Annotated in this window: 49 protein-coding genes (2 of these 49 cut by a window edge); 24 read left to right on the top strand and 25 right to left on the bottom strand. The window is 70.5% G+C overall.

Translation table 11 applies throughout. The features are described from left to right. The 7 genes in view from FBZ83_RS13935 to FBZ83_RS13905 are tightly spaced (at most 56 nt apart) and all read left to right on the top strand, a layout consistent with a single transcriptional unit that may run on beyond the window. Positions 1-970 carry the 3' portion of an NAD(P)/FAD-dependent oxidoreductase gene (locus tag FBZ83_RS13935; protein WP_145683797.1) on the top strand. Its footprint begins 164 nt before the window's first position, so the window shows 970 of its 1134 coding nt (coding positions 165-1134); its start codon lies beyond the left edge, outside the window; the stop codon is at positions 968-970. Continuing rightward, positions 951-1247 carry a (2Fe-2S)-binding protein gene (locus FBZ83_RS13930; protein WP_145683795.1) on the top strand — a complete coding sequence of 99 codons (297 nt, stop codon included), beginning with the start codon at positions 951-953 and terminating at the stop codon, positions 1245-1247. The genes FBZ83_RS13935 and FBZ83_RS13930 overlap by 20 nt, the downstream gene beginning before the upstream one ends. After that, entirely contained in the window at positions 1244-2662 is a 1419-nt protein-coding gene (locus FBZ83_RS13925; protein WP_247888298.1) for an NAD(P)/FAD-dependent oxidoreductase, read from the top strand. Before FBZ83_RS13930 ends, FBZ83_RS13925 begins: the two co-directional genes overlap by 4 nt. A 17-nt stretch (positions 2663-2679) precedes the next feature. Continuing rightward, positions 2680-3807 (top strand): NAD(P)/FAD-dependent oxidoreductase, encoded by a 1128-nt coding sequence (locus tag FBZ83_RS13920; protein ID WP_145683793.1) that lies wholly within the window; start codon positions 2680-2682, stop codon positions 3805-3807. A gap of 38 nt (positions 3808-3845) precedes the next feature. Beyond that, the gene (locus tag FBZ83_RS13915) at positions 3846-4208 is read left to right on the top strand and encodes a RidA family protein (RefSeq protein ID WP_035680295.1); all 363 of its coding nucleotides are present in this window, start codon (positions 3846-3848) and stop codon (positions 4206-4208) included. Between the two features lie 35 nt (positions 4209-4243). Then, on the top strand, positions 4244-5023 hold the full coding sequence (locus FBZ83_RS13910; protein ID WP_145683791.1) for a transporter substrate-binding domain-containing protein: 780 nt from the start codon (positions 4244-4246) through the stop codon (positions 5021-5023). 56 nt (positions 5024-5079) lie between these two features. Next, positions 5080-5427, top strand: a complete 348-nt coding sequence (locus FBZ83_RS13905; protein ID WP_145683789.1) for a RidA family protein — start codon at positions 5080-5082, stop codon at positions 5425-5427. Positions 5428-5531: 104 nt separating this feature from the next. Here the strand turns inward: FBZ83_RS13905 and FBZ83_RS13900 are convergent, their stop codons facing one another. The 6 genes from FBZ83_RS13900 to FBZ83_RS13875 all read right to left on the bottom strand — a co-directional run bounded on the left by FBZ83_RS13900 (position 5532) and on the right by FBZ83_RS13875 (position 13780). Beyond that, positions 5532-6206, bottom strand: coding sequence for a TerC family protein (locus tag FBZ83_RS13900; RefSeq protein WP_145683787.1), 675 nt, complete (start codon positions 6204-6206; stop codon positions 5532-5534). A gap of 280 nt (positions 6207-6486) precedes the next feature. Beyond that, the gene (locus FBZ83_RS13895) at positions 6487-8865 is read right to left on the bottom strand and encodes a TIM-barrel domain-containing protein (protein ID WP_145683785.1); all 2379 of its coding nucleotides are present in this window, start codon (positions 8863-8865) and stop codon (positions 6487-6489) included. Between the two features lie 67 nt (positions 8866-8932). Beyond that, positions 8933-10234, bottom strand: a complete 1302-nt coding sequence (locus tag FBZ83_RS13890) for a TRAP transporter large permease (protein WP_145683783.1) — start codon at positions 10232-10234, stop codon at positions 8933-8935. A gap of 147 nt (positions 10235-10381) precedes the next feature. Beyond that, positions 10382-10891, bottom strand: a complete 510-nt coding sequence (locus FBZ83_RS13885) for a TRAP transporter small permease (protein ID WP_145683781.1) — start codon at positions 10889-10891, stop codon at positions 10382-10384. Between the two features lie 46 nt (positions 10892-10937). Continuing rightward, positions 10938-11921 (bottom strand): TRAP transporter substrate-binding protein, encoded by a 984-nt coding sequence (locus tag FBZ83_RS13880; RefSeq protein WP_145683779.1) that lies wholly within the window; start codon positions 11919-11921, stop codon positions 10938-10940. A gap of 14 nt (positions 11922-11935) precedes the next feature. Beyond that, positions 11936-13780 (bottom strand): glycoside hydrolase family 2 protein, encoded by a 1845-nt coding sequence (locus FBZ83_RS13875; protein WP_211101660.1) that lies wholly within the window; start codon positions 13778-13780, stop codon positions 11936-11938. A gap of 209 nt (positions 13781-13989) precedes the next feature. On the opposite strand from FBZ83_RS13875, the gene FBZ83_RS13870 reads away from it, so the two are divergent. Beyond that, entirely contained in the window at positions 13990-15063 is a 1074-nt protein-coding gene (locus FBZ83_RS13870; RefSeq protein ID WP_145683775.1) for a LacI family DNA-binding transcriptional regulator, read from the top strand. A gap of 185 nt (positions 15064-15248) precedes the next feature. On the opposite strand, the gene FBZ83_RS13865 is transcribed toward FBZ83_RS13870, so the two are convergent. From FBZ83_RS13865 to FBZ83_RS13855, 3 genes are all read right to left on the bottom strand, one after another. Next, on the bottom strand, positions 15249-15635 hold the full coding sequence (locus FBZ83_RS13865) for a type II toxin-antitoxin system VapC family toxin (RefSeq protein ID WP_211101659.1): 387 nt from the start codon (positions 15633-15635) through the stop codon (positions 15249-15251). After that, the gene (locus FBZ83_RS13860; RefSeq protein ID WP_145683771.1) at positions 15635-15916 is read right to left on the bottom strand and encodes a type II toxin-antitoxin system Phd/YefM family antitoxin; all 282 of its coding nucleotides are present in this window, start codon (positions 15914-15916) and stop codon (positions 15635-15637) included. The genes FBZ83_RS13865 and FBZ83_RS13860 overlap by 1 nt, the downstream gene beginning before the upstream one ends. A 61-nt stretch (positions 15917-15977) precedes the next feature. Beyond that, positions 15978-17297, bottom strand: coding sequence for an oligosaccharide flippase family protein (locus FBZ83_RS13855; protein WP_145683769.1), 1320 nt, complete (start codon positions 17295-17297; stop codon positions 15978-15980). A 98-nt stretch (positions 17298-17395) separates the two neighbouring features. Between FBZ83_RS13855 and FBZ83_RS13850 the strand changes: the two genes are divergently transcribed. Continuing rightward, the gene (locus tag FBZ83_RS13850) at positions 17396-17776 is read left to right on the top strand and encodes a hypothetical protein (protein ID WP_145683767.1); all 381 of its coding nucleotides are present in this window, start codon (positions 17396-17398) and stop codon (positions 17774-17776) included. A gap of 38 nt (positions 17777-17814) precedes the next feature. On the opposite strand, the gene FBZ83_RS13845 is transcribed toward FBZ83_RS13850, so the two are convergent. Further along, positions 17815-18645: an FkbM family methyltransferase gene (locus FBZ83_RS13845; protein ID WP_145683765.1), complete on the bottom strand. Its 831-nt coding sequence runs from the start codon at positions 18643-18645 to the stop codon at positions 17815-17817. A 356-nt stretch (positions 18646-19001) separates the two neighbouring features. Here FBZ83_RS13845 and FBZ83_RS13840 point away from each other — a divergent pair, with 356 nt between their 5' ends. From FBZ83_RS13840 to FBZ83_RS13810, 7 genes are all read left to right on the top strand, one after another. Continuing rightward, the gene (locus FBZ83_RS13840; protein ID WP_186466078.1) at positions 19002-21074 is read left to right on the top strand and encodes a GumC family protein; all 2073 of its coding nucleotides are present in this window, start codon (positions 19002-19004) and stop codon (positions 21072-21074) included. Then, positions 21065-21805 (top strand): polysaccharide biosynthesis/export family protein, encoded by a 741-nt coding sequence (locus tag FBZ83_RS13835; protein ID WP_247888297.1) that lies wholly within the window; start codon positions 21065-21067, stop codon positions 21803-21805. The genes FBZ83_RS13840 and FBZ83_RS13835 overlap by 10 nt, the downstream gene beginning before the upstream one ends. After that, positions 21802-22614, top strand: a complete 813-nt coding sequence (locus tag FBZ83_RS13830; RefSeq protein ID WP_145683761.1) for a WecB/TagA/CpsF family glycosyltransferase — start codon at positions 21802-21804, stop codon at positions 22612-22614. Before FBZ83_RS13835 ends, FBZ83_RS13830 begins: the two co-directional genes overlap by 4 nt. Next, the gene (locus FBZ83_RS13825; RefSeq protein ID WP_186466077.1) at positions 22611-23948 is read left to right on the top strand and encodes a hypothetical protein; all 1338 of its coding nucleotides are present in this window, start codon (positions 22611-22613) and stop codon (positions 23946-23948) included. Before FBZ83_RS13830 ends, FBZ83_RS13825 begins: the two co-directional genes overlap by 4 nt. A 95-nt stretch (positions 23949-24043) precedes the next feature. Further along, on the top strand, positions 24044-24877 hold the full coding sequence (locus tag FBZ83_RS13820) for a class I SAM-dependent methyltransferase (RefSeq protein WP_247888296.1): 834 nt from the start codon (positions 24044-24046) through the stop codon (positions 24875-24877). A gap of 10 nt (positions 24878-24887) precedes the next feature. Further along, complete coding sequence (locus tag FBZ83_RS13815; protein WP_145683759.1) at positions 24888-26471, top strand: exopolysaccharide biosynthesis polyprenyl glycosylphosphotransferase; 1584 nt, start codon at positions 24888-24890, stop codon at positions 26469-26471. A gap of 38 nt (positions 26472-26509) precedes the next feature. Beyond that, complete coding sequence (locus FBZ83_RS13810; RefSeq protein ID WP_145683756.1) at positions 26510-27463, top strand: glycosyl hydrolase family 18 protein; 954 nt, start codon at positions 26510-26512, stop codon at positions 27461-27463. A 13-nt stretch (positions 27464-27476) separates the two neighbouring features. Here FBZ83_RS13810 and FBZ83_RS13805 read toward each other — a convergent pair whose 3' ends face one another. Then, positions 27477-28217, bottom strand: a complete 741-nt coding sequence (locus FBZ83_RS13805; protein ID WP_145683754.1) for a GntR family transcriptional regulator — start codon at positions 28215-28217, stop codon at positions 27477-27479. 208 nt (positions 28218-28425) lie between these two features. Here FBZ83_RS13805 and FBZ83_RS31945 point away from each other — a divergent pair, with 208 nt between their 5' ends. After that, positions 28426-30795, top strand: a complete 2370-nt coding sequence (locus tag FBZ83_RS31945) for a hypothetical protein (RefSeq protein ID WP_145683752.1) — start codon at positions 28426-28428, stop codon at positions 30793-30795. A gap of 66 nt (positions 30796-30861) precedes the next feature. Here FBZ83_RS31945 and FBZ83_RS13795 read toward each other — a convergent pair whose 3' ends face one another. The 3 genes from FBZ83_RS13795 to FBZ83_RS13785 form a co-directional block, all read right to left on the bottom strand. Beyond that, a complete protein-coding gene (locus FBZ83_RS13795; RefSeq protein WP_145683750.1) occupies positions 30862-35166 on the bottom strand; it encodes a response regulator in 4305 nt (1434 codons plus the stop codon). A 476-nt stretch (positions 35167-35642) separates the two neighbouring features. Then, on the bottom strand, positions 35643-36320 hold the full coding sequence (locus tag FBZ83_RS13790) for a hypothetical protein (RefSeq protein ID WP_145683745.1): 678 nt from the start codon (positions 36318-36320) through the stop codon (positions 35643-35645). Between the two features lie 367 nt (positions 36321-36687). Beyond that, positions 36688-37548, bottom strand: coding sequence for a DMT family transporter (locus FBZ83_RS13785; RefSeq protein ID WP_145683743.1), 861 nt, complete (start codon positions 37546-37548; stop codon positions 36688-36690). Between the two features lie 137 nt (positions 37549-37685). Here FBZ83_RS13785 and FBZ83_RS13780 point away from each other — a divergent pair, with 137 nt between their 5' ends. Continuing rightward, positions 37686-39083, top strand: coding sequence for a PLP-dependent aminotransferase family protein (locus tag FBZ83_RS13780; RefSeq protein ID WP_145683741.1), 1398 nt, complete (start codon positions 37686-37688; stop codon positions 39081-39083). Between the two features lie 8 nt (positions 39084-39091). Here FBZ83_RS13780 and lspA read toward each other — a convergent pair whose 3' ends face one another. Continuing rightward, a complete protein-coding gene (lspA, locus tag FBZ83_RS13775) occupies positions 39092-39640 on the bottom strand; it encodes a signal peptidase II (protein ID WP_145683739.1) in 549 nt (182 codons plus the stop codon). Between the two features lie 28 nt (positions 39641-39668). Continuing rightward, a complete protein-coding gene (locus FBZ83_RS13770; RefSeq protein WP_145683737.1) occupies positions 39669-41876 on the bottom strand; it encodes a heavy metal translocating P-type ATPase in 2208 nt (735 codons plus the stop codon). 109 nt (positions 41877-41985) lie between these two features. On the opposite strand from FBZ83_RS13770, the gene FBZ83_RS13765 reads away from it, so the two are divergent. Both FBZ83_RS13765 and FBZ83_RS13760 read left to right on the top strand, forming a co-directional pair. Next, a complete protein-coding gene (locus FBZ83_RS13765) occupies positions 41986-42417 on the top strand; it encodes a MerR family transcriptional regulator (RefSeq protein WP_145683735.1) in 432 nt (143 codons plus the stop codon). Positions 42418-42469: 52 nt separating this feature from the next. Continuing rightward, positions 42470-43432 carry a bile acid:sodium symporter gene (locus tag FBZ83_RS13760; RefSeq protein ID WP_145683733.1) on the top strand — a complete coding sequence of 321 codons (963 nt, stop codon included), beginning with the start codon at positions 42470-42472 and terminating at the stop codon, positions 43430-43432. A 15-nt stretch (positions 43433-43447) separates the two neighbouring features. Here FBZ83_RS13760 and FBZ83_RS13755 read toward each other — a convergent pair whose 3' ends face one another. The 9 genes from FBZ83_RS13755 to FBZ83_RS13715 all read right to left on the bottom strand — a co-directional run bounded on the left by FBZ83_RS13755 (position 43448) and on the right by FBZ83_RS13715 (position 52644). Further along, on the bottom strand, positions 43448-44182 hold the full coding sequence (locus tag FBZ83_RS13755) for an SDR family NAD(P)-dependent oxidoreductase (protein ID WP_145683731.1): 735 nt from the start codon (positions 44180-44182) through the stop codon (positions 43448-43450). Next, positions 44175-45260, bottom strand: coding sequence for an ABC transporter substrate-binding protein (locus FBZ83_RS13750; RefSeq protein WP_145683729.1), 1086 nt, complete (start codon positions 45258-45260; stop codon positions 44175-44177). The genes FBZ83_RS13755 and FBZ83_RS13750 overlap by 8 nt, the downstream gene beginning before the upstream one ends. Before the next feature lie 56 nt (positions 45261-45316). Further along, entirely contained in the window at positions 45317-46177 is an 861-nt protein-coding gene (locus FBZ83_RS13745) for an ABC transporter permease (protein WP_109138944.1), read from the bottom strand. Beyond that, positions 46177-46983, bottom strand: a complete 807-nt coding sequence (locus tag FBZ83_RS13740; RefSeq protein ID WP_247883135.1) for an ABC transporter ATP-binding protein — start codon at positions 46981-46983, stop codon at positions 46177-46179. Before FBZ83_RS13740 ends, FBZ83_RS13745 begins: the two co-directional genes overlap by 1 nt. A 19-nt stretch (positions 46984-47002) precedes the next feature. Beyond that, a complete protein-coding gene (locus tag FBZ83_RS13735; protein WP_145683727.1) occupies positions 47003-48253 on the bottom strand; it encodes a sialidase family protein in 1251 nt (416 codons plus the stop codon). A 5-nt stretch (positions 48254-48258) separates the two neighbouring features. Further along, entirely contained in the window at positions 48259-49161 is a 903-nt protein-coding gene (locus FBZ83_RS13730; protein WP_145683725.1) for a dihydrodipicolinate synthase family protein, read from the bottom strand. 93 nt (positions 49162-49254) lie between these two features. Continuing rightward, positions 49255-50409 carry an iron-containing alcohol dehydrogenase gene (locus FBZ83_RS13725; RefSeq protein WP_145683723.1) on the bottom strand — a complete coding sequence of 385 codons (1155 nt, stop codon included), beginning with the start codon at positions 50407-50409 and terminating at the stop codon, positions 49255-49257. A gap of 16 nt (positions 50410-50425) precedes the next feature. Further along, a complete protein-coding gene (gene pdxA, locus FBZ83_RS13720) occupies positions 50426-51454 on the bottom strand; it encodes a 4-hydroxythreonine-4-phosphate dehydrogenase PdxA (RefSeq protein WP_145683720.1) in 1029 nt (342 codons plus the stop codon). Continuing rightward, a complete protein-coding gene (locus FBZ83_RS13715) occupies positions 51451-52644 on the bottom strand; it encodes a four-carbon acid sugar kinase family protein (RefSeq protein ID WP_145683717.1) in 1194 nt (397 codons plus the stop codon). The genes pdxA and FBZ83_RS13715 overlap by 4 nt, the downstream gene beginning before the upstream one ends. 157 nt (positions 52645-52801) lie before the next feature. Here FBZ83_RS13715 and FBZ83_RS13710 point away from each other — a divergent pair, with 157 nt between their 5' ends. From FBZ83_RS13710 to FBZ83_RS13695, 4 genes are all read left to right on the top strand, one after another. Then, a complete protein-coding gene (locus FBZ83_RS13710) occupies positions 52802-53584 on the top strand; it encodes a FadR/GntR family transcriptional regulator (protein ID WP_145683715.1) in 783 nt (260 codons plus the stop codon). 103 nt (positions 53585-53687) lie between these two features. Then, complete coding sequence (locus FBZ83_RS13705) at positions 53688-54590, top strand: LysR family transcriptional regulator (RefSeq protein WP_114857345.1); 903 nt, start codon at positions 53688-53690, stop codon at positions 54588-54590. 95 nt (positions 54591-54685) lie between these two features. Next, on the top strand, positions 54686-56059 hold the full coding sequence (locus FBZ83_RS13700) for an amidase family protein (RefSeq protein ID WP_145683712.1): 1374 nt from the start codon (positions 54686-54688) through the stop codon (positions 56057-56059). After that, positions 56056-56893, top strand: the 5' portion of a protein-coding gene (locus FBZ83_RS13695; protein ID WP_145683710.1) for a CaiB/BaiF CoA transferase family protein. 356 nt of this gene lie beyond the right edge of the window; only the first 838 of its 1194 coding nucleotides appear in the window; the start codon lies at positions 56056-56058; its stop codon lies beyond the right edge, outside the window. Before FBZ83_RS13700 ends, FBZ83_RS13695 begins: the two co-directional genes overlap by 4 nt.

The following is a 56893-nucleotide window of genomic DNA, read 5'->3' as shown; positions in this document are numbered from 1 at the left end:
GGTGCAGGGCAAGGGGCTGGGGCTGCCGGAATACGCCGGCTGGACCAAGATGTCCTCCGACACGTGGACCGGTTTCGCCGAGCGGCTTCAGGAGCAGACCGGGATCGACGTGTGCTACCGCCGGCCGGGCGGCTTCCTGCCCCTGCTGTCGGAGGAGGAGATGGAGCGGCGCGCCGGCCAGCTCCGCCGCCTGCACAACCAGCCGAACGTCGTCCGCTACGACTACGAGATGATGGACCGCGCCGCCGTGGCGAAGGAGATGCCCTTCATCGGCAAGGACGTGGTCGGGGCGAGCTACTGCCCGCTCGACGGCCATTGCAACTCGCTGAAGCTGCTGCGCGCCCTGCACACGGGGATGAGCCTCTCCGGGGTCTCCTACATGCCGCACCACCGGGTGGAGCGGATCGAGCCGCGCAACGGCGGATTCCGCATGGTCACCGCCTCGGGCGACGAGGTCCGGGCGGGCAAGGTGGTCATCGCCGCCGGGCACGACGCCCGCCGTCTGGCCCCGATGGTCGGGCTGGACGCCCCGGTGCGGCCGGAGCGCGGGCACATCATCGTGACGGAGAAGACCGCCCCCTTCCTGAAGTTTCCGGTCGGCTTCATCCGCCAGACCGACGAGGGCGGCGTGATGATCGGCGACAGCTTCGAGGACGTCGGACTCGACACCACGGTGCGCAATGGCGTCACCTCGACCATCGCCGACCGCGCGCTGCGCATCTTCCCGCTGCTCGGCAAGCTGAACGTGGTGCGGACCTGGGCGGCGCTGCGCGTGCTGACCCCGGACGGCTTCCCGATCTACGAGCAGTCCACCACCATGCCCGGCGCCTTCGTCGCCACCTGCCACAGCGGCGTGACGCTCGCCGCCAACCACGCGCTGGCGCTGGCGCCGCACATCGCCGCCGGCACCCTGCCCGACGAATTCTCGGCCTTCAGCGCCCGGAGGTTCCATGTTCCAGCGGTTGCCTGACGCGGGCGGAGAGCGCGTCTCCTTCACCATCGACGGCCGCCCGGCCGAGGCGCTGTCCGTCGACAGCGTCGCCGCCGCCCTGATCGCCAACGGGGTCGGCGCCTGCCGGACCACCCCGGTGTCCGGTGCGCCGCGCGGTCCCTACTGCATGATGGGCGTGTGCTTCGACTGTCTGGTGACCATCGACGGCACCGGCAACCAGCAGGGCTGCCAGATCCGCGTCCGCCCCGGCATGCGGGTGGAGACCCAGAACGGCAAGCGGGAGATCGACCGGTGACCGACCTGAAGCCTCGTTACGATCTGGCGGTGATCGGCGCCGGCCCGGCCGGCCTCGCCGCCGCCACGCTGGCCGCCAAGCGCGGCCTGTCCACCGTCCTGCTCGACGAGCAGGCGGCCCCCGGCGGCCAGATCTACCGCGCCATCACCCGCTCGCCGGTGAAGAATCCCAGCGTGCTCGGGACCGACTACTGGCACGGCGCCGATCTGGTCGGGCCGTTCCGCGACAGCGGCGCCGATTACCTGCCCGGTGCGGCGGTGTGGAGCGTCTCGCGCACGCTCGACATCGGCCTGTCGCGCGACGGTGCGGCGCGAATCCTGCCGGCGCGGCACGTCATCCTGGCGACCGGCGCGCTGGAGCGGCCCTTCGCGGTTCCCGGCTGGACGCTGCCCGGCGTGATGGGGGCGGGGGCGGCGCAGATCCTGCTGAAGACCTCCGGCCTCATCGCCTCGGGCAACGTGGTCATGGCCGGCAGCGGACCGCTGCTCTGGCTGCTCGCCTGGCAGTATCTGCGGGCCGGGGCGCGCATCGACGCGATCCTCGACACCACGCCGCGGGAGAACTGGCGGCGGGCCATGCCGCTCCTGCCGGCCTTCGCCCGCTCCGGCTATGTCGGCAAGGGGCTGAAGCTGCTGCTGGAGGTCCGCCGCAAGGTCAAGGTGATCGGCAACGTCTCCGCCTTGCGCGCCGAAGGCGACGGGCGCGTGCAGACGGTCGTTTATCGCCAGGGCGACGGTGCCGAGCAGCGCCTTCCGGCCGACACGCTCCTGCTGCATCACGGGGTGATCCCCAACATCAACCTCGCCAACGCCATCGGCTGCGCCCAGTCCTGGGACGAGGCGCAGCGCTGCTGGGTGCCGGACGTCGACGGCTGGGGCGCCACGTCGGTGGAGGGAGTCGCCATCGCCGGCGACGGGGCCGGCATCGGCGGCGCGCTGGCGGCGGAGCACCGCGGCCGGCTGACGGCGCTGGACGCCCTGCACCGGCTGGGCGCGATCGACCGCGCCACCCGCGACCGCGACGCCGCCCCGCACCGCGAGGCGCTGGACCGGGCGCTGCGCGGCCGCGACTTCCTCGACGCGCTCTACCGGCCGGGCCGGGAGTTCCGCGTCCCCGCCGACGAGACCATCGTCTGCCGCTGCGAGGAGGTGACGGCGGGGCAGGTGCGCGACGCCGTGAAGCTGGGCGTCAGCGGGCCGAACCAGACCAAGTCCTTCCTGCGCTGCGGCATGGGGCCGTGCCAGGGGCGGCTGTGCGGCCCGACCGTGGTCGAGGTCATCGCCGACGCCCGCGGCGTCTCCCCGGCGGAGGTCGGCTATTACCGGCTGCGCCCGCCGGTGAAGCCGATCACGCTGGCCGAACTCGCCTCGCTGCCCAAGGCCGAGGACGAGGTGGCCGCCGTGATGCACCACTGACCGGGCAGGGGGACGCCATGGCGGAGCCGGACGTCATCATCGTCGGGGGCGGCCTGCACGGCTGCTCCACCGCGCTGCACCTCGCCCTGCGCGGGGTGCGGGCGCTGGTGCTGGAGAAGGACCACATCGGCCGCCACGCCTCCGGCGTGAACGCCGGCGGGGTGCGCCAGCTCGGCCGCCGCGCCGCGGAGGTGCCGCTGTCCGTCGCCTCGATGGCGCTGTGGCACGGCATCCGCGACCTCGTGGACGACGACTGCGGCTTCGAAAGCCACGGCCAGCTCAAGGTCGCGGAGACCGAGGCGGAGCTTGAGTCCTGCCGGGAGCGGGCGGCCCAGCTCACGGCACTCGGCTTCACGCACGAGGAGGTGGTGGATCAGGCGGAGCTGCGCCGCCTCGTCCCGTCCATCGCGGAGCATTGCCTCGGCGCCCTGGTGTCGCGACGCGACGGGGCGGCCATCCCCTACCGCACGACCTTCGCCTTCAAGCGCAAGGCGGAGAGCCTGGGTGCGCGCTTCCACGAGGGGGCGGCGGTGGCGCGGGTCGCCCGCTCGGGCCGCAATTGGCGGGTGGAGACGGCGGACGGCGTGGCGCACGAGGCGCCGGTGCTGGTCAACTGCGCCGGGGCCTGGGCCGACCGCTTGGCCGCCCAGCTCGGCGAGCCGGTGCCGCTGGAGGTCATCGCGCCCATGCTGATGATCACCGCCCGCGTGCCCCCCTTCCTGAAGCCGGTGGTCGGGGCGACGGGCCGCACCCTGTCCTTCAAGCAGTTTCCCAACGGGACCGTGCTGATCGGCGGCGGGCTGTTGGGCCGGGCCTACCGCGACGAGAACCGGACGGACCTGGACTTCGCCAAGGTCACCACCAACGCCCGCACGGTCTGGGACCTGTTCCCGATCATGCGCAGCGCCACCATCGTCCGCGCCTGGGCGGGGATCGAGGCGCGGATGCCCGACGACATCCCGGTGATCGGCCCCAGCGGCACGGAGGAGGGGGTGTTCCACGCCTTCGGCTTCTCCGCCCACGGCTTCCAGCTCGGCCCCATCGTCGGGCGGATCACCGCCGACCTGATCACCCGCGGGGCGAGCGACCTGCCCGTCGACGCCTTCCGCATCCAGCGATTCCGCCACACGGCGGCCGCCGCGTGACCGCTCCGGCGGAGCGGCCTTTTCAGGAGACCCACGTTTTGACGATTCAGCGTTTCGATTGCGGCCCGCGGATGAGCGAGATGGTCGTTCACAACGGTACCGTCTATCTGTGCGGCCAGATTGCCGATTTCGAGGCCATGGGCGGCGTCACCCACGACGTGACGGCGCAGACCCGCGACGTGCTGCGCCAGATCGACGTTCTGCTGGAGCGCGCCGGCACCGACAAGAGCCGGCTGCTCACCGCCACCGTCTATCTCGCCGACATGGCCGGCTTCGCGGCGATGAACGCGGCGTGGGACGCCTGGGTGGACCGCGCCAACGCCCCGGCCCGCGCGACCGTCGAGGCCAAGCTCGCCGACCCCGACCTGCTGGTCGAGATCCAGGTGATCGCCGCTCTCTGACCGGCCCTTACCGACCCACCAAACCGGAGTTTTTCATGAAACGTCTGGCCCTTGGGCTGGCGATGAGCCTGTGCGCCCTCGTGGCGGCCGTCCCTACGGCCTCGCGCGCCGACGGTCCGCCCCTGCGCATCGCGACGGAGGGCGCCTACCCGCCCTTCAACATGACCGCCCCCGACGGCACGCTCGGCGGGCTGGAGGTGGAGCTGGCCAACGCGCTGTGCGAGCGCATGAAGCGGCGCTGCACCCTGGTCGCCCAGGATTGGGACGGCATCATCCCCGGGCTGCTGTCGCGCCGCTACGACGCGATCATGGCGACCATGAACATCACGCCGGAGCGCGCGAAGGCCATCGCCTTCTCCGTCCCCTACATGGTCGTGCCGGCCTATTTCGTGGCGGCCACCGGCGGCGGCATCGATGGAACCGAGGCCACCCTGTCCGGCAAGTCGGTCGGCGCCCAGACCTCGACCACCCATTACCGCTACGTCGAGAAGCACTTCGGCAAGACCGTCTCGCTGAAGAACTACGACACCGCGTCGAATCTGCTGGCCGACCTGAAGAGCGGGCGCATCGACGCCGCCATCACCACCGGCGCCACCGCGTCCGACTGGGTGAAGGGCGACGCCTCGAAGGCGCTCCAACTCGTCGGCAAGCCGCTGGTCGACGCCGAGGTGTTCGGCCCCGGCGTGGGCGTCGGCCTGCGCAAGGAGGACGCGGACCTCAAGGCCGCCTTCGACGCCGCGATCGCGTCGGTCGTCCAGGACGGCACGCTGGCCCGCATCGCCGCCAAGTACGTCGACTTCACCGTCACCCCCTGAAAACCAAGCCCTGACCAACAACCGTACCGATACCAACCAAAACCGGGAGAGTTCTCGTGATCAAGCGCGTTGAGAAGACCAAGATCATGCACCGCGTCGTCGTCAGCAACGGCATCGCCTTCCTCGGCGGCATCATCGCCGACGACGTCAGCGTCGGCATGCGGGAGCAGACCGCCCAGATCTGCCGGAAGCTCGACGCCGTGCTCGCCATGGCCGGCACGGACAAGACCAAGCTGCTGTCCGCCCAGCTCTTCATCACCGACATGAAGGCCAAGGACGGCATGAACGCCGCGTGGCTGGAGTGGCTGAACGGCGACGATCTGCCGGCCCGCGCCACCATCGGGGTGGCCGACCTGGGCGACCCGTCGATCCTGATCGAGGTCGTGGTGACGGCCGCCGTCTAACCACACCCTGAAACGAACGGGGGCGCCCGGCACCGTCATGGTGCGGCGGGCGCCCCCGGTCAACGAGCCCGACCCTGATCGGCGGCCGGCCTCACGCCATGTCCTCACGCCATGTGGCGGAGGACTTCGTTGCTGCCGCGCCAGATCATGTCGAGCGCAACGTAGGAGATGATGGCGAGGCCGACCCAGCCGATCCAGCGATGCTTGTGCAGCACATGCGCGATCATGTTGGCGGCAGCCCCCATCAGGACGACCGACAGGACCAGACCGATCACCAGGATGGTCGGGTGCTCCTTGGCCGCACCGGCCACCGCCAGAACGTTGTCGAGCGACATCGACACGTCGGCCACCACGATCTGCCAGATGGCAGCACCAAAGGTGGTCGCTCCGGCCGCCGCGACGGCGGCGTTGCCCGCCACACCGGCGGTGACGGTGCCCGAGGAGGGGTCGGGCGCGTCCATCGCCTCGTCGGGGGCGATCTCGTCGGCGCCGTGGCTGCGCAGTTCGCGGAACATCTTCCAGCACACCCACAGCAGCAGGACGCCGCCCGCCAGGGTCAGGCCGATGATGGCGAGGAGCTGGGTGGTGATGAGGGCGAAGAACACGCGCAGCCCCATGGCGGCGGCGATTCCCCAGAAGATGACCTTACGGCGCTGGGCCAGCGGCACCGCCGCCGCGGCCATGCCGACCACGATGGCGTTGTCGCCGGCCAGAACAAGGTCGATGGCAACGACTTGGAGCAGCGCGGCGAGCGCTTCGGCTGTGAACAGATCGGTCATGCGGTGCCTTCCTCTAGCATAGTGCAAGAGAGCAGCACCCACGGGCGGGACCAGGCACACGGCAGAAACGCTGCCGGCAGGGGCGGGCGGGCGGGGGCCACTCTGAATGTCTCCAGTCCGACATCACAGTTCAGGGAACTGTCAGAGGGGCCCGGCCTGGTAAGCCGGTCTTTATACCAACACGCCGGATTCCACCACTTCGGTTTCGCCGGGGCGGCCATGCGATCCTGTGCGGGGTGGGGCGGCACGCCCTTGGACGTGGGCGTGCCGCTCGGCCCGGTCAGAGAGGCAGGCTGCCGACCGGCGTGCCGTCCGCCGCCTCGATGGACAGGGAGGTCCAGCGCGGCGCCCGCCCGCCGCTGCGGCTCACCGACAGCGCGGCCGCGTCCGTGCCGGTGAGGGTCAGCAGGCAGACGGACTCGTCGCGGCATACGCTTTCCCCGTCGTCGTCGAACAGGGTCAGCGGGGCGTAGCCCTCCGGTCCGGGGAAGCAGCGGACGGTCAGCGGACCCTCGGCCCAGGACGGGGCGGGGCCGAGCGGCAGCAGCGTGCCGGCCCGGACGAAGGCCGGGGACACGCCCAGCGGCGCCGCCACGGTGACTCGCCCGCCGCCGTCGTAACGCTTGCCGTCGCGCAGATCGTACCAGCCGCCGGGCACCGCCGGCAGCCAGACCTCCAGCTCCGTCCGGCCGGGGTCGAGGACCGGGGCGACCAACAGCCGGTCGCCGACCATGGTGCTGTCCTCCTCCCCGTAGGCCCCGGGCTGGTCGGGGAAGTCGTAGAACAGTGGCCGCATCACCGGCTCGTAGTCGCGGTGCGCCCGCCACAGCAGCGTGTAGAGCAGCGGCACCAGCCGCTCCCGCCAGTCCAGCGCGGCCTTCACCTGGGGCAGCAGCTCCGGGTAGGTCCAGGGCTCGGTGACGCTGCCGTCGTCGTTCCAGGAATGGATGGTGAAGCGCGGCCACCAGACCGCCTGCTCGATCCAGCGCATGAGCAGCTCCGGCTCCGGCCGGGGACCGGCAAAGCCGCCGACGTCGTGGCCGTAGTCGAACAGGCCCGACAGGCTGAAGCCGTGCCCCATCCGCAGGTTCCAGCGCAGCGTCTTCCAGCTCGTCCGGTTGTCGCCCGACCAAGTCTGCACATAGCGTTGGAGGCCCGGCCCGCCGGAGCGCGAGATCAGGTAGGGGCGCTTGTCCGGCGCGTGGGCCACCTGGGCCAGATGCGAGGCGCGGATCATCAGGTGCGTCTGCACCGGGCGCAGCGTCGCCATCGTGCCGCCATGGCCGTTGACGTCGCAGACCGCCGCGTCGTCCCAGATCTCGAACTCGTTGTTGTCGTTCCAGGTCGAGCCGATGCCGCGCTCCAGCAACTCCTTCGTGACGTTCGCCATCCACCAGCGCGTGGTCGCCGGGTTGGTGAAGTCGAGGTAGGCGCCGTCGCCGCCCCAGAACTGGGTGGTCTGCGGGCGGTCCGGGGCGTCGCTGTCGCGCACGAAGCCGCCGAAGCCCTGGACCTCGGCGAATTTCGGGTGGTCGTCAAGCAGCGCCGGCTTGATGTTGGCGACGAGATGGACGCCGGCCTCGGCGAACTTGGCGGTGACCGCCTCCGGCTCGGGGAACTTGTCGCGGTTCCAGTGGAAGACGTAGCGCTTGTCGCCGATCATCGTGTAGCCGGACGACATCTGGAACGACCCGCAGGGCAGATCGTGCTCCTTCAGCGCGTCGAGGAATCCGAGCAGCCGCACCCCGGCGTCCGGCGCGTCGGTGTACTGCATGGTCGAGCCGGAGTAGCTGATCGCCCAGCGCGGCCGGAAGGAGGTGCGGCCGGTCAGGGCGGTGAAGTTCGCCACGACCTGCGCAACGCTCGGCCCGAACAGGACGTAGCCGTCGAGATCGCCGTCCGAGGCCTCGAACCGGATGAAGTCGCCGTGGTAGGCGTCGATGGTCTGGCCGAGGTCGAAGTGGCCGCGCGACAGGTTGTCGTAGAAGACGCCGACCGCCGCCCCGCCGCGCTCCGGCCGCACGCTGAGGCAGAAAGGAATGTGCTTGTAGAGCGGGTCGCTGGTCTCCGCGTCGTAGCCGAGCGCGTCGGTCGTCCCCATGGCGAGGCGCCGGCCGCGCTTGTCGGTGCCGCCGCTCTTGTCGCCGAAGCCGTGGTAGCGCTCCCCGGCGTGGCTGACCAGATGGTGGGCGAAGCGGGGGGAGCGGTCGTCGAACAGGTAGGGCTGGGTCGGCCGGTCGGCCAGGACGAGGCGCCAGCCGTCGCCCTCCGCCGCCGGCTCGTACCAGCGCAGCGCCAGGGGGGCGCGCTGGACGACGACGCGCCAGCCGGGGGTGGTGATCGTGACGCTGTCGGCGCTTTCCTCAATCGCCGCCGGGGTGCCGGGGAAGCCGGTCAGGTCGCGGCGGTCCCGCCCGTCGATGGGGTCGGCCAGCGCGGGGTCGGTCTGGCCCGACAGCTCGGGCGCCAGCGACCAGGTGCGCGGGGCGCGCAGCCCGTTCGGCCGCTCGATGAGGACGCGCGCCAGCGCGGGCCCCAGCGGGAACAGGGTCAGGCGGTAGCCGCGGTCGAGGTCGAAGGCGATCCCCTGGGGGCCGGCTTGCGCCCCGTCGCGGGACGGGGCGGGCGCAACGAGGGAGGCGCCGGTCAGCGTGCGCATGGCGCGTGAACTCCTGACGTCATGAGACCTGAAATTGGAAGGCCGGTTCCTGAGGGCAGGGCGCGGCTTACTTGATGAGGCCGAACAGGCTGGGCAGCCAGAGCGACAGGCCGGGCACGTAGGTGACCACCAGCAGCGCCGCGGTGCTCCAGGCGAAGAGCGGGATCAGCGGCCGGATCACCTGCTCGATCGACACGCGCGCCACGGCGCAGCCGATGAACAGGGCGCTGCCGGTCGGCGGCGAGACGATGCCGAGCGACAGGTTGAACACCAGGATCACCCCGAAATGCACCGGGTCCACCCCCAGCTCCACCAGCACCGGCAGGAAGATCGGCGTGAAGATCAGGATGCCCGGCGTGATGTCCAGGAAGGTGCCCATCAGCAGCAGAACGATGTTGACCAGCAGCAGGGCGATGATCCAGTTGCCGGACACCGACTGCACCCAGTCGCCGATGATCTGCGGGATCTCGGCCAGCGACATCACATAGGCCATCGCCATGGAGGTGCCGACCATCAGCGCCACCACCGCCGTCGCCACGATGGTGTCGATCAGGATCTGCATGATGTCGTCCAGCGACAGCTCCCGGTAGGCGAGCGCCAGGGCGAGCGCGTAGACGACGGCGATGGCCGATCCCTCGGTCGCGGTGAAGATGCCGCCGACGATGCCGCCGATCACCACCACGATCAGCCCGAGGCTGGGCAGGGCGGACAGCATGGCGCGCGAGGACTGGGACAGGGTCGGGGAGGGCAGGCGGGCGTAGCCGCGCTTCTTCGCCATGATCCAGGCTGGGATCATCACCGACAGGCCGAGCAGGATGCCCGGCAGGTAGCCGGCCACGAACAGCGCCGCGATGGAGGTGCCGCCCGACACCAGCGAATAGACGATGAAGGCGCCCGACGGCGGGATCAGCAGCCCGGTGATGCAGGAGGAGATGTTGACCGCCGCGGTGTAGCTGCGGTCGTAGCCGGCTTTGTCCATCGACGGCTGCATGGTGCCGCCGATGGCCGAGGCGGCGGCCACCGCCGACCCCGACACGCAGCCGAACATCATGTTGGCGAGGATGGTGATCTGCGCCAGCGGTCCGGGCATCCAGCCGACGAAGACCTTGGCGCAGTCGATCAGGCGGCGGGCGATGCCGCCGCGGTTCATGATCGAGCCGGCCATGAAGAAGAAGGGGATCGCCAGCAGCGCGAAGCTGTCCAGGCCGGTGGCGATGCGCTGCGCCGTCACCGAGATCGCCGGCAGCGGCGGCATGATGGTCAGCAGCGCCGTGATCGAGGCGAGTCCGGTGGCGTAGGAGATGGGCACGCCGAAGGCCAGAAAGGCGACGAAGGCGGCGCTGAGGACGAGGGCGGGGGAGAAGTCCATGGCTGCGTTTCCGCGACGGAAGGGGTGGGCGTCATACCGACGGCACCTGAAGGCGCCGCCGGCATGACCCTCTCGATCAATGCCAAGGCATTGATCTGCCGGGTTTCACGGCTGGAAAATGATGGAAGTGATCATTTTCCAGCCGTATCAGTCGAGCGAGACGGCGTGGCTGGTCACGCCCGGCCCTTCGCGCAGGCTCTCCAGCAGGGCGATGACCATGTAGATCAGGGTCAGCACGCCGGAGAGCGGGATCACCGCGTAGACCATCCACATCGGCAGCTGGAGCGCCGGCGTGACCTGACCGAGCGTGCGCGCCTTGTCCACCAGCAGCCAGCCGCCGCCGCACAGGATCGTCACCGTGAACAGGGCGACCAGCGCCGCGATGGCGATCTCGACGCCGCACCGCGGCCTGGCCGGCAGAAGGTCCACCAGCCCGGTGATGGCGATGTGCCCGCGCTTGCCCAGCACATAGGCCGAGCCGAGCAGGCTGACCCAGATGAAGGCGAAGCGGGCGATCTCGTCCGTCGCCGACGTCGAGACGTTGAGCGCGTAGCGGGCGACGACCTGCCACACCACGCAGCCCAGCATGGCGACCGTCAGCGGGATCGTGATGGCGAGCACGAGGCGGTCGAGCGTGCGGTGGATGGTGTCCAGCATGGGGGCGCTCCTCGGTTTCGACGCGGCGGGCGGGCGGGGTGGGGGCTTACTTGACCGCCTGGATGCGGTCGGCGAGCGTGGCCAGCGCCGGGGTCGACTTCAGGTCGTCGTACATGGGCTGCACGACCTGGCGGTAGGCGGCCTTGTCGGCGTCGACGAACTTGACGCCCATCTTCGCCGCCTCGCCCTCGGCCTTCTCCAGCTCGGCCGTCCAACGGGCGTTGTGGGCCTTGGCGCTGTCGCGGGCGGCTTGGCGCAGAAGCTCCTGCTGCTCCGGCTTCAGGCGGTCCAGCGTCGCGGTGGCGACCAGCACCACGTCGGGGACGCGGGTGTGCTCGTCGCGGGTGTAGACCTTCATCACCTCGCCGTGGCGGGCCAGGGACAGGGCGGTCACGTTGTTCTCCGCCCCGTCGACGACGCCCGACTGCAGGGCCGTGTAGACCTCGCCCCAGGCCAGCGGGGTGGCGGTGGCGCCCAGCAGGTTGATCATGCGGGTGGCGATCGGGCCGGGCTGGACGCGGACCTTCAGGCCCTTCAGATCCTCCGGCTTGGCCAGCGGCTTGTTGGCGTAGAAGCTGCGCGTGCCGTTGTCGTAGTAGGCGAGGCCGACGAAGGCCTTGGCGCGGCTGGAGGCCAGGATCTCATCGCCAACCGCGCCCTCGACCACCTTGAAGAAATGGTCGTTGTCGCGGAACAGGAAGGGCATGTCGTAGACGCCGAAGCTCGGCTCGAAGGCGGCGAGCGGCGAGGCGTTGGCGTGCACGAGGTCGAGCGCGCCGTTCTGCATCTGCTCGATCAGTTCGCGCTGCTGGCCGAGCTGGCCGGCGGGGAACACCTTGATGTCCAGCTCGCCCTTGCTGCGCTCGCGCACCAGCTTGGCGAACTCGTCCAGCGAAACGTCCACCGGGTGGCCCTTGGCCAGCCCATGGCCGAGGCGCAGCGTGGTCTTGGCGGCGGCCGGCCCGGCGAGGGAGAGGCCCACGACGGCGGCGGCGAGAAGAGCGGCGTGACGACGGTTCAACGCGAACATGACGGTTCCTCCGGTTATCGTGATTTGGCTGAATCGGTGCGCGGCGATGCGGGCGCTTCGGCGTCGGCCATCGCCCGGTAATGATCCGCAAGGACGGCGAAGGCGCGCTTGCGGGTGGTCTTGTCCTCGGCGATCAGCCCCTTGCGGTTCCAGCCGCGCTGGAAGGCGGTCTGCCGCCGCTCGGTGCGGAAGTCGTAGAGGACCCAGGGCGTCATCCCGCGCACGTAGGATGCGGTGGCGAGGATGGCGAGCTGTTCGCGGTAGACCGCCTCCTGGCAGTCCTCGGTGAAGAGCTGGCGCGGGCCGCCGCGCAAGCCCGCCACCGCGTCGGCGCCGAATTCGGAGATGATGACCGGCTTTCCGGGGGCGGAGTTGGCGAGCAGACGGCGCAGCCCGTCGAAGGAGGGCTCGTACCAGCCGAAATACTCGTTGAGGCCGATCACGTCGAGATGGTCGGCCAGCCGGTCGGCGATGGCGAAGCGCTCGCGGTCGATCAGGCAGGCCGCGGTCACCAGCCGCGTCGGGTCCAGTTGGCGGGCCAGCGCGGCCAGCCGCGCCATGAAGGACAGGCGGGCGTCGGTGTCGGCGTTCTCGTTGCCGACGCCCCACAGGATCGTGCTGACCCGGTTGCGGTCGCGGGCGATCAGCTCGGCGAGCTGGTTCGCGGCGTCCTCGTAGGTGTCGGGGTTGGCGAAGTCGATGGCCCAGTAGACGGGAATCTCCGACCACAGCATCAGCCCGACCTCGTCGGCGATGGCCGCCGCCCGCGGGTCGTGCGGGTAGTGGGCGAGGCGCAGGAAATTGCAGCCCAGCGCCTTGGCGTCGGCAAACCGGCGGCGGATGTCCGCCTCGTCGCTGGTCTTGCCGAGCGTGAGATCGTCCTCATGGACCGAAACGCCGCGCAGCGTGACGTTGCGCCCGTTGAGGAGGATGCGCTCCCCCGCCACGGCGATCTCGCGGAAGCCGACGCGGTCGGCCACGGAATCGGCGCCGAAGCGCAGGGTGACGCCGTAGAGGCGCGGCGAGTCCGGCGACCACAGCTCCGGAGCGAGGTCGAACTCCACCCGCCCGCGCCCGGCGGTGACGGGAAGAGGGGAGGGCGGCAGCAGCCCGTCGATGGCGACGGTGGCGGTGCCGTCCACCGGGTCAGACAGCGTGACGTCCACGGCGACGCGGCCAAAGCCGCTGCCCGGCACCAGAGTCACGCCGAAGTCCCGGATGAACAGCGCCGGCAGGCGCAGCAGAGCGACGGAGCGGTAGAGGCCGCCGTAGTTGAACCAGTCGGTGTGGCGCATCGGCACCCGGTCGGCCCGGCGCGCGTTGTCGACCTGGATCTGGAGACGGTTCGGGCCGGGGCGCAGATGCCCGGTCAGCTCGACGCAGAAGGGCGTCGAGGCGCCGCGGTGCGCGCCGAGGAATTGGCCGTTGAGGAAGACGCGCGCCTCGTAGGCGGCGGCGCCGATGTGCAGGACGGTGCGTTCCCCGGCCTCGCCCGGTTGATGGTTCAGCGTGCGCGTGTACCAGGCACCGCCCTCGTAATGCCGCCACTCCGGGCGCAGCATGTTCCAGCAGGCGGGAACCGGAGCGGTCTGCCACGCGCCGTCGTCGTAATCGCGCGGAACGGTCCAGTCCGCGGCCGGCACCGGCTCGTCGGCGTACCATGTCTGGCGCAGCCCCTCGTCATGGGGGTCGATGGCGAAGCACCAGTCACCGTCCAGCGACTCGACGGCGCGTCCGGCAACGGTCACCAGAGCCGCGGCGGCCACCCGCGCGCGGGCGAAGGCGTCGGCGTAAGCTTCGTCATGCAGATGGTCGTAGGGGTCAACGACCGTGGCGCGGTCGGCGCCTTCGGCTGTCATGAGCGTCCTCTCCCTCATCTCTTCTTTTCCGCGCCCGCCTCGTGGGAGGGGCGTGGTGGGCAATTCGTCCGTCGGCCGGTGTCGATAGCGATGTCACTGCCGAGGGAAATCGATTACCCTTGCCGAAACAATAGGCGGGCGTGCATCTCTACGCAACCGGTTTTCACGCCGCCGCCCACCGCCAACCCTCTTGCGCAGACCGAGGTGCCATGCCCCCGCCAGCCGACCGCAAGCGCGCCTCGCGCACGTCGCTCACCCCGTCGCTCGCCCAGGTGGCGGCCCGCGCCGGGGTGTCGGTCGCCACCGCCTCGCGCGTCATCAACGGCGTCGCGAACAAGGCGACGGAGGAGACGGCGGAGCGGGTGAGGGCGGCGATTCGCGAGCTGGGCTACCGGCCCGGCAGCGTCGGGCGGGCGCTGCGCCGCCGGGAGAGCCGCATCGTCGGCGTGCTGGCCGCGAATCTCGCCAACCCCTCCATGGCGGCCATCGCCTCGTCCATCGAATGGTCGCTGCGCGGGGAGGGGCTGGTGATGTCGCTGTGCGACACGCATGAGCGCGCCGACGTTCAGGACGAGTACATCCGCGAGATGCGCGCCCAACTCGTCCGCGCAATGATCCTGGTGGGCGCGGTGGACAGCCCGGCGCTGGACGAGGCGCGGGCCGCCGGCGACACGCTGGTCTTCGTGAACCGCCCGGACCCCGGCGACCCGTTCTCACCCTATGTCGGACTCGACAACGCCGGTGCCGGGGCGGAGATCGCCGACCGGCTGCTGGAGCGTGGGGTGCGCCGCATCGGCGTCCTCCACGCTTCGCTGGACCGCACCGCCGGCCATTGGCGCCTGCTCGGCCTGTTCGACCGGCTGGCCGCGGCGGGGGTCGACACGGCGGCGATCCCCTGCGCGACCGGCCCGGGGTTGGACCACATCGTCGCCGGCTACCACGCCATGGGGACGATGCTGGAGCGGCCGGACCGCCCGCCGGTGATCGTCTGCCTGAGCGACCTTCTGGCTTACGGCGCCTACCGCCGCGCACGGGAGGCCGGGCTGGAGGTGCCGGGCGACGTGGCCTTCTTCGGTTTCGACGACAACCCGATCAACCCGTGGATCGCCGACTGGCTGAACTCGGTCCGCGTGCCGTCCGACGATTTCGGCCCGGCCATCGTGGGTATGCTTCACCGGCTCTGGAACGGGGAGGAGCGGCCGGACCCGCTGCTGCTGACCCACCAGCTCACCATCCGCAACCGGCGCCTGCCCGGCGAAACCGAGTCCGTCCTGCGGCGCTGAGCGGGAACAGGGGCCGTGACCCCCACGAACCGGAGAGCGTTCGTACGAAATCGATTGGTGGATGTGGCGAGAGAGTGCTCTTAGAGGCGCACATAAATCCCATAAGGCGCGTTATGGAAAATAACACGGAAAGGCGTTTCCCCGACGCTTCGGCTTTCGTCGCGGTCAATCAGCCTGTTGAGTCGTTACGGACGCGCCCACATCTGCGCGACGCCCTTGTAGTCGGCGATCACGCCATCGGCATGGACCAGCGTCAGGGTCTGGGCTTGGGCCTGCGCCACCAGCATGCGGTCGAACGGGTCCGGATGCGCCCATTCCAAACCACCCGCGCGCTCGGCGTGCACCGGGTCGATGGCCAGCGGCAGGAAACCGTTCAAGATAATGGCCGCGCTCGGCGAACCGGTGAAGGCCAGCTTTCCCTTGCTGCTTTTGATCGCAATCTCCCACACCGAGGCTGCGCTCACATGGACGCGGTTGTGCGGATTGGCGATCATGGCCCGCACCGCCGGGCTGATCGGGTCGGCGCCGGCGTCCCACCAGAGGAAGACGTGGGTGTCGAGCAGCAGGTCCATCAGCGGTCCGCCGCGTCGACCGGCCGGTCATCCTGCCCATCGTCCGGTTCACCACCGGCGAACAGCGCCTCGATCTGCGCGTCGGGCTCGTCGAAGTCCGGCGAGATCCGGATGATGCCCATCGCACGGGCGGGCTTGCGGGGCTCCGTCACCTTGGCCAGCGGAACCAGCTTGGCCATGGGGACGCCGTTCTTGGCGATCACGAATTCCTCGCCGGCCGCCGCCCGCTCGACCAGACCCGACAGGTGCGTTTTCGCGTCATAAAGGCTGATATGGCCCATGGGCTCCTCTCCTTGACCAGCTTGACCAATATGGGTCGGGCCGTCGCTTTGGTCAAGTTGGTCAGGCGCGTTCGACCGCTGCGGCCTCCCTGGGTCTCCGGAACAGCAGGAGGCGCACCAGCGTCGTCCCAATCGCTCCTTGAGCAATGGTCAGGGCGGTCACCACCGCCGCTCCGATCATGCCGAAGACCGGAATCAGGACGGCGCCGAGCAGAATGCACACCGCCAGCTGCAGCAGGTTCAGCCGGCGCAGCGCCCGCCCATGTCCCGTCATGGCCAGCAGGATGTCCTGGCAGGCCAGCAGACAATGAATCATCTGGCCCACGGCGAGGATGCGCAGCGCCGTCGCCGCGCTGCCGAAGCCCTGCCCGATCAGATCGAGCAACAGCTCCGGCGCGGCCATCATGACCGACACCATCGGCAGGCCCAGCGCCGCGACGGTCAGCATGACGCCGCGGTTCATGGCCAGCAGCCGTTGCGTCTCGCCGCGGCGATGCAGTTCAGCGTAGTTGGGCGCGGCAAAGGTGCCAATGCAGATGACGACGACCCAGACCAGCATGGAGATGCGGTTCGCCACGCTGAACGCACCGACCGAAGCCGCGTCCACGAAGACGCCCAGCGCGAGCACCGGCAGCGATGCCAGCGACACCTGCACCAGCTCGACGACGAACAGGGGACGCGCGGTGTGCCAGAGCGACGGCAGAACCTCCGCCCGGTCATTGGCAGATGCCGCGGCATCGGTGGGCACGGGCTGGTCGGTGAAACGGTGGCGGTCGCGCACGAGCAGGGCCGTCCCGACCAGGGCGCTGAGGGTCAAGCACCCGGCCAGAGCCAGGATCAGGGAATCGAGGCTGGAAATTCCCGCCAGGAGGGCGGCGAGCATCAGCACAGGCCACAGCGCGTTCTGCACGAACTGCGCGGCGATTCCCCGCTTCAACCCCGCGAGCGCCGACCCGAGGGTGATGGTCAGGGTCTGCGGCAGCAGGACCAGGGCCGACAGGCGCAGCGGCGTTTCGAGGTCCGGCGCCCCGAACAGCAGGTGGGACGCCGGTCCGGCCAGGGCATAGGCCACCACCGCGGCCAGGGTGGCGGCGAGCCCCGTGCCGATCAGGCCGGTCCGCAGGTCGCGGCCCGCCGCAAGGCCTTGGCCGATGGCCAGCTCGGCGGCGATGTGCCGCGTGATCGCCCGTTCGAGCCCCAGCCGCGCCATGGTCGAAGCCAGGCCGATCCAGGTCAGGCACAGGAAGAACAGGCCGGCATCATGGGCGCCCAGCGCGCGCGCCGCTATGATATAGAGGCCGAGCTTGCCGACGACCTCCACCCCGCGCAGCCCGAGGCCGATGCCGTAACGCCCGAGGGCACGCCATGTCTGGAGACGCATCACGCTCTGTGGGATAAAGGGTTGTTGCGGAAGCGGAAGAAATCCCGGGACGCGCGCCGACCGGCCGTGTCGGGCCGCGCGAGGAGAACAGTCGGTTGATGACCATGGCCATGACAGGGCGAGGGCACCGGAAGATCCAGGCGGCGCTGGCGTTGTGCCTTGCCGCGGCGCTGCTCGGGCAGGGCCGCCCGGCCGCCGCGCAGGATACGGAGGAATGGCGCGCCATCGACATCCGCCAGGAAATCCGCACCCATTTCGACCGTCTGCCCTATGGCTGGTGGATTCGCGAACCCGAGCTGCACCTGAACACCTACGAGGTCGAGGTCCACCTTCCCGATTGGTGGCGCGGCAACCCGACGTCGGCGGTCAACAACCTGTGTCCCGAGCGGCAGAGCCGCATCTGGAAGGTGGCGACGATCCTGACCTTGCGCCCCTTCTACCAGAAGCGGCCCTGGCCGGAGGTCGACTGCCGCCGCTGATGCCGCCGCCGATACCGCCGATACCGCCGCTGCCGCGGTCAGCTCCCGCTTGACTGCCCGAGCGCCGCGCGCAGCCGGTCGGCCACGCCGTCGCGCGCGACGAAGATGAAGTTGTTGATGTAGATCCGCCCCTTGATGCGGTGCGTGCCCGCCGCGTTGAGGGCCGAACGGGACTGGTGACGATCCGGGTCGAAGCCGTCCAGCGTGCACAGGCGTCCCGCCAGGACGAAATAGCCGCGATAGCCCAGCGGCGCCAGCCGCGCCTGCAGCGCCGCCAGTGCTCCCGGATTGTGTCGCTCCTCCGCTTCGATCAGCAGGTTCGGGCGGTCGCGCCCGATCAGGCGGAGGCCGCCGCCGACCACCGCGGACTCGTGCCCCTCCACATCGATCTTCAGGAAGCCGACCGGGCGATCGTCGTAGCCGTCCAGCGTCCGGCGCGGGACGGTGACCGCCTCCACCTCCTCGCCATGGGCGCCCACCGCCCCCGCCTCGACCGAGGCCAGGGCGGACGAGCGTGGCACATGAAGCACGATCGACCCGTCGCCATCGCTCAGCGCGCAGCCCTCCACCCGCAGCCGGCCGGACGCGATCAGCGGCGCGAACTTGCTCTCCAGCAGCCCGGCGAGCTTCGGATTCGGCTCGAAGGCGGTCACGCTGGCCGCGACCCGGCAGAGCCAGAAGGTGTAAATGCCGCTGTTGGCGCCGATGTCGTAGGCGGCTTCTCCCGGAACGCACAGGGCGGGAAGCAGGCGCAGCTCCGGTTCGGCGTAATAGGGCGCGAGCCGGTCCCGAAGCCAGGTCAGGCGACGGAACACCCGCGGGTGGCGAAGCTCGATCGCGGCTTTCAGGGAGGACAGTGTGTGGTTCATGGCGCGTGGCTCGGAGGGGCTGGGGCCGGCATCCTGGGACCCAACCAAAAGTGAGGGGTTTCGGCAAAAAGCAAATAGCTAAAAATTGAGACAAAATGCTTCAAAAGCCCAAGCACCCCATGACAGCTCTACACCGGGCGTGGTAAACCATATCGGTTAAGTGTTCGATCCACACGCTACGGTACCCATAAAAGATGCTGTCCCAACATCTGGAAAATCGCAGGCAAAGTCAATCGGCTGACCAGCTGGATGGCTCGCCGGCTCAGCAATCGCATGGCGTGCTGTTTTCAAGCGGTGTGTCGGCATTTACGCCGCGCGATCTTCTGATACTCGCTTTTTATCACAAGCGGATCATTTTGATCGTTGCCCTCCTTTCGATCATCGCCGGCCTCACCGCCGCCACCTACGCGCGCACCCGCTACTCCGCGGAAAGTCTGGTCATGATGATGATCGACCGCTCGCACGCCGGGATCAGCGACGTGGCCGGGACCCTGCCCTCCATCCTGTCGATCGACGGGCTGAAGTCGGTGGACAGCGAGATCCGCATTCTGGAAAGCCGTCGGGTGATCGAGGACACGCTGAGCGCGCTGGGCCCGGCCACCCTGTTTCCGGAGATCGCGCACCCGCGCCTCTTCGGCCTGCTGCCCGCCGACAGCCCGCAGGACCAGCTCGAGAAGGCCATCGACAAGTTCAAGCGCCGCCTTCAAGTGGAGCAGCAATCCTCCTCCAACATCGTGCGCCTCAGCTTCAGCCACGAGGACCCGGACCTCGCCGCGGACACCGTCAACGCCCTGGCCGACGCCTACCTGAAGCGTCGCCGGGCGATCTTCGACGTCCCGCGCTCGCCCTTCCTCGCCTCCGAACTGGCCCGCCACTCCGACCAGCTGAAGAGCCTTGAGGGACAGATCCAGGCGCTGAAGTCCGAATACGACATCGTCGATCTCGGGCAGGAAAGCCTGCTGGCCGCCAACCAGGTGGACAGCATCGTGCAGCGCCGCCGGCAGACCCAGGAGCGCCAAGCCGCCCTCCAGGCGGAGGTCACGGCGGCCAAGAAGCGGCTCGCCGCCCTGCCGGAGCGGGTGTTCGACTTCCGGGAGCAGAGCAACCAGACCCAGAACGACGACGATCGCAACGTTCTGCTCCGCCTGGAGCTGGAGCGCGACCGGATGGCCTCGCAGTTCCTGCCGGACTACCCGCCCCTTCAGGAGCTGGAGCGGAAGATCCGGACGGTCCGGCAGTCGATGAAGGGCGGCGACAAGCCGGTCTACAACACCACGCGCGAGGTCCGCAATCCATCCATCCCCTTCCTGAACAACCATCTGCTGACGCTGGAGATCGAGCAGGACGCGGTGGCCCGGCAGCTCGACGAGCTGAACCGCCAGCACACGGTGGCGGTGGAGAAGGTGGGGCGCCTGCGCAAGGCGGAAAGCGAGCTGCGCGACCTGGAGCGCACGCGCGGCGTGATGGAGGACATCTATCGCGACTACGCCCAGCGCACCGAGGCCGCCCGCGCCGAGGAGGAGGCCGCCAAGGTGCGCTTCTCCAACGTCCGCGTCGTGCAGCCGGCGGTGGCCCCGGCGACCGGGACGAGCATGGCGCCGAGCTTCATCATCGCCGGTCTGGTCGGCGGCATCCTGCTGGGCGGGGCGGCCGGCGTGCTGGCGACGTGGCTGCGCCAGGTCTACATCCTGCCGCACGAGATCGAGCGCGATCTGGCCGTTCCGGCCATCGCCAGCTTCACCGACACCGACGGCGAACTGGTGTCCCCCGGCGCCCAGCAGGAGCTGATCCATCTGGCCGCCCAGCTGCGCGACCACGGCCTGGACGACCAGCCGATGGCGCTGATCCAGTTCGTGACCGCCAACGACGGCGACGGCGACGCCATCGTGGCGCGCGGGCTCGCCCTGGAATTCGCCAAGGGGCGGGGCCTGCGGACCCTGGTCATCGACCTCTGCGGGGACGGCACCGGCCAATTGGCCGCGATCAACGCGGGGGCCGACGATAAGACGGACGGGGAAGCGGACGGCGGAGCCGGCGAGCGGCTGCCGACCATCGAGCCGCAGGGCACCGGCGACCTCGAAACCCTGCCCTCCGCTGTGCCTCTGCTCTGGGTGTCGCGGCAGGCGACGGGATCGGCGCTGGGCAGCCTGCGCACCCCCATCGCCCAGTCGCGCCAGATGCTGGAACGGCTGAATCAACGCTTTGACATCATTTTGATTCTGTCGCCGCCGATCGGGAACAGCCATCTTGCCCGCCGGCTGTCGCCGATGGTGGACGCGAACATCCTGGTCGCCCGCGCTGAGCACACCCGTGCGCCGGTCGCCGCCCGGATGCGCGACTCCATCCTCGCGTCCGGCGGCGACATCGTCGGCTTGGTGTTGACCGGCCGTCACTTCCACATTCCCCAGGTGATCTACCGATGGCTGTGATGCGGATGGCCGCGATGCGGGGCTTCCTGTTGGCGGCGTTGCTGGCGCTCGGCGCGTGCACCGGCCAGTCGTTGACTCCGAAGGAGGCGATGCCGGAGGGCTTTGCCCGCTGGGAGGACTCCACCCCGCCCTACCGGCTGGGTCCGGGTGACCGCTTCCAGGTCAAGTTCATGCTCGCCCCCGACATGGACGAGGAGGTGATGATCGGTCCCGACGGTTCCGCCGGGCTGCGCATGGCCGGGCAGGTCGATGCCGCGGGGCTGACGCCGGGCGAGCTGGCCAGCGTGGTCGAAACGCGCGCGCGGCGCTGGATGCGCGCGCCGCAGGTCAGCATCGGGCTGAAGGAGACTCCGTCGAACCGCGCCTACATCGGTGGCGCCGTCGCCCGCCCCGGCACCTACCTGCTGAACGGCCGCATCGGCGTGATGGAGGTGATCATGCTGGCCGGCGGCTTCGACCGCGAGGCGCGGTACGAGGAGGTGGTGCTGATCCGCCGCAACCCCGAGAACAAGCCGATGCTGCGCACCATCGACACCCGCCGGTTCATCGAGACCGGGGCAGCGGTCGGTGACGTGCCGCTGGTCGCCGGCGACATCCTGTTCGTGCCGCGCAGCTCCATCGCCGAGACCGGCCTGTGGGTCGAGCAGTTCATCAACCGCGTCGTGCCGTTCGAGCGCACGTTCAACTACACCATCAGCCGTCAGACCGGAGGCATCACGACCTTCCCATGATGACGCCCCAGACCGAACCGGCGCAGGAGCACCCGGCGGACTCCGTCTTCGGCGTCGCCATCAGCCGCCTCGACGTGGCCGGCGCCGCCCAGGCGATCGCCGCGCGGGCCCCGGAGGCGCCCTTCGCCTACGTCGTGACGCCGAACGCGCAGCATGTGGTGCGGCTTCACCAGGGCGAGGACACCCGCTTCCGCGCCGCCTACGACGGCGCGTGGCTGCGGCTGTGCGACAGCCAGATCATGCGGCACCTGTCCCGGCGCCTGTTCCGCAAGCCGTTGCCCAGCGCCAGCGGCAGCGACCTGACCGCCCACCTGTTCGCGCAGGTCATCACGCCGGGCGATTCCATCACGGTGATCGGCGGCAACGACGAGCTGGAGCGCCGCCTGCGCGACCGCTTCGGCCTGACCCGGCTGGCCCGGCACGCACCGCCGATGGGCTTCTCCGCCGACCCGCGGGAGGTCGAGCGCTGCGTCCGCTTCGTGCTGGACCACCCGGCCCGCTTCGTCTTCCTGGCGGTCGGCGCGCCGCAGTCGGAATGCCTGGCGCTGGCCATCCGGAACACCGGTCGGGCCACCGGCGTCGGGCTGTGCGTCGGCAGCTCGCTGCTGTTCGTGACGGGACTGGTCGAGCGCGCGCCGCCGCTGTTCCGCCGCTTTGCCCTGGAATGGCTGTACCGGCTGGCCCAGAATCCGCGCGGCCACGCCCGGCGGGTCTTCGTGGATTCCCTGCCGCTGCTCGGCATCGCGCTGTCGGCCTGGTGGGCGGAGCAGCGGGGCCGGGCGCGCCCGAAGCCGGCGGCGCGCCCATGATCGTCGATCTGGGAGCCCGGCAGCGCGGCCGCATCCTGTCGCCCGTCCGGGTGGCGGTGCCCCGCCGTTCCCTGCCCCACTCCCTGACGGTGATGCTGCTGCTGGCGGTGCTGCCCCTCTTCGGGCAGAGCTTCCATTATCTGGTCGACCTTCCGCCGCTGTACGCCCTGTCGAAAAGCTGGCCGGTCCTGACCATCCCGCTCGCCGTCTACGCCTTGGCGCAGATCGAGCTGCCCTTCAAGTCGCTGTGCATCGCCCTGCTCGCCTACCTCGTGGCGATCACCCCGGCGGTGTCCATGGTCCAGCTCGGCAACGGGCTGACCGACGCGATGGCGACCACGGTCAAGGTCTGGCCCTTCGCCTATTATTTCTCCCTCGCCGCCCTTCTGACGCTGCTCCGCCCGACGCTGCCCCAGGTGCGCACCGCGCTGATCGCGCTCGGCGCCGGCACCTTCGTCATCATGCTCGCTCTGTGGCTGGTCCTCCCGCCGGAGGCCTACGCCACCGACCCGTTGAAGAGCAAGCTGCTGATGTACGACGTTGAGCGCGGCCCGCGCATCTTCATGCCGATGTTCTTCGGCGTGCTGTTCCTCTTCTACCTGTCCCGGCGGTTCTGCGCGTACCGGGAATGGTGGACCATCCCGCTGCTGCTGGTCGGGCTGCTGCTGATGGTCCTGATCTACAAGCAGCGCACGGCTCTGGGCAGCGTGGTCCTGGTGGTCGGCTTCGCCATGATCACCTCGGCGCGCGGCTGGTGGCGGATCCTGGCGGTCGGCATGGCCCTGCTGTCCACGATCGTCCTGGCCGCCATCTACAGCGCCGACCTCGCCAGCCGGGCCGAGCAGATGCTCGGCGCCTCGCTTTCGATCCGCCAGAACTCCATCGTCCTGGCGCTCGACTACCTGGAGGTGACGCCGTTGCGCTGGTTGCTGGGGGTGGGCGCCATCACCCGCTTCAGCAACGTGACCCTGGCCGACATCCTGGGCAACAACCAGTTCTATCTCGCCGACATCGGCTGGATCGGCATCGTCTTCGAATACGGCGTCATCGGCGCGGTGCTGATCGCGGCCTTCTACGTCGCGGCGCTGCGCTGCGCCCGCCGCTCCGTCGTCCCTGGCGACCCCATGACCCAGGCGTTGGGCGATTACGTCCTGTTCGCCCTGGCGACCTCCACCATCTACTCCGTCGTCTTCACGCCCGGAGAGGTCGCGAGCGTGATGGCGCTCGCCCTCTACTGGCGCACCGCCCGTCAACAGGCTGGCGCAACGGAAGCATCAGTCAACCGCTCACCGGAATTCTTCAAAATGCAACGAAATCGCAAAGGCCGATTGTGACTCTTTGTCGAAAATTATCGTGCCAGCGACGCCAATGCTGTCTTAATCCATTTTAAATAGTGTGGTAGTAATAGGTCATCATGACATCTCAACCCATGATAGCGCCATCATCGCCGCTGCACCGCTATGTCCAGGGCGGCCATCGCCGCGTGGACGGCTGGCTGTCGCGCCTGGACGCCAGCCTGATCGCCACCGTCGGCGTCTGGCAGAGCGCCGAGGGCGTGACGGGAAGCGTCGGCGAGATCGGCGTTCATCACGGACGGCTGTTCATCCTTCTGGCGCTGGTGCGCCGGCCGGGTGAGCGGGCCTTCGCCATCGATCTGTTCGACGACCAGCAGTTCAACGTCGACCAGTCGGGGCAAGGCGACGAAACGGCCTTTCGCAGCAACCTCGTCCGCTTCGGAATCGAACCGGCGTCGGTCGAGGTCGTCAAGGGCAACTCGCTGGCCCTGTCCTGGAGCGGCCTCGCCGACCGGCTCGGCCCCGCGGTCCGCCTGTTCAGCATCGACGGCGGCCACACGGCCGACATCACGCGCCATGATCTGGGCGTCGCCGACGACAGCCTGGGCGAGGGCGGGGTGATCGTCCTCGACGACTACTTCAACCCGGAATTCCCCGCCGTGTCCGAGGGCATGTGCCGCTTCATGGCCGACCGGCCGGGAGCCCTCGCCCCCTTCGCCATCGGCGACAACAAGCTGCTTCTGGCCCGGCCGGACTGGGCGGAGCGCTACCGCGCCATGCTGGTCGGGGCGACGCCGTCGCGCCACTTCGTGCGTGACACCGAACTGTTCGGCCAGCCCGTGACCGTGTTCCGCACGCCGCGGACGCCGATGCAGTTCATCCGGCAGACTGGCCTGACCCGCCGGCTTCGCTCCCATCCGCTGGGACAGGCGCTGAAGCCGATCATCCGCCGCTTCGTGCAGGGGTAAAGAGACTGCCATGCGCGACGACGTGCAGGTCCGTTTTCCGGCAGACGAGCGAAGCGCCGTTCCGGACCTTGCCGCGCCGCCAGCGGACGCGCCACCGGACTTTGCGCCGGACTCAGCACCGGATTTCGCGCCGCCTTCCGGCGACTTCGCCGGCTCGCGGGACGGCTGGCTGCACTGGACGCATGGGCTTGTCAACCGGCTGGTGAAGGGGGCGGACGGCGTCCTGCTGGCGGCCGCCGGTCTCGCCGCCTGGGCCGCCTGGGCCCGCCGGACGGACGGGGCGTCGTTCGACGACGGCCGCCTGCTCCTCCAGGCGCTCATCTTCACGGCCATCACGCTCGGCGTCTATCTGCGCGCCATGACCACCATCGGCGCCTACCGTGTCGAGAACTACCGGCACTGGGGAAAGTCGCTGCTGGACGTGGTCGGGGGCCTGCTGCCCGCCGGAACCGTCCTGTCCCTCCTCGTCTGGGCCTTCCAGCCGGAGGTCGGCCCCTCGGACATGCTCGCCTTGTGGGGCGGGATGGCGCTCGCCTGTCTCGGGGCGGGCCGCATCCTGGCGGCGCGGGGCGTGCGCCTTCTGGAGGAGCGCGGGGTGCTGCGCCGCCGGGTGGTCATACTGGGCGCGACCGACGTGGCGGAACGGATGATCGCGCATCTGGCCCTGCCGGAGCACCGGGCGAACTACAGCATCCTCGGCCTGTTCGACGACCGCGACAGCGACCGCCGGCCGGCGTCGCTGGCCGGCCTTCCGGTCTCCGGCGACCTGACGGACTTCAAGCGCTTCCTGCCGGACAACCGCGTCGACATGGTCGTCATCGCCCTGCCCTGGCGGGCGGCGATGCGCATCCACAGCCTGCGCATGCAACTCCAGATGATCTCCCTCGACATCCTGATTCCGCTGGACGAGGAGAGCATCCGGCTGCGGCTCGCCAACCTGAGGCACATCGGCGACATCCCGGCCCTGCTGGTGATGCGACAGCCGCTGCGCGGCATGCAGATCGTCGTGAAGCGCATCGAGGACGTCGTGGTCGCGGGCCTCGGCCTGCTCGTCGCCTCGCCCTTCATGCTGGCCGCGGCCATCGCGGTCCGCCTGGACTCGCCGGGGCCGATCATCTTCCGGCAGACCCGCGTCGGCTTCAACAACCGCCCCTTCACGATGCTGAAGTTCCGCACGATGAAGGTGGACGACAGCGACGACGGCGCCATCGGCACCAGGCGGGACAACCCGCGCATCACCCGCGTCGGCCGCTTCCTGCGCCGGACGAGCATCGACGAGCTGCCCCAGCTCATCAACGTGCTGGCCGGCGACATGTCGGTGGTCGGCCCGCGCGCCCATGTCCCGAACATGCGGGTCGGCAACCAGCGCTACGCCGAGGTGGCGCGCGAATACGCGGCGCGCAGCCGCGTCAAGCCGGGGATCACCGGCTGGGCCCAGATCAATGGCATGCGCGGCGGCATCCACACCGTCGAAAAGGCGCGCGTCGGGGTCGACATGGACATCCACTATATCGAGAACTGGTCGCTATGGCTCGATGCGAAGATCATCATCAGCACCGTGACCACCGGCCTGTTCGGGCGCGACGTGTTCTAGGCGCCCTGGCCCTTGCCGCCGGACTTCTGGCCGGCGGCATGGCGGACGCGAAAGCGGGCACGGGCGCGCAGGGTCTGCCGGCACGCCCGCTCCTCGTCTATCACGACAGCTGGTACGAGCGCCCGGCCACCGGCCCGGCCGCCACGACGCTGGCGACGCTCCCCGGCTACATGAATCTGGTCGCCCTGTCCTTCGTCCGGCCCGACGCCGCCTATCCCGGCCGGCTCGACCTCAAGGGGACCGGCCTGCAATATGGCTTTCCCGGCACGGTGCTGAGGGACGCCATCGCGCTGTTGAAGCAGCGCCAGCCGGGCACCCGCGTTCTGCTCGCCGTCGGCGGGGCCAACTACGCCAATTGGGACGCTCTGAACCTCGACGCGCTGGTGCGGCTGGTCCAGGACCTGGGCGCCGACGGAATCGATCTGGATTTCGAGCCGGTGTCCCCCGGCTGCTCCGTCCGGGCGCGGGTGCGCTGCCTGTCCGATGCCGCCTGGCTGGATCTGGTCGCGCGCTTTCGCGACGCCTTCCCCCGCCCCCTGCTGCTGACCGTGCCGGGCTGGAGCATCGGGGCCTATGGCGAGGGCGCGTTCCGCGACGCCCAGCCGCGCGGCCCCCACACCGGGTCGATCCTCAATCTGCTGCGCTCCCCGCAGGCCGAGGCGATCGACCTCGTCTCCATCATGGCCTATGAGGCCGGCCCGACCTTCGATCCCTGGCAGGCGTACCAAGCTTACCGGCAAGTCTGGAAAGGGCCGCTCGCCCTCGGCGTCCAGGTGCCGCCGAGCCAGCTCGGCGGGCCGACCTACACGGTGCCGCTGGCCGAGCGGCTCGCCCAGGCCGTCGCGCAGGACCCGCAGGGCGGCATGATGCTCTACCCGCTGCTCGGGCGACCGCCCGGCACCGTCGGGCCGGACAACCCGGACGGCCGCCTGCTGGCCCAGGCGCTGTGCCGCGGGTTGGGCCTCGACGGCTGCGCCGAGACGCTGCGCTGAGCAGCCCGCGGCTTTACCCCTCCCAGCGGTGGGACAGCACGAAGCTGTAACGCTCCGGACGGACGTGGAAGACGGCGTGGTCGGCGCAGGCGCCGTCCGCGAAGACGGAACGCCGGATCATCACCAGCAGCGGCATCCCCGCCGCTCCGCCGAGCGGTTCGGCGATCGCCGCGCCGGCGGCCTCGGCCTTGACCTCGATGTCGGCGCCGACCACCGGCTGGCCGGTGACCTCCCTCAGGATGGCGTAGATCGGCTTCTGCCCGACCGCCGCCCAATCGACACCCGCCAACTCCGGAGACAGCAGGCTGCGGCCCAGCGCCACCGGCTCGCCCTCCACCAGATGCAGGCGCCGCACCTCCAGGCAGCGCGGGCCGAACTGGTCCGTCAGGGCCGGCGGCGTGGCGGTCATGCCCGCCGAAAGATGACGCATGCTGGCGTTCAGCCCCTGGAGCCGCAGGGATTCATGGAAGCTGCGCAGCCGGTCCAGCGGGTGACGGACGCGCTTGCCCGCCGTGAAGGTGCCCTTGCCCTTGCGCCGCTCGATCAGCCCTTCCGCCTCCAGCCGGTCGAGCGCGAGGCGGACCGTCACCCGGCTGACCGCGAAGCGGATGCCGATCTCGCTCTCGCTCGGCAGGCGGCCCGAGGGTTCGAACCGGCCCGCCGCGATCTCCTCGCGCAGGCGGTCGGCGATCTGCCGGTAGAGGGCCGTCGCGTTCTCCCGCACCAAACCGTCCCGCACCGAACCGTCCCTCATCGGGGCCACCGCTCCCTCCCGCCCGTGGCGACTGCATCCCCGCCTTGATGCCACCGGCACCCGCTGCGCTCAAGCGTCCGCATCATCATCCCACCGCACCGGTGCCCGGTGGGCCTCTCCACATGTCTTATATTGTATCATCGAACTTGTTATGCAATGTATTAGCCGTTGCGGCGCGCCGCCCCTCCCCTGCACGAGGTCCCGTCCCATGAGCGATCCCGTCCCCACCGGCCACATCGCCCCCGCCGGCCTTTACGAGCGGAACAAGGCCCGCCCCTTCCTTGGCGCCACAACCTGCTCCCACCAGCGGCTGGTGGCCGGCGAATGGACCGAGGTGACGCTGGTCTACGAGGTCGGCGGGTCGGGCCTCGCCGACGGGGCCGGGATCAAGCTGGCGATGAAGTTCTATTCGGACTGGGCGCTGTTCCAGACCAGCGACCCCACGGCGGCCAACTTCGTCTCCGCCGAGTACGAGGCCGGCCCGCTGGTCCCGGGGCAGAGCCCGGCGACCGTGCAGGCGCTGAAGGTGCGCTTCGACCAGAAGGGGCACGAGCGGCCCTACCAGAAGGCCATCATCATCGATGTGATCGACGGCTACCTGAATCCCGGCGACCGCATCGCGATCCGGCTGGGCGACCGGCGCCAGGGCGGACCGGGCACGCGGGTGCAGACCTTCGTCGAGCAGGGCTTCCGCTTCCGCGTCTTCATCGACCCGCTGGGCAGCCAGAAATACGCGGAGGTGCCGGGCGACTGCGCCATCGACATCGTGCCGGGCGTCCCCGCCGCCCTGCGGCTGGTCGCGCCGCGGCTGATCGCCCCCGGCCCGGCGTCGCTGCTGCTGCGCGCCGACGACGCCTGGGGCAACTGCTGCCTCGACGCCACGCTGGACGTCACCCTCACCATCACCGGGCCGAATGGCACCGGGCCGGAGGGCGAAAGCGCTCGGACGGTTGCACTGGCCCCCGACCCGCAGGCGAACGGCTGGCTGGTCCGGCGCGAGGCGCTCGACCTCGGCGCCGGGGAATGGCGGATCGCCGCGACGGCGCCGGGCCTCGCCCCCGCCGAAGCCTTCGTCACCGCCGAGGACGGGGCGCCGCGCGCCGTCTACGCCGACCTGCACGTCCACTCCAACGACACGGTGGGGACCAACGACACCGCCTACAACCTGTCCTACGGCCGTGACGTCGCCGGGCTGGACGTGCTGGGCTACACCGCCAACGACTTCAACGTGACGGAGCGCGCCTGGACCGAGGCGGTCGGCCTGATCGACCGCTACAACGAGCCGGACCGCTTCGTCTGCTACCCCGGCACGGAATGGTGCGGCAACTCCGCGGCGGGCGGCGACCACAACGTGATCTTCCTGCGCGACGGGCAGCCGCGCTTTCCGGCGGACGGGCGGGGGCAGCCGGTGCGCTCCTTCGAATGGAACGAGTCGACCCGTGGCGCGCTGCGCCCCGGCGCCTGGCCGCTCGACGACCTCTACGCCGCCTACCGGGACGATCCGGAGGGCCATCTGCTGATCCCCCATGTCGGCGGGCGGCGCTGCAACCTCGATTGGCACCACCCGGAGCTGGAGCGGCTGATCGAGATCGGGTCCGCCTGGGGCCAGTTCCACTGGGTCTATGCCGAGGCGCTGGCCCGCGGCTACCGGCTCGGCGCCTCGGCGAGCAGCGACGAGCATCAGGGGCGCTGCGGCGGCGGGGCGCCGGCGACCGCGGTGTTTGGGGCGCGCGGCGGGCTGACCGGCGTCTTCGCCGACCGGCTTGACCGCGCCTCGGTGGGCCGGGCGTTGCGCGCACGGCGGACCTTCGCGACCACCGGGGAGCGCAGCTTCGCCAGCCTGCGGCTGGGCGAGCGCTGGATGGGCGAGGTGGTTTCGGGCGCCGACGGCGAGGCGCTGGACTACCGCCTGCTCGGCGACCGGGGATGGGAGAGCCTGCGCCTGTTCGATGGCGACCGGCTGGTCTGGGAGCGCGACCTGCACCGCGAATTGGGCCTGTCGGAGACGAAGATCCGCCTGCGGTTGGGCGGCGCCCGCATCAAGGACCGCTACCGCGGCGCCTATTGGGACGGCGGGATCACCGTCACCGGCGCCGCCGTGCAGCGGGTCGAGCCCTTCGGCTTCGACCATCCGGAGCAGGGCTGCTGGCGCCGCGACGCCACCACCGTCGCCATCCGCACCGTCACCCACGGTGACAGCGACGGGGTGGAGCTGGCGCTGTCGCGTCTGGCCGGCGCGCGCATCCAGGTGCGTTTGGCCATCGGCACCTATGTGAAGGTCGGCAACCCGCTCAGCCCCCCGCCCAACCCGCACGCTCCGGAAGCGGTGCTGGACATCGACGGCGACGCACTGCTGGCCGACGCGGACGCCGGGCGGGTCACCCGCGTGCTGCCCGGCACGGAGCTGGAGGTGACGGTTGAGCGCGTCACCGAGGCGCCGCTGCCCCGCGACCTCGCCGGGCGCATCCCGCTCGCCGACCTCGGCCTCGCCCCGGGCCGGGAGCATCCGCTGTTCCTCACCGCGCGCCAGCGCGACCAATCGCGGGTCTGGACCTCGGCCCTGTTCCTGACGCCGTGAGCCCCCTGCCCGGCGCCCCGGCTGGCGCGCCGGGGCTCGGGACGGCCGTGGTGCCCGGAACGGCGATCAACCGAGCCGCTTCACCGCCCTCTCCAGCGCCTCGGCCAACCCCGCGTCGTCGTAGGGCTTCGGCAGGTGGACGCCGCCCTCGGGCGCCCGGTCGGCGCCCGACGCGTAGACGACCGGCAGGGACGGGTGGCGTTCGCGCAGCGCGGCGGCCAACCGCTCTCCCGACATGCCCGGCAGGCTGATGTCCGTCAGCAGCGCGTCGACGGGCTCCGTCTCGGCGATCGACAGCGCCTCCTCGGCGTTGCCGGCTTCGACGACCGAGTGGCCGAGCCCGGTCAGCATCTCCACCGTGACGAGGCGGATCAAGGCGTCGTCCTCCACCAGGAGGACGCGCAAGCCCTGGTGGCTTTCCGCCCTTGCCGGCCCGCCTTCAGCGGTCGGCTTCGAGGCCACTCCTCGTTCGTCGGACATCCCCTTCGCCCTCTGCTGCTGGTTGCGCAGAACATGCCGGACTTTGCGGGCCAGCGCCTCGCGGGTGTAGGGCTTGCTCAGAAGCTCGACGCCGAGATCGAGCCGCCCGCCATGCACGATCGCGTTCTCGGTGTAGCCCGAGGTGAACAGGACGGCAATCCCCGGCAGGCGCTCCTTGGCGCGACGCGCCAGCTCCGGGCTGCGCAGCGATCCGGGCATGACGACGTCGGTGAACAGCAGGTCGATGGGCACCCCGCTTTCCACGATGGCCAGCGCGCTCTGCGCGTCCCGCGCCTTGAGCACGCGGTAGCCGAGATCGGACATCATCTCGACCACGGTCGCCCGCACGTCGTCGTCGTCCTCGACCACCAGAACGGTTTCCGAGCCGCCCGTCTCCGGCCCGGTGTCGATCACCGTCACGACGTCCTCCGGCTGATGCGCGCGCGGCAGATACACGCGGACCGTGGTGCCCTGGCCGGGCTCGCTGTAGATCTTGACGTGCCCGCCCGACTGCTTGACGAATCCGTAGACCATGCTGAGGCCGAGGCCGGTGCCCTGCCCTTCCGGCTTGGTCGTGAAGAACGGCTCGAAGACGTGATCGAGCACGTCCGGCGGGATGCCGCAGCCGGTGTCCGTCACCGCCAGCATGACGTAATGGCCGGGTTCCACCTCGGCGTGCCGGGCGGCGTAGGGGTCGTCGAGAAAGGCGTTGCCGGCCTCGATGGTCAGCCGGCCGTGGCCGTTCATGGCGTCGCGGGCGTTGATCGCCAGATTGAGCAGCGCGTTCTCGACCTGGCTCTCGTCGGCGAAGGTGGTCCACAGGCCGCCCGCGATCATGGTTTCGATCTCGACGCCCTCGCCGAGCACACGACGCATCATCTCGTCGAGGCCGCGGACGAGCCGGCCCAGATTGACCACGCGGGGGGCCAGGGGCTGGCGACGCCCGAAGGCGAGGAGCTGGGCGACCAGCTTCGACCCGCGGCTGACGCCGCTCAGCGCGTTCCGCAGCCGCTGTTCGGCACGGTCGTTCCCCGCGACGTCCTTCGTCAGGAGCTGGAGGTTGCCGGAGATCACCTGAAGCAGGTTGTTGAAGTCGTGCGCCACCCCGCCGGTCAGCTTGCCGACCGCGTCCATCTTCTGGGCCTGGCGGAGCTGCGCCTCGGCCTGCTCCCGCTCGGCGACCGCCAAGGCGATGCGCTGCTCCAGCACGTCGTTGAGCCGCCTCTGGGCGTCCTCGACCTCCTTGCGCTCGGTGATGTCGATCACCGAGCCGATGTAGCCGAGGAACGCGCCGTCCGGAGCGAAGCGCGGTGCTGCGGCGTCGATCGCCCAGCGGTAGACCCCGTCGGATCGTCGCAGCCGGTACTCCAGCCGGAACGCCTCGTGCCTCGCGTTGGCGGCCAGGAACACGTCCGCGGCGGCCTGACGGTCGTCGGGATGAGTTGCGTCCAGCCAGCCGAAGCCCAACCCCGTCTCGGGGGTCTGTCCGGTGAACTCGTACCAGGACTTGTTGAGGTAAGTGCAGGAGGCGTCGGTTTCGGTGACCCAGACCATCACCGGCGCATGGTCGGCGAGATTGCGGAACCGCGCCTCGCTCTCGCGCAACGCGTTGTCCGCCTCGCGGCGCAGCCGCACCATGGCGAGGGCGGTATCGACGCGGGCGATCAGCTCGCGCGCCGAGAAGGGCTTGACCAGATAGTCGTCGGCTCCGGCCGACAGACCCTCGACGCTCGCCTCTTCGCCGGCGCGGGCCGACAGCAGGATGACCGGCAGGTCGCGCAGACCGGCGTCCTCGCGGATCGCCCGCAGCAGGCCGAAGCCGTCCAGAACGGGCATCATGATGTCGGTCAGAACGAGATCCGGGCGGTTCGCGCGGATCGCCTCCAGCGCGGCCTGGCCGTCGGGCACCGCATCGACGATGTAGCGGCCGCTCAGCAGGCGGCTCACATAGTCGCGCATGTCGGCGTTGTCGTCGGCCAGCAGGAGGCGCGGACAGGCGCCCGTCTCCGGCGCCACGACCGTCTCCGACCCGCCGATGAACGGGTCCGGCGCCCCGCCTCCAGGGACCGCCGAGTCGGGCAACCAGCGCAACGCCTCCTCGACGTAGGTCTGGGTGCGCAGGCCAGCCGCGGCGCCGGTCGGCGCCGACAGGACACGCTCCTGCGGCAGATGGGCGGTGCCGAACGGCACGGTGATGATGAACACCGAGCCGTGGTCCATCTCGCTCTCGACCCGGATCGTGCCGCCGTGCAGCTTGACGAGTTCCTGGACCAGGGCAAGGCCGATGCCGGTGCCTTCGTGGCTGCGCCCACGCGCGCCCTCGACCCGGTGGAAGCGCTCGAACAGGCGCGGCAGCTCGGAGTCGAGGATGCCCGTGCCGGAATCGCTCACCCGGAGTTCGGCGCCCTCGCCGACCGGCCTCAGCGACACCGCGATCGCGCCCTGGAAGGTGAACTTGAAGGCGTTCGACAGCAGGTTGAGGACGACCGTCTCCCACATGCCGCGGTCGACATGGACCGGACCGGGGAGCGGCGGGCAGTCGACGACGAGGCTCAGCCCGGCCCGCTCGCAGGCCGAACGGAAGCCGCTCGCCAGTTCCGCCGTATAGCCGGCGAGGTCGGTCGGCTCGTAGCGCGCCTGGGCCCGCCCGGCCTCGATGCGCGAGAAGTCCAGAAGCGCGTTGACGAGCTTGAGCAGGCGCTGCCCGTTGCGATGGACCACCATCAGGTCCTCGCGATGGTCCCGCATCCTCTCCGGTTCCGCCTGCAGCACCTCCTCCAGCGGCCCCAGCATCAGGGTCAGCGGGGTGCGGAACTCATGGCTGACGTTGGAAAAGAACACCGTCTTGGCGCGGTCGATCTCGGCCAGCATCTCGGCCCGCCGCCGCTCGGCCTCGTAGGTCTGGACGTTGGTGATGGCCGCGGCGATCTGCCCGGCCACCAATCCCAGGAAGCGCCGGTAATCGTCGTCGAACAGGCGGAACGGGTTCAGGCCGACGACGAGAAGGCCGGCCCGCCCCGCCTCGCCGCTGGCCGGGATCGGGATCGCCGCGGCCTGGGCGGGGGGCCGTCGCCAGACGCCAGGCGGCAAGCCGGTGCCGAATCGTGCCTCCAGGTCGCCGATCAGCGCCGGGTCGTGGAGCGTGGGAGTGAAGGGCCACGCCGACGTGCCGTCCACCGCCAGCGTCTCCGGCGCCGCCGGATGGCCCCGCTCGATGCCGCAGGAGCCGGCGAGGGTGGCGCTGGCGCCGTCGGGCTCGGCCACGTAGAGCAGCGCGAAGGGCAGGTCCCGCGGGTTGGTGGCGAACGCTTGGGCGCTGCGCTCGCACACCTCCGGCAGGGTCCGGGCGTCGGCGGTGCCGGCGGCCAGATCGCGCAGCAGGGTGAGTTGCCGTTCGCCGATGATCCGCTGCGTGTCGTCGGTGTTGGCGCAGATGATGCCGCCGGGGCTGCCGTCGTCGTCGGGCACCGGGCTGTAGGAGAAGGTGTAGTAGGTCTCCTCCGGATAGCCGTTGCGCTCCATGAGAAGGAGCTGCCCCTCGACGTAGGTGCCCTCGTCCCCTGTCATGGCGGTTGCCAGCATCGGGCCGATGTCGCCCCAGATCTCCCGCCAGACGACCGACGTCGGCCTCCCGAGCGCCCAGGGATGCTTGCCGCCGATGATCGACTTGTAGGCGTCGTTGTAGAAATAGATCAGGTCCCGGCCCCAGCCGACCCAGATCGGCTGGCGGGAGGTCAACATGATCCGCACCGCCGTCTTCAGGCTGCGCGGCCAGCCCTCGGGCGGACCAAGCACCGTCGATGCCCAGTCGAACGCGCGCATCTGTGCGCCCATCTCGCCGCCGCTGGCGAGGAATTCGGGGGCGGTGGAGACGTCGGTCTCGTTGGACATGCGCAGGCGTCCCGTCCTTCCTGTTCCAAACCCCCTCTACAACAGGGGCGCGGCCATTGCCGCACAGCGGGACGCCACTTTAAGCTGATCGGAGGGGCGGCGGCGAGAAACGATTTGTTAGTCCAATAGCAATAGCACTGCTTTGGCGAATCCAATGTCGCCTGTGCGGGACGAGCCCACACGGTGTCATCGGGTCGGCGACTGCCGGTTTGGCATGGCAATGTGCCGGGCATGAGCACGATGCCCAACCCGTAACGCGGCCTCCGATTTCACAGCCGATGATCTTCGGACGGCAACCGCACCGGCGATCAGGCAAATCCATGTTCGGCAAGCCGGCAAGCGAGACATCCATTCCAGAAACTTGGTGGCGAGCGCAAATGCCACTGTTAAATAGTATTTACGCTCAATGAAATCACGCACGCCCCATTGTCGGTTCCCATCAAAGACGCCAGAACAAGGAAACAAGTGAACCAATCCTATGGCAGAATGGCGTTCAGAATTGCCATATGATTTTGCGTAAGGTCGGTCACTTCAACAATGGCATTGTCGGTCGCTGCATAGGCGTTATTAAAACGAAAGGTGACTTGCGTAGAACCTGGGAACATTTCAATATTCACATTTCTGTTATTCCCAAGATCGATTCCGATCCACCAGTGAGTGTAATTGGGAGCGTTGATCTCACCATTCGTCATACGATCATAATGCATGTAAACATAATATCGCTCGCCGTTGGTTTGCAGCCCCGCTCCAGGGGTCAAGCCACCCATACGGCACGTCGCCTCAACAATAGTGTTGGTTACATCCGCGAACCAATTATCATACGTTACGCCATTCAATAAGGCATAATTGTTGTTTACGTATTGGATGTAGGTGGCGTGGTTTTGCTGAACATATGCCGGCGCATAGTTGTCATTCTCCCAGATCGAGCCCTGGTTGAAAGGCGTGTTCAACGCGATGGCGGTGAATGCCTGGGCAGGATCGTTGATGACGCCGACAGTTCCCGACAGACCGGCCGTTGTCCAGCGCCAGCAGGCGCACTCATTAGCGGGAATCCCGAGGTTTGGACTTGCAAAAGCCCCTAAAAACGGCACGCCTGCGGGATTATCAACACAGTACTGGTCGAGAGTGTTGAGCTGCTGTTGGGTGAGAGGCATAGCTGTTCTCCATCAATTCGGCTGCAAGATTTTTTTGGCGCCACAAACCAACGCTGGCCGATGGCGCACTTCATTTCAGACGAATTGGGATCGAACGACGTGAACTGAGCATTTCGGCCAAGCCGCTCCACCTCGGCCAGCCCCGGACCTCGCTGCACATGCAGCGGAGATGCTGTACTTCGCAGGCATTGTGCAGACATCGCCTCTTCGGCGTTGGCCACCGAGTTTCGATTGCGCGCCAAAGGTTATGTTTGATGATCAGCGCTGCAACAGCCCTCACGCAGCGCCTCTCGCGGGAATCGCCAACGCGGTGCAAGGCCGAGACATTCAACCCGAAGCCAGAAACGGCAGGCGGCGGAATCACCTCTCACGCGAAGCGCTTCGCTCCGGCAACACACAGCACGATCACCCCGGTCACGGCGATCATGCTCCAGGCCACCGGCTCGTTCAGCAGCAGCCCGGCCAGCGTCAGGCCGAAGAAGGGCTGGAGCAGTTGCAGCTGACCGACCCCGGCGATGCCGCCGAGCGCCAGCCCGCGGTACCAGAAGACGAAGCCGATCAGCATGCTGAAGACGGAAACATAGGCGAGGCCGATCCAGGCCGGAGCTTCGATGCCCGCCCAGCCGTCCGGCAGGGTCGCCAGCGCCAGCCCGCCCATCACCGGCGTCGTCAGAACGAGCGCCCAGGAGATCACCTGCCAGCCGCCGAGGCGGCGCGACAGCACCGCGCCCTCGGCGTAGCCCAGTCCGCAGAGCAGGATGGCCGCCACCATCAGCCCCGCCCCGGTGAGCGACGCGCCGCCGCCCTGCGCCAGGGCGTAGCCGACGACGGCGAGGCTGCCCAGGCCCGAGAACAGCCAGAAGACCGGCTTTGGCCGCTCCCGGCCGCGCAGCACGCCGAACAGGGCGGTGGACAGCGGCAGCAGGCCGATGAAGACGACGGACTGCGCGGAGGTGATGTGGCGGAGCGCCAGCGCGGTGAGCAGCGGGAAGCCAACGACCACGCCGAGCGCAACCACCGCGAGCGGCGGGAGATCGCTGCGCCGCGGACGGGCCTGCCGCAGCAAGGCCAGCAGGACACCGGCCAGCGCGGCGGCAATCAGCGCCCGCGCCGAGGTCAGGAACAGCGGCGAGAAGCCGCCGACCGCGACGCGCGTCGCCGGCAGCGATCCGCTGAAGATGAGCACGCCCAGCAACCCGCTGCCCCAACCCGCCGTCGTCCACCGCATGCCCCGCCCCCTCCCGTCCCATGCCCAGTGCGGGAGGACCCTAGCGCGGTGGGCGCTGGCGGAGACAGCGACGGTCCCGTACAATTCCGTCGAACTGTGTTGGTACCGGGCGCAATACACTTGCCGAGGGCCGGGCGATGACGAACCGAACGGGCACACGGACGACGGAGGTCATGGACGCGATCCGCCAGAGGATGGCGGACCGCCGGCTGTCGCCGGGCGAACGCCTGCCCTCCATCCGCCGCTTCGCCGCCGCCATGGGCGTGTCCCCTTCCACCGTGGTCGAGGCCTACGACCGGCTCGCCGCGGACGGTGTGATCCGCTCGCGTCCGGGCTCCGGCTTCTATGTGTCCGGCGCCCTGCCGCCGCTGGCCCTGGCCGAGGCCGAACCGCGCCGCGACCGCGCCATCGATCCCTTCTGGGTGTCGCGCCAGTCGCTGGATTCCGGCGCGGAGATGCTGAAGCCCGGCTGCGGGTGGCTGCCGGCGGACTGGATGCCCAACGCCGCCCTGCGCCGCGCCCTGCGCCGTCTCGCCCACGCCGACGACACCCTGTTGGCGGATTACGGAAGCACACGCGGTTCGCTCCCCCTTCGCCGGCTCCTGGCCCGGCAGTACGCGGAGGAGGGACTCGCGGTGGGGGCCGACCAGATCCTGCTGACCGGGTCGGGGACCCAGGCGATCGACCTGATCTGCCGCTTCCTGCTGCGCCCGGGCGATGCGGTGCTGGTCGACGACCCCTGCTACTTCAACTTCCAGGCCCTGCTGCGCGCCCATCAGGTCCGCATCGTCGGCGTGCCCTACACGCACAGCGGGCCCGACACCGCGCGGTTCGCGGCGGCGCTGGCCGAGCACCGGCCCCGCCTCTACATCACCAACGCGGCGCTGCACAACCCGACCGGCGCCACGATGTCGCCGCAGACGGCGCACCGCCTGCTCACCGCCGCCGCCGCCCACGACGTCACCATCGTCGAGGACGACATCTTCGCCGGCTTCGAGCCGGACCCGTCGCCACGCCTCGCCGTTCTGGACGGGTTGGTCCAGGTCATCCGGATCGGCAGCTTTTCGAAAACGCTCTCCGCCTCGGTGCGCTGCGGCTACCTCGCGGCGCGGCCGGATTGGGTGGAAGCGCTGGTCGATCTGCAGGTGGCGACCAATTTCGGCGGCCCCAGCCCGATTGCCGCCGACCTCGTCCTGGCAATCCTCGGCGACGGCGGCTACCGCAAGCATCTCGACGGGCTGCGCCGCCGTCTGGCGCGGGCGCGGCGCGAGACGGCGGACCGGCTGGCGGCCCTCGGACTGGAGCCCTGGCTGATGCCGCGCGGCGGCTTCTATCTCTGGTGCCGCCTGCCGGAGGGCCGGGACTCGGCGGCCGTCGCTCGGGCGGCGCTCGACGAACAGGTCGTGCTGGCCCCTGGCAACGTCTTCAGCGCCAGCCAGTCGGCCACCGGCTTTCTGCGCTTCAACGTCGCCCAGATGGGCGACCCGCGCGTCTTCGAGGTCCTGAAGCGCGCTGTGGCCGCGGCGGAACCGTGAACTCCGGGTCAGCGGCGCGCACCGTCACTTCCGTCCGCCCCATCGCCGCCGGACGTCTTGCGCGGCCACAGCCCCGAGAGCAGCAGCAGCCCGACGCCGCCGGTGATGCCGATGTCGGCGACGTTGAAGGTCGGCCAGTGCCAGCCGAAGGCGTGCACGTCGATGAAGTCGGTGACGGCGCCCTGGCGGAGACGGTCGACGATGTTGCCGATCGCCCCGCCCGCGATCGCGCCGAAGCTCGCCGCCTCGGCGCGACTGTCCGAGCGGGCCGCCCAGACCACGAGAACCGCGACGACAAGCAGCGCGGCGCCGGAGAGCAGCCAAGGGCCGTAGGGGTTGTCGTTCTCCAGCAGGCCGAAACTGACCCCGGTGTTGAAGCCGAGCACGAAATTGAGAAACGGCGCGGCCTCGATCACTCGCGGCGGGTCCAGGAGCTGGTCCAGCGCGGCCCATTTGGTGAGCTGGTCGAGCAGCAGGATCACGGCGCCGATGGTGCCCGCCAGTTTCAGACCAGCGGACCTCGAACCGGCCGACCGGGCCGACCGTGGCACACTCATATCTCTCTCCTTCAAACGTCTTTCTCCTTCAAACGGCCGGCTGCGGAGCCGGGAGCCCGCCGCCGTTGCGGCGGAGCAGGCGCAACGCGTTGAGCGTGACGAGGATGGTGGCCCCGGTGTCCGCCAGAATGGCCAGCCACAGGTCGGTGATGCCGAACAGCGTCGTCACCAGGAAGACCGCCTTCAGACCGAGCGCGAAGGCGACGTTCTGGTGGATGTTGGCGAGCGTCGCCCGCGACAGGGCGACGAGGTCGGCCACCCCCTCGACGCGGTTGCCCAGCAGGGCGGCGTCGGCGGTCTCCAGCGCGACGTCGGTGCCGCCGCCCATGGCGATGCCGACGTCGGCGGCGGCCAGGGCCGGGCCGTCGTTGATGCCGTCGCCGATCATCGCGATCGCCCCCTGCCCCTTCAGGCCGGCGATCGCGCGCAGCTTGTCCTCCGGCAGCAGCTCGGCCTCGACAGCCAAGCCGAGCGTCCGGGCGACCGCCTGACCGGTGCGGCGGTTGTCGCCGGTCAGCATGACGCTGCGCACGCCGAGCCCACGCAACGCGGCGATCCCCCGCGCGGCGTCGGGCCGCGGCTCGTCGCGCAGCGCCAGGAGCCCGATGGGCCGGCCGTCCGCCAGGACCACGGCGACCGTCTTGCCCTCCTCCTCGAAGGCGGCGACGGTGTCGGCGGGCAAGTCAGCGGGCAGGGAGCCGGCACCACCCCGCTCGACGGCGTGGCGGGGGGAGCCGACCTCGATCAGGCGCCCGCCGACCACCGCCTGCACCGCGCGTCCCGGAACGGCCTTGCGGTCGCGGGCCGGGCGCAGCGGGACGCCGTCCACCGCCGCGCGCTCCAGGATGGCGCGGGCCAGCGGGTGGGCCGAGCCGCTCTCGACGGTGGCGGCGAGGCCGAGCAGCGTGCGCTCATTTCCGTCGAGCGGGACGATGTCGGTCACCCGCGGCTGCCCCAGGGTCAGCGTGCCGGTCTTGTCGAAGGCGATGGTCCGCACCTTGCCGATCGCCTCCAGCGCGGCGCCGCCCTTGATGAGCAGGCCCCGCCGGGCGCCCGCCGCGATCCCGGAGGCGATGGCCGCCGGGGTGGACAGCACCAGCGCGCAGGGGCAGCCGATCAGCAGCAGCGCCAGACCGCGGTAGATCCAGCTGTGCCAGTCCCCGCCAAAGGCCAACGGCGGCACCAGGACGGTGAGGACCGACACGGCGATGACGGCGGGGGTGTAGCGGGCGCTGAACCGCTCGATCCAGCGCGCGGTCGGCGACTTGGCGGCCTGCGCCTCCTCGACGAGCTGGACGATGCGGGCGATGGTGTTGTCCGACGCCTTGCGGGTGACGCGGACGCGCAGCACCCCGGTGGCGTTGATGCCGCCGGCGAAGACCGGGGAGCCCACGGACTTGGCGACCGGCACGGACTCGCCAGTGACGGGGGATTCGTCGATGTCGGACTCGCCCTCCTCGACCACGCCGTCGGCGGACACGCGGTCGCCGGGCCGGACCAGAACGAGCTGCCCGACCTCCAACCGCTCCACCGGCACCGCGCGGGCACTCTCCCCTTCGATCAGCAGGGCGGTCCGCGGGACCAGAGCCGACAGCGCTTGGATGCCGGAACGGGCGGTCCCGGCGGCCACACCCTCCAGCAGCTCGCCGATGGCGAAGAGCAGGACGACCACCGCGGCCTCCTCCGCCTCGCCGATGAGCAGAGCGCCCAGAGTCGCCACCGACATCAGCATTTCGATGCTGAAGGGCGACCCGGAGCGGGCGAGCCGAACGGCGCGGCGCCCGAAGACCGCCAGCCCGAACAGGGCGGCGGGCATCAGGGCGACCTCCGACACCGCCGGCGCCAGCAGGGACAGCAGAGAACCGCCCCCGACCAGCAGGGCGATCAGGAGCGTGACGCGGCCCCGGCCGGTCTGCCACCAGCGGGGCTCCGTCGCGGCGGCGTTGTCGGTCGTCACCCCGTCGCCCTCGGACACCCGGAGCGTGTCGGCGGGCTCCACCCCGAAGCCGAGCCCACGGATCGTCGCCTCGACCGTCGCGCGCGGCGTCGCCGCCTCGTCCAGCGTCAGCCTCAGGATTTGCGAATGGTGGTTGAGCCCGACGCCGGACGCCCCCGGCAGGCGGCGCAACGCCGTTTCGATCTTGCCGACGCAGCTCGGGCAATCCATGCCCGCCACCTTGTAGCGCAGGGCCTGCCCGGTGCCCGTGGCGGCGGTCTCGATAGTGTTGTCCTGCATGATCCACTCCGACCGGCGGTGTGGCGCGCCGCGCCATTGGAGGGTGCGCGGCTGCCTGTCGTGCGCTACCATGGACCCTGGAGTTACTACAGGGTCAAGAGGGTTTGTGATGGCGAAACAGGAGCTGTCCATCGGCGCGCTCGGCAAGCTGACCGGCACCAAGGTCGAGACCATCCGCTTCTACGAGAAGATCGGCATCCTGCCGGCGCCCGCCCGCACGGCGGGCAACTACCGCAGCTACGGCCACGACCATGTGCGGCGGCTGACCTTCGTCCGGCGGGTGCGCGACCTCGGCTTCCCGCTGGAGACCGTCCGGGCGATGCTCGATCTCGCCGATCAGCCGGACCGCCCCTGCGGCGAGGTCGACGCGCTGGTCGTCGAGCAGCTCAACGAAGTGGAGCGGAAGATCGCCGATCTGGAGCGCCTGCGCGAGGAGCTGGACCGGCTGGCCCACCAGTGCCGGCGCGGCGGCCGGGTCGCCGAGTGCCGCATCATCGAGGCGCTGTCGCCCCATCACGAGGACGGCCGCTGCTGCCCGTGACCCGGCGGACTCCGCAGGCCAATAAAGACAATCCATGACCGGGAGCCGAGACATGGCCGCCGTTACCCGCGCGGATCTGGAAACCCATCAGGTCCCCGTCTATTTCGCCGCGGTCGCCGCCGGCCTGCTGAGCGCCGCCGTTCTGCCGGGCGACCTCTGGGACGCGGGGATCAACCCCGCCCTCGCCGCGCTGATCTACGTCACCTTTCTCCAGGTCCCGCTGAGCGACCTGCGGCAAAGCGTGACCAACACCCGCTTCCTGTCGGCCCTGCTGCTGGTCAATTTCGCGGTGGTGCCCTGCGTCGTCTTCGGGCTGGTGTCGGTGCTGCCGGCGGAGCAGGCGGCGGTGCGGCTCGGCGTGCTGCTGGTGTTGCTGGCGCCCTGCATCGACTATGTCGTCGTCTTCACCCATCTCGGGCGCGGCGACGCGCGGCTGGTGCTGGCGGCGACGCCGGTGCTGCTGCTCGTCCAGATGCTGCTTCTGCCCGTCTATCTCGGCCTGTTCGCCGGGGAGGGGGCGGCGGCGCTGATGCAGCCGGGTCCGTTCGTCGACGCCTTCGTCGGGCTGATCGCCGTGCCGCTGGCGCTGGCCGGGGCGACGCAGGCCTGGGCGGCGCGCAGCGGCGCCGGAAAGGCCGCCGCGGACGCCCTGGCGTGGCTGCCGGTGCCGCTCATGGCGGTGGTGCTGTTCCTGGTCGTCGCGGCGGTCGCCGCCGACGTGGCGGCCCAGGCGCGGGCGGTGGTCCTCGCCGTGCCGCTCTACATCGCCTTCGCGCTGGCGATGCCCTACGCCGGACGGGCGGTGGCGCGCCTGTTCCGGTTGGAGACCGAGGCGGCGCGGGCCGTCGTGTTCAGCGGCGGCACGCGCAACTCCCTGGTCGTCCTGCCGCTGGCCTTCGCCGTCCCGGACGGCGGGGCGCTGGTGCCGGCGGTCGTGGTGACGCAGACCCTGGTGGAGCTGGCGGCGATGCTCACCTACGTCCGCTGGGTGCCGCGCCTTGTGCCGGCGCGCTGAGCCGGAAAAGGCGCCTCACACCAGCGAGGCGCCGCCGCACACCACGATGCGCTGGCCGGTGATGCTGGCCGCCGCGTCCGACAGCAGGAAGGCGGTCAACGCCGCCACCTCCTCCGGCTTCACGAAGCGGCCGATGGGAGGCCGCTTCGGCTGCACGCCGGCGCGGTTGGGGTCGGCCAGCATCGGCGTGTCGGTCGCGCCGGGGGCGACGACGTTCACCGTGACGCCACGCGGCGCCTGCTCGATCGCCCAGGAGCGGGCCAGCCCCGACAGCGCCGCCTTGCTGGCCGCGTACTGGCCGCGCCCGGCCGAGCCGTCCGACGTGCGACTGCCGATCAGCACGACGCGCCCGCCCTCCTCCATGGCGGGGACGGCGTGCTCCACGAGCTGGGTGGCCGCCTCGACATGCAGTCGCCACATCGCCCGCGCGTCGGCCGTGGCGCTGTCCGTCTCGCCGAGCCGGCCGACGCGCAGGATGCCGGCGGCGTGGACCACCGCCCGCACCGGCGGCAGGCCGGCCAGTGCGTCGGCCAGCGCTCCCGCGTCCATCAGATCGACGGAAACGAAGCGCAAGGCCGGATGGTCGATGGCCGGGGCGGTGCGGCTCAGCCCCACCACCTCCCAGCCGTCGTCCAGCAGGCGGGCCGCGATGGCCGCGCCGATGCCGGAGCTGACCCCGGTCACCAGCGCCCGGCCCGGCGACGCGGGCCGCTCCACCTCGGGCCGCCCCATTTCCGGCCGCTCAGCCATTGTAGCTCATCGCCTGGGCCTTCACCGCCTCGGCGTCGAAGGCGTTGATGTCGGCGATCAGGTCGTTGGTGTAGAATCGCGACAGGTCCTTCGCCTCCATGCCGTTCAGCGCCATCTCGGTGGTGAACTCGTCCGGGTTGATCTGGCCCATCTTGAAGCCCGGATAGGGCGGCTGGTAGAGCTTGATGCGGCGGCTGACCGCGACCAGCACCGCCTTGACCGCCTCCTCCTCGCTGCTGCCGCGCGGCGCGGTCTCCGGATAGAGCTTGAGGAAGGCCTTGGCCCCCGCCGTCGGGTTGGCGAGCAGGAAGGTCGAGGCCTTGGCCGCCGACCGGCCGAAGCCGACCATCAGCGCGCGGTCGGTCTTCAGCTTCTCGCGCAGCGTCATCAGGAACTGGCCGCCGATCATCGGCAGGCCCTGCGGGCGGGTCAGAATCTCGAAGGGGATGCCCGCCCCCTCGATCAGGCCGAAGCCGGTGTCGTAGTAGGCGAGCGCGTCGACCGCCCCGCGCTGCAGCGCCACGCCGGCCGGAACGCCGCCGCCCACCGCCGTCCACTTCACGTCGCGGTCGGGGTCGATGCCCAGATTCTTCAGCACGTTGCGGGTCACTGGGTACTCGGTGCCGCCGAAGTCGGACACGCCGATGTTCTTGCCCTTGAGGTCCGCATAGGTCTTCAGCGCGGAGCCCGGCTTCACCGCCACGTCCCATTTGTAGGGGTAGGTGTACTGGTAGAAGCTGATGGCCTCGCCCCATTCGCCCTTGGCGAGGATCGGCAGCGCGTAGGACGGCACGGCGATGCCGACCTCCACGTCGCCACGGTCCACCGCGACCTGGACGTTGGCGTTGCCGCCCACCGCCATGCCCTTGACGGTGAAGCCCTCGGCGGCGTTGTAGCCCAGCGCCTCGCCGATCAGCAGGTTGATGACGCTGGCGTTCAGCGACTTCAGCCCGACGCCCAGCCGCACGGTGCGCGGGGCGGACTGCGCGAAGAGCGAGCGCGGGCCGAGCGCCATGGCGGCGGCGAAGACGCCGGCGGCCTGCAGGCACTGGCGGCGGGTGACGCTGAAAGTGGTCATGATGGTGTCCTCCCCCTTGATCGCGTTGTTTGACTTCAAGCTGTTCGGGCCGCGGCTCACTTGCGGCCGCGGTTGCCCCAATGGACGATGCGCTGCTCCAGACCGCGCACGATGCCGTGCAGCAGGATGCCGAAGGCGCCCAGGATGACCAGGGCCGCGAAGACGCCGGCAACGTCGGTCACCGCCTGGGCCTGGGTGATGACGACGCCCATGCCCTGCTGCGCGCCCAGGAACTCCGCCACGATGGTGCCGAGCAGGGCGTAGACCACCGCCATGTCCAGGCCGGCGAAGATGTAGGGGGCGGCGTTCGGCAGCTTGACGATGCGGTAGGTCTCGAAGCGCGAGGCGGAGAGCGAGCGCATCAGGTCGATCTTCTCCGGATCGACGGAGCGCAGCCCGGTGAAGCTGTTGATCAGGATCGGGAAGAAGGACAGCAGCCCGGCGATGGCGATCTTCGACCCGTCGCCGAAGCCGAACCAGATCACCACCAGCGGCGCGATGGCCACCTTGGGCAGGCTCTGCAGAGCGAAGGCATAGGGCATCAGCAGCTTTTCGATGGTGCGGCTCTCCGCCATCAGCGAGCCGAGCAGCAGCCCGAGCCCGCCGCCGGCCGCCAGCCCGATGGCGGCGTTCTTCAGCGTGCCCCACAGCGGCAGATAGTAGCCGAGCGGGTCGGAGGGCGACACCGCCAGACCGGACCACAGCGCCTTCCACACCGCGGCCGGCGACGGCAGGATGTAGGACGGCACGTCGAGGAAGCGGACGGCGAGCGCCCAGCCGGCGAACAGCGCCACCAGCCCCAGGCCGGCGATCAGCGTGCCGTTGACCGGGCGCGGCGCGCGCGGCGGGGATTCGGAGGCGGGGGCGCTCTCGATGGTGGGATCGGCGACCGCCAACGTGATGTCGGGCTTGCTCATCATTCCTCTCCCTGTCCGGTCAGAAGCGCGCGGATCTCCTTGGCCAGCGCCGGGTAATCCGGGTGGCTGATGATGGTGTCGTTGCTGCGCGGGCGCGGGATGTCCACGGTCAGCTCGCGCAGAACGCGGCCGGGGCGCGCGGACATCACGATCACCCGGTCGGCGAGGAAGATCGCCTCGGAGATCGAGTGGGTGATCAGCATCACCGTCTTGCCGGTGCTCTGCCAGATGCGCTGCAGTTCCAGGTTCATCCGCTCGCGGGTCAGGGCGTCCAGCGCGCCGAACGGCTCGTCCATCAGCAGGATGCGCGGGTTGCGCACCAGGGCGCGGCAGATGCCGGCGCGCTGCTGCATGCCGCCCGACAGCTCGTAGGGGTAGCGGCCGCCGAAATCTTTCAGACCAGCGACCTCCAGCAGACGGTCCACGTCGTCCGCCCCGTCGGGCCGGCCGCCGCCGACGCGCAGCGGCAGCGCCACATTCTCGCGCACCGTCAGCCAGGGCAGCAGGTTGGCCTGCTGGAACACCACGCCGACGTCGCGCGACGGGCCGGAGACCGTCTTGGTGCCGAGCATCACCTGGCCGCTGTCGTAATCGTCGAGCCCGGCCAGGATGCGCAGCAGCGTGCTCTTGCCGCAGCCCGACGGGCCGACGACGCAGACGAACTCGCCGTCGGCGATGTCGAGGTTGATGTTCGACAGCGCCTGGACCCGGCCGGCGGCGTAGGTCTTCTTCAGGTTGCGGATCTGGATCAGCGTCGGTGCGACCGGCCGCAGGCCGGCGATGGGCGCCATCTGTGTCGCTCTCATGGGCATGCTTCCTTCCCCTTTATCGCCCGCTGCCGGATTCGACCCAATCGGTCGGCAGTTCGGTGTACTTGATCGCCTGCCGGAAATAGGTGAAGGCGATGCGCAGCCGGCCGTCCGGCGTCTGGAGAATGGCCGGGTAGGAGAACTCCCGGTTCAGCTTCTCCTTCGAATTGTTGGTCATGCAATAGCCGTCGCCGACCTCCAGGTCGCGGCGCAGCGGCCAGGTCACCCCGCCGTCGGCGGACAGCGCCAGGGTCAGCGGCGCGCGCGGCGCCCCCCAGAAGGCCGTCCGCCCCTCCGCCGGAGATTCAACCGCGGGCTCGGCGGCCGGTTGAGCGGCGGGGGTCGCCGCCTCGCTTGAGTCCTCAATGTCGTCGTACAGGCCCAGCCGGCGGCCGGTCGCGTCGGCGGCGCTGGCGTGGTTGTAGACGATGGCCAGCCGCCCGTCGGCCAGGGCCGTCACCTGGATGGAGGAGTTGTTGTTGGGCAGCTCCGTCGGCTCCGGCGCGGTCCAGCTCCGGCCACCATCGGTGGACAGGCTGCGGTAGACATGGTCGGCCCAGCGGCTGCGGTAGAAGGCGGCCAGCCGACCGTCCGCCAGCGGCACGATGTTCATGTGGACGCAGCCGGTGCTGCCGGGGACCGCATGCTCGGTCCAGGTCCGGCCGCCGTCGCTGGAGATGCGCACGGCGCTGGTGTCGTGGTCGCCCACCCAGGCGCGGCCCGGCGTGCCGTGGCACAGGAAGGTCGGCAGCAGCCAGTCGCCGTTGTCCAGCACCACCACCGGCTGGCGGATGAAGACGCCGGTGTGGCCCTCGGTCTCGAACAGGGTGCGCACCGGCCCCCAGCTCCGCCCCTGGTCGGCCGACACGCGGCAGCGCACGATGGCGGTGTCCTGGTGGCCGGAGATCTGGGCGGTGTACATCAGCCACAGCGTGCCGTCGGGCGCCGGGAACAGCACCGGGTTCTGCTCCGACCGGGCGGGGTCGTCGGACAGCTTGACCGGCGCCTCCCAGCGGTCGCCGCCGGCCGGGAGGCGGGCGACGTGGATGGACACGTCGGGGATGCCCTCCTGCGTGCCGCCGAACCAGGCGCACAGCAGGTCGCCGTCGGGCAGCAACGCAAGATTGGCGGCGTGGTTCTGCACGCAGGGCGACGGCAGGTAGGCGTCGATGCGGCGGGGATCGCCGGCCGCCGGGACCAGCGGGCCGCGGCGCTCCGGCGCTGGCGGCGGAGCGGCCTGTTGGGACAGGGTGGATGCGGTGGTCATGGTCGTCACTCCTGCGAACCGTCGGCGGCCTCGGCGTAGCGGGCGGCCAGGGTGGCGATGGCGCGGTCGGCCTCCCCGTCGATCAGCACCGGGCCGCGGCTGTGGCCGACCTCCGGCATCGCGTGGCACAGCGCCCGCTTGACCATGGAGGGCGGGAAGCCCAGCGCGTAGAGCTCCTTGCGGAGCTGGCCGAAATGGGCCTGGGCGGCCTCGGCGGCCTCGTTCTCGCCCGCCATGAAGGCGGTCCAGATGCGGTTGAGCGTCAGCGGCGCGACGTTGCCGAGGCCGGAGACGCAGCCGGCGGCGCCGTTGCGCAGCCCGTGCAGGATCAGCGAGTCCGGGCCGACCATCACGTCGAAATCGTCACGCTCGCGGGCCACGGCGAGGAAGCCGTCCAGGCTGTCCTGCGAGCCGGCGCTGTCCTTGATGCCGACGATGTTGGGGTGGTCGGCCAGGGTGCGGGCGGCCTCCGGGGTCAGCGTGTTCCCGGTGCGCGCCGGGATGTTGTAGAGGTAAAGCGGCACGGTCAGCGCGTCCGCCACCCGGCGGTAATAGCCGACCAGCTCCTCCTGCGAGCAGGCGATGAAGGACGGCGTGATCGCCGACACCGCCTTGACGCCCAGCCGGGCGATCTCGCGGCCGAGCGCGATGGTCTGGTGGGTGGAGATCTCGCCGATGTGGGCCAGCACCGGCACGCGGCCGTCGGCGGCCTCCACGCACAGTTCGGCGGCGCGGCGCTTCTCGTCGACGGAGAGCGCGTAGAACTCGCCGTTGGTGCCCGCGCAGAAGACGCCGTTGCCGGCCGCCGCCTGCCGCGCCACCTGCCGGCGCAGCGCCGCCTCGTTCATCCGCTCTTCCGCGTCGAAGGGGGTGACGACGGCGACGAAGGGTCCTGTGATCTTGCTCATCGCATCTACCTTGGGCGTTTCCTGGGGGCTTTTCTTAGGGGGTCCGGCTTCGGTCCGGACCATCGTCAGTAGGCGGCCGTCAATAGGCGGCCATCAGTAGGCGGCGCGGTACATCGCCAATATGTCGTCACGCCCGACCGGGCGCGGGTTGTTGTCCAGCAGGCGGCGGATGGCGTGCGCCTCCTCGGCCATGCGCGGCAGATCGTCCTCCGGCACGCCGAGGTCGGAGAGCGACATGGTGCAGCCGAGCGACAGGCACCAGCCGTGGGTCGCCTGGAGGACCGCCGCCGGCTCGCTGACCGGCTTCAGCCCCAGCGCCGCCAGCACACCCGCCGTCTTCTCCGGCACCGCCGGGGCGTTGAAGGCCAGGACGTGCGGGAAGACCAGGGCGTTGGCCGCGCCGTGCGGGACATGGTGGCGGGTGCCCAGCGGGTAGGCGACGGCGTGGCCTGCCGCCGTGTTGACCGGCCCCAGGCAGAAGCCGCCATAGAGCGAGGCCAGGGCCAGACCGGCCCGCGCCTCGCGGTCGGACCCGTCGGCGACGGCGCGCGGCAGCCAGCGCCCGATCAGCCGGATGCCCGCCAGCGCGTAGAGGTCGATGGCCGGATGGGCCTTGCGGTTGGTGTAGGCCTCGACGCAGTGGGCCAGCGCGTCCACACCGGTGGCAGCGGTCACCGCCCGCGGCACGGTCATCGTCAGGTCGGGATCGACCACCGCCAGATCGGCCAGCATGTGCAGGCTCTGCACGGCGATCTTGCTGGCGGTGGCCGGGTCGGTGACCAGGGCGCGTGTGCCGGCCTCGCTGCCGGTGCCGGCGGTGGTCGGCACCTGGGCAAGGGCAGCGCGCTTGGCGCGGACCCGTTCCGCCCCGGCGACGTCGGCGAGGGTCTGGCCGCTGCCCGGCAGCACCGCCGCCAGCTTGGCCAGATCCATGGCGCTGCCGCCGCCGAAGCCGACGACGAGCTGCGGTTCCGCCGCCTCGGCCACGGCCAGCAGGTCGTCGAGGTTGGCGGTGTCGGGCTCCGGCTGCACGCGGTCGAAGACCGTCACCGCGCCCGGCAGGTCGAGCAACCCGACGCGGGCGGCGTTGAAGGCGTCGGCCGCCACCAGCGTGCGGGCGATGCCGTTCTCCCGCGCCCAGGCGCCGACCGAGGCGACGAGACCGCCGCCGAACAGGACGCGCGGGGGCCGGACAAGCTCGATGGGAGCGAACATATCCGGCGGGGTGGCGTGGATGGACTCCGTCATGGCGGGTGCTCCTTCCTCAGACGGCTTGGCGGCGGGCGGCGGCCAGTTTCTCGGCGTAATCGATGGCCTCGATCAGGCTCAGCTCGTTGGCGATGCCCTTGCCGGCGATGTCGAAGGCGGTGCCGTGATCGACGGAGGTGCGGATGATCGGCAGCCCGAGCGTGATGTTCACACCGCTCAGCGCGTCCCACCGGCCGGTCGCCGGATCGACGTGGAAGCCCAGCAGCTTGACCGGAATGTGCCCCTGGTCGTGGTACATGGCGACCACCGCGTCGAACTGGCCGGCGCGCAGCTTGACGAACACCGTATCGCCCGGCACCGGCCCCACCACGTCCAGCCCCTCGGCCACGCAGCGCTCGATCACCGGAGCGGTGATCTCGATGTCCTGCCGGCCGAACAGCCCGCCTTCCCCGGCGTGGGGGTTGAGGGCGGCGATGGCGATGCGGCGACGCTCCAGCCCCAACCCGGCCAGCGTCTCGTCGGTGCGGTCGATGACGTAGCGCAGCCGCTCCGGCGTCAGGCGCTTCGGCACGTCCTCCAGCGCAATGTGGGTGGTGACGTGGCTGACCCGCATGTTGCCGTGGGCGAGCATCATCACCGAGCCGCGGGCGCCGGTCAGCTCGGCCAGCAGGTCGGTGTGGCCGGCGAAGTGGTAGCCGGCCTTGTTCATCGCCTCCTTGTTCAGCGGCGCCGTGACCAGCCCGTGGATACGCCCGGCCTCGGCCAGCCGCACCGCGCGCTCCACCGCCAGATAGGCGAAGCGGCCGCCGTCCACCGACAGCTCGCCGGGGCGGATCGGCTCGCCCTCCGGCCCGGCCTGCAGGCAGGCGAGCGCCGGCCACTCCTCGTCCGCCGTCACCTCGGGGAAGGCGAGGTCGCTGCCCAGGGCCTCGCGCGCCGCCATCAGCGCCGGGTTGCTGCCGATCACCAGAAGCCGCAGGCTCCCGGCGTCCAGCCGCTCCTTCAGGCGGGCGCAGGCCTTCACGATGATCTCGGGTCCGACGCCGGCCGGATCACCCATGGTGATGGCCAGATGGGGGGTCATGCTCGTTCTCCTCGATGCGGCCAGGGCGTGCCCTGGCGCGTTGGTTCCGAGGCCGCCCGGTCCGCGTCGGGGGAGTCCCCGCGGATCAGCCGGCGCAAAAGATGGGGGTCGCCGAAGGCGCCCGATTTGGAGACGACGCGCACCCCGTCCCAAGCGCCGCCGCGCAGGGTCGAGCAGGGCACGCCGGGCAGAAGGGCGCCGTCAAGGTCGAGGCGACCGGCGCCGAGCGCTTGGCAGAGCGCGCGCAGCGTCTCGCCGCCCGACACCAGCAGGGTCGCCGGCGGGACGAGGCGGCGGGCCAGCGCGCCGAGCTCCCGCCCGATGCGCTCGGCCGCCGCGTCGCGCGCCAGCCCGTCGGGCAGGCCGAGGCGGACCAGCGCGGCGCCGCGCTCCGCCAGACGCGCGGCCACGCGCGCCGCGGAGGCGGTCCCGCCATCCGGCAGGACCAGAACGTCGCCGCCGCAGGCGTCGAGCTGGACCATCGTCACCGGGTGGTCGGTGCCGAACAGTCCCAACAGCGGCCGGGGCAAGGGATTGGGCGACGGCGCCGGTCCGCGACCGGTTTCCATCACCGCCGCCAGGGCCGCCGCCAAGCCGCCGCTGCCGCACCACAGCACCCGTCCGGGCAGGGCCAGCCCGGTGGCCGCGATGGCGGCGAGGTCGGCGTCGGTCTCGGCGTCCCACAGGCTGACGCCGGGGGGCACCGCGTCGCCGGGACGGCACAGCCGCACCCGCTCGCCCTCCGATTCAAGGGCCATGACCAGATCGGTGGCGACAGGCGTCCAGCCGTCCGCGCCCGTGACGTGCTGGCGGACCTGCTGGCGGCCGCCGCGCGTCACCCGCCCCTGGAAGGGAAAGGCCGGGGCGACGATGCAATGGTCCGGACGGTCCACCGCCATCCAGGCGGCGATCTCCGCCGCGCCATGGCCGCGCAGCAAACTGTCCAGCTTGGCGAAGCGCAGCGCCGCGCCGCCCGGAAGGCGGGTCGCCAGAGCCGCCACCCGCCGCCGCGCCGCCGCCGCGTCGCCGATGTCCCGCGTGCCGGTGTCGAGCGCCACCGAGGCGCCCGCCGCCAGACCGGCGGGAACGCCCTCCCAGTGGACCGCGACCGGCCCGGCCGGGCCGGCGAAGGCCGCCGCGCTGTCCAGCGCGCCGGTCAGGTCGTCGGCGATCAGGTGAAGCGGCGGCATGACGTTCCGACCCGTTGTTCAAGGCGGGATCATTGAGACACACAACAAACTACCTGTCAACATGTTGTAATGTTGATTGCTGGTTTTTCGCTTGAACCACCCGTCCGAATGGGTTTACATCTTTACAAGTTGACAGGATGCCGCAGGAGAAAACCGTATGGAGTCACGCGAACGGGGGCTGGAGGACGGCGCGTCGCCGATGCCCGGGGATGGCGAGGGCCACGCCGCGGCGCGGGGGCGCCACACGCCTCTCGTCCAGCGCGTCTATCAGCTTCTGCTGACCCAGATCAGCGCCGGCGACTACCAGCCGAACGAGCGGCTGCCGGGGGAGAACGAGCTCGCCACGCGCTTCCAGGTGTCGCGCCCCATCGTGCGCGAGGCGCTGCGCCGGCTGCGCGACGAGGGGATGATCTACTCGCGCCAGGGGGCCGGCAGCTTCGTGCGGGCGACGGTGGAGGAAAGCCGGCCGCTGCTCGGCTACGCGCCGGTGGAGACCATCGCCGACATCCAGCGCTGCTACGAATTCCGCCTGACCATCGAGCCGGACCACGCCTACCACGCCGCCCTGCGCTGGAACGACGCGGCGCTGTCGAACATCGTCTCGGCGCTCGACCTGATGGCCGACGCGACGCGCGCCCACCGGCACCGGGACGACGCGGACTTCGCCTTCCACGCCGCCATCGCGGACGCCGCGAACAACCACTATTACGCGTCGTCGATGCAGGCGCTGAAGGACCACATCGCCGTCGGCATGAAGTTCCACGGCTCGTCGCTGCTGGGGCCGAGCGGCGGGCTGTCCCACGTTCTGGAGGAGCACCGGGGCATCTTCGAAGCCATCCGCAGCCGCGACGCCGACACCGCGCGGGCGCGCATGCGCCGGCATCTGGAAGGGTCGCGCGACCGCGTGTTCGAGGGACGGGTGCTCGACCTGTCCCTGTGATCCGGGAACCCTGAGTCCCGTCCCCCTGTCATCACACTCGCCCGCCCGCGCCGGTAATGGCACTCTGGGAGGACCGGCGGATAGCGGATAGGGTGTGTGGACCGTGCTTCACCATGACTTGGCGACGCTTCGGCTGTTCGTGAAAGCCTGCGAGCTGAAAAGCCTGAGCCGCGCCAGCGAGGCCCTGAATCTCGCGGTGTCCGCGGCCAGCCGGCGCATCCGGCTGCTGGAGCACGACGCCGGCATGCCGCTGCTGAAGCGGCGCCCGCACGGCATCGAGCCGACCCCGGCCGGGCTGCTCGTGCTGCGCTACGCCCATGACATGGTGTATCTGGGGGCGCAGCTGGAGGCGATGCTCGCCGAATACCGGTCCGGCGTGCGCGGCCATGTGCGGGTCTACGCGTCGTCCTCGGCGCTGGTGGAATGCCTCGCCGCCGACCTCTCGCGCTTCGCCGCCGAGAATCCCGGCATCAAGCTGGAGCTGGAGGAGCGCCCCAGCGCCGACACGCTGGACGCGCTCTACCGCAAGAAGGCCGACATAGGGGTCATCGTCGGCGGCCGTGGGACGGAGGGGCTGGTCCGCTACCCCTACGCCAAGGACCGGCTGTGGGTGGCGCTGCCGCGCGGGCACCGGCTGGCCGACCGGCCCAGCCTGCGCTTCGCCGAGCTTCTCGACGAGGAGCATGTGGCGCTGGAGGGCGGCACCGCCGTGCACGGGCTGCTCGCCGAGCGGGCACGGGCGGAGGGCCGCTTCATCAAGGTGCGCGTCCAGGTCCGCAGCTTCGAGGTGATGTGCCAGATGATCAGCCTGGGGCTGGGCGTCGGCGTTCTGCCGAAGCGCGCCGTCCAGCCCCTCTCGACCGCGCTCGGCGTGGAACTGGTCGCCCTCGACGAGGACTGGGCGGAACGCAGCTTCGAGATTTGCGTTCGTTCACCGGACGCGCTGGACGCGCCCAGCCAGCGGCTTCTGGATTTTCTGCGGGAGCAGGCGGTGCCGAAGCCGTGATTTCGAGAAATTCGAAATCAGGTGTGTCGCAATTGTTCTTCTAGGCAACTGTGCAGCCCCTCATCATCAGGTCCGGCGATGAGGGAGTGGGCCGAATGTCCTGGACCAGCCAGAACCCCGATGTTCCTGACGTCCCCCGCGGGGCCGGTCCCGGTTTCGCGGATTGGAGCGGGCTCCCCCCGGCGGACCGCGCGGACGCCGCCGCGGCCTGTGCGGCCTGGGCGCCAGCGGTTCAAGCCCGCTTCGGCTGCTTCGTCGAGATCGGCACCGCCGATGCGGACGCCGCCGGCCCGCTGGCCGGGCTGCCCTACGCCGCCAAGGATATGTTCGACAGCGTCGGACGGTCGCCCGGCTGCGGCCTTGCCGGCGTGGCGGCAGGCACCACCGGCCCGGCACCGGAGCGTGCGGCGGCGGTGCTGGAACGGCTCGACGGGGCCGGGGCGCGGCGGGTCGGCTTCACCACCATGACGGCGCTGGCCTACGAGCCGTCCGGCGTGGGCAAGGCGCTCAACCCCTGGAACCGCGAGATCGTCCCCGGCGGCTCCTCCGCCGGGTCGGCGGTCGCGGTGGCGGCCGGGGCGGTGTTCGCCGCTCTGGGATCGGACACCGCCGGGTCGCTGCGCATCCCGGCGCAGGCCTGCGGAGTCACCGCCTGGAAGCCGACCTTCGGCGCGGTGCCGGTCGCCGGGGCAATGGCGCTGGCCCCCAGCCTCGACACCATCGGAATTCTGGCGCGCAGCGCGCGCGACATCCAACTCCTGGCGCCCGTTCTGGCGACGGATATGGGGTTCCCATCCGAACCGCCGGCCCGCGTCGCCCTCCTGTCCGACGCGGTCGAGGCGTCCGAAGCGCCGATCCAGGCGGCTTGCCGCGACGGCGCGGAGGCCATCGCCGCCTGCGGCGTCTCCCTGGAGCAACGGTCGGGCCTGCCCACCATCGAGGCGCTGTCCGACCCGCTCTTCCTCATTCTCCAGGCCGAGGCGGCGGCCCAGCATGGCGGGCGCGCCCTCGCCGCTCGGGACCCGACCCTCGCCCGGCGGCTCGCCAAGGGCCTGGACATCGCGGCCGACCGTCTCGCGGCGGCGAAGGCGGCGCTGTCCGGCGCCACTGCGCCCATCCTGGACAGCCTGTTCGGAGGCGTCGGCGCCCTGCTGCTGCCGGTCATGCCGATCCGCACGCCGCCGGTCGCCGTGGCCGACCCGGCCTCCCCGGACTTCCGCGCGGCGACGCTCTACCGGCTCAGCGCCTACACCCGCTTCGTCAACGCCCTCGGCCTGCCGGCGGTCGCCGTCCCGGTCGGCCTCGATGACCGCCGGATGCCGGTGGCGCTCCAGATCGTCGGCCGTCCCGGGACGGACGGCGCGCTGCTGGCGCTGGCCGCCGCGCTGCAGGCGCGGACCGGCTGGCACCGGCGACGGCCCAGCGAGATCACCGATTTTCCCAGCCCTCTTGCACAGCGTGGCTCATGACCCGATCCGAACCCGCAAAAGCTCTTGAGCACATCCGAGTCCTGGATCTCACGCGCGTGCGCGCCGGCCCGACCTGCTGCCGCGTGCTCGCCGACTTCGGGGCCGACGTCATCAAGGTCGAGGCGCCGCCGGGCGTCGACCGCAACGAGGGGATGAGCGGCCCCCGGCACGGCTACGACATGCTGAACCTGCACCGCAACAAGCGGTCGCTGTCGCTCAACCTCCGCACCCCGCAGGGCCGTGAGCTGTTCCTGGAGCTGGTGCGCACGGCCGACGTGGTGGTCGAGAACTACCGGCCCGACGTGAAGGACCGCCTCGGCATCGGCTACGACGCGCTGAAGGCGGTGAACCCGCGGATCATCCTGGCCTCGATCTCCGGCTACGGCCAGACCGGCCCCTACCGCGAGCGCGCCGGCTTCGACCAGATCGCCCAGGGCATGGGCGGGCTGATGAGCGTCACCGGCCTTCCCGGCCAGGGTCCGGTGCGGGCGGGCATCGCGGTCGCCGACAGCGCCTCCGGCCTGTATGCGGCCATCGGCATCCTGGTCGCCCTGTCGGAGCGCGACCGCTCCGGCGAGGGGCAGTGGGTCCAGACCTCGCTTCTGGAGTCCCAGATCGCCCTGATGGATTTCCAGGCGGCGCGCTATCTGGTGGAGGGCGAGGTCCCGCAGCCGGCGGGCAACGACCACCCCTATTCGACCCCCATGGGCGTGATGGCGACGGCCGACGGCCACTTGAACATCGGCGTCGGCGGCGACGGCCAGTGGCAGTCCTTCTGCCGGGCCATCGAGCGCGAGGATCTCGCCAACGCCCCCGAGTTCGCCACGCAGGAGC

Source organism: Azospirillum brasilense, from assembly GCF_007827815.1.
Classification (GTDB): domain Bacteria; phylum Pseudomonadota; class Alphaproteobacteria; order Azospirillales; family Azospirillaceae; genus Azospirillum; species Azospirillum brasilense_C.
This window is presented reverse-complemented; position numbering and strand designations above follow the sequence as displayed.

Bases quoted from the DNA above. Each gene is read 5' to 3' on its own strand.
- FBZ83_RS13930 (WP_145683795.1), top strand. From the start codon at position 951: ATGTTCCAGCGGTTGCCTGACGCGGGCGGAGAGCGCGTCTCCTTCACC.
- FBZ83_RS13920 (WP_145683793.1), top strand. From the start codon at position 2,680: ATGGCGGAGCCGGACGTCATCATCGTCGGGGGCGGCCTGCACGGCTGC.
- FBZ83_RS13910 (WP_145683791.1), top strand. From the start codon at position 4,244: ATGAAACGTCTGGCCCTTGGGCTGGCGATGAGCCTGTGCGCCCTCGTG.
- FBZ83_RS13900 (WP_145683787.1), bottom strand. From the start codon at position 6,206: ATGACCGATCTGTTCACAGCCGAAGCGCTCGCCGCGCTGCTCCAAGTC.
- FBZ83_RS13895 (WP_145683785.1), bottom strand. From the start codon at position 8,865: ATGCGCACGCTGACCGGCGCCTCCCTCGTTGCGCCCGCCCCGTCCCGC.
- FBZ83_RS13890 (WP_145683783.1), bottom strand. From the start codon at position 10,234: ATGGACTTCTCCCCCGCCCTCGTCCTCAGCGCCGCCTTCGTCGCCTTT.
- FBZ83_RS13885 (WP_145683781.1), bottom strand. From the start codon at position 10,891: ATGCTGGACACCATCCACCGCACGCTCGACCGCCTCGTGCTCGCCATC.
- FBZ83_RS13880 (WP_145683779.1), bottom strand. From the start codon at position 11,921: ATGTTCGCGTTGAACCGTCGTCACGCCGCTCTTCTCGCCGCCGCCGTC.
- FBZ83_RS13875 (WP_211101660.1), bottom strand. From the start codon at position 13,780: ATGACAGCCGAAGGCGCCGACCGCGCCACGGTCGTTGACCCCTACGAC.
- FBZ83_RS13870 (WP_145683775.1), top strand. From the start codon at position 13,990: ATGCCCCCGCCAGCCGACCGCAAGCGCGCCTCGCGCACGTCGCTCACC.
- FBZ83_RS13865 (WP_211101659.1), bottom strand. From the start codon at position 15,635: ATGGACCTGCTGCTCGACACCCACGTCTTCCTCTGGTGGGACGCCGGC.
- FBZ83_RS13860 (WP_145683771.1), bottom strand. From the start codon at position 15,916: ATGGGCCATATCAGCCTTTATGACGCGAAAACGCACCTGTCGGGTCTG.
- FBZ83_RS13855 (WP_145683769.1), bottom strand. From the start codon at position 17,297: ATGCGTCTCCAGACATGGCGTGCCCTCGGGCGTTACGGCATCGGCCTC.
- FBZ83_RS13850 (WP_145683767.1), top strand. From the start codon at position 17,396: ATGACCATGGCCATGACAGGGCGAGGGCACCGGAAGATCCAGGCGGCG.
- FBZ83_RS13845 (WP_145683765.1), bottom strand. From the start codon at position 18,645: ATGAACCACACACTGTCCTCCCTGAAAGCCGCGATCGAGCTTCGCCAC.
- FBZ83_RS13835 (WP_247888297.1), top strand. From the start codon at position 21,065: ATGGCTGTGATGCGGATGGCCGCGATGCGGGGCTTCCTGTTGGCGGCG.
- FBZ83_RS13830 (WP_145683761.1), top strand. From the start codon at position 21,802: ATGATGACGCCCCAGACCGAACCGGCGCAGGAGCACCCGGCGGACTCC.
- FBZ83_RS13825 (WP_186466077.1), top strand. From the start codon at position 22,611: ATGATCGTCGATCTGGGAGCCCGGCAGCGCGGCCGCATCCTGTCGCCC.
- FBZ83_RS13820 (WP_247888296.1), top strand. From the start codon at position 24,044: ATGATAGCGCCATCATCGCCGCTGCACCGCTATGTCCAGGGCGGCCAT.
- FBZ83_RS13815 (WP_145683759.1), top strand. From the start codon at position 24,888: ATGCGCGACGACGTGCAGGTCCGTTTTCCGGCAGACGAGCGAAGCGCC.
- FBZ83_RS13810 (WP_145683756.1), top strand. From the start codon at position 26,510: ATGGCGGACGCGAAAGCGGGCACGGGCGCGCAGGGTCTGCCGGCACGC.
- FBZ83_RS13805 (WP_145683754.1), bottom strand. From the start codon at position 28,217: ATGAGGGACGGTTCGGTGCGGGACGGTTTGGTGCGGGAGAACGCGACG.
- FBZ83_RS31945 (WP_145683752.1), top strand. From the start codon at position 28,426: ATGAGCGATCCCGTCCCCACCGGCCACATCGCCCCCGCCGGCCTTTAC.
- FBZ83_RS13795 (WP_145683750.1), bottom strand. From the start codon at position 35,166: ATGTCCAACGAGACCGACGTCTCCACCGCCCCCGAATTCCTCGCCAGC.
- FBZ83_RS13790 (WP_145683745.1), bottom strand. From the start codon at position 36,320: ATGCCTCTCACCCAACAGCAGCTCAACACTCTCGACCAGTACTGTGTT.
- FBZ83_RS13785 (WP_145683743.1), bottom strand. From the start codon at position 37,548: ATGCGGTGGACGACGGCGGGTTGGGGCAGCGGGTTGCTGGGCGTGCTC.
- FBZ83_RS13780 (WP_145683741.1), top strand. From the start codon at position 37,686: ATGACGAACCGAACGGGCACACGGACGACGGAGGTCATGGACGCGATC.
- lspA (WP_145683739.1), bottom strand. From the start codon at position 39,640: ATGAGTGTGCCACGGTCGGCCCGGTCGGCCGGTTCGAGGTCCGCTGGT.
- FBZ83_RS13770 (WP_145683737.1), bottom strand. From the start codon at position 41,876: ATGCAGGACAACACTATCGAGACCGCCGCCACGGGCACCGGGCAGGCC.
- FBZ83_RS13765 (WP_145683735.1), top strand. From the start codon at position 41,986: ATGGCGAAACAGGAGCTGTCCATCGGCGCGCTCGGCAAGCTGACCGGC.
- FBZ83_RS13760 (WP_145683733.1), top strand. From the start codon at position 42,470: ATGGCCGCCGTTACCCGCGCGGATCTGGAAACCCATCAGGTCCCCGTC.
- FBZ83_RS13755 (WP_145683731.1), bottom strand. From the start codon at position 44,182: ATGGCTGAGCGGCCGGAAATGGGGCGGCCCGAGGTGGAGCGGCCCGCG.
- FBZ83_RS13750 (WP_145683729.1), bottom strand. From the start codon at position 45,260: ATGACCACTTTCAGCGTCACCCGCCGCCAGTGCCTGCAGGCCGCCGGC.
- FBZ83_RS13745 (WP_109138944.1), bottom strand. From the start codon at position 46,177: ATGAGCAAGCCCGACATCACGTTGGCGGTCGCCGATCCCACCATCGAG.
- FBZ83_RS13740 (WP_247883135.1), bottom strand. From the start codon at position 46,983: ATGAGAGCGACACAGATGGCGCCCATCGCCGGCCTGCGGCCGGTCGCA.
- FBZ83_RS13735 (WP_145683727.1), bottom strand. From the start codon at position 48,253: ATGACCACCGCATCCACCCTGTCCCAACAGGCCGCTCCGCCGCCAGCG.
- FBZ83_RS13730 (WP_145683725.1), bottom strand. From the start codon at position 49,161: ATGAGCAAGATCACAGGACCCTTCGTCGCCGTCGTCACCCCCTTCGAC.
- FBZ83_RS13725 (WP_145683723.1), bottom strand. From the start codon at position 50,409: ATGACGGAGTCCATCCACGCCACCCCGCCGGATATGTTCGCTCCCATC.
- pdxA (WP_145683720.1), bottom strand. From the start codon at position 51,454: ATGACCCCCCATCTGGCCATCACCATGGGTGATCCGGCCGGCGTCGGA.
- FBZ83_RS13715 (WP_145683717.1), bottom strand. From the start codon at position 52,644: ATGCCGCCGCTTCACCTGATCGCCGACGACCTGACCGGCGCGCTGGAC.
- FBZ83_RS13710 (WP_145683715.1), top strand. From the start codon at position 52,802: ATGGAGTCACGCGAACGGGGGCTGGAGGACGGCGCGTCGCCGATGCCC.
- FBZ83_RS13700 (WP_145683712.1), top strand. From the start codon at position 54,686: ATGTCCTGGACCAGCCAGAACCCCGATGTTCCTGACGTCCCCCGCGGG.